The organism is Burkholderia sp. USMB20 (assembly GCF_000949135.2).
Taxonomy (GTDB): Bacteria; Pseudomonadota; Gammaproteobacteria; order Burkholderiales; family Burkholderiaceae; genus Burkholderia.
On the sequence record NZ_JTAN02000019.1, the window covers coordinates 400,697 to 457,716 of the forward strand.

General features: G+C 68.0%; 49 protein-coding genes and 1 pseudogene (2 of these 50 running past the window's edge). 20 read left to right on the plus strand and 30 right to left on the minus strand.

What is annotated here, in order from left to right:
* Positions 1–758 carry the 5' portion of an AraC family transcriptional regulator gene (locus PL79_RS26355; protein WP_044844292.1) on the minus strand. It extends 268 nt beyond the left edge of the window, so only the first 758 of its 1,026 coding nucleotides appear in the window; it begins with the start codon at positions 756–758; the stop codon falls past the left edge of the window.
* Between the two features lie 354 nt (positions 759–1,112).
* Between PL79_RS26355 and PL79_RS26360 the strand changes: the two genes are divergently transcribed.
* From PL79_RS26360 to PL79_RS26385, 6 genes are all read left to right on the plus strand, one after another.
* Entirely contained in the window at positions 1,113–2,342 is a 1,230-nt protein-coding gene (locus PL79_RS26360; RefSeq protein WP_044844293.1) for a dienelactone hydrolase family protein, read from the plus strand.
* Positions 2,343–2,409: 67 nt separating this feature from the next.
* On the plus strand, positions 2,410–3,198 hold the full coding sequence (locus PL79_RS26365) for an SDR family oxidoreductase (RefSeq protein WP_044844294.1): 789 nt from the start codon (positions 2,410–2,412) through the stop codon (positions 3,196–3,198).
* A 64-nt stretch (positions 3,199–3,262) separates the two neighbouring features.
* A complete protein-coding gene (locus PL79_RS26370) occupies positions 3,263–4,501 on the plus strand; it encodes a styrene monooxygenase/indole monooxygenase family protein (protein ID WP_044844295.1) in 1,239 nt (412 codons plus the stop codon).
* 5 nt (positions 4,502–4,506) lie between these two features.
* On the plus strand, positions 4,507–5,034 hold the full coding sequence (locus tag PL79_RS26375; protein WP_044844296.1) for a flavin reductase family protein: 528 nt from the start codon (positions 4,507–4,509) through the stop codon (positions 5,032–5,034).
* A 33-nt stretch (positions 5,035–5,067) separates the two neighbouring features.
* Positions 5,068–6,027: a SphA family protein gene (locus tag PL79_RS26380; protein ID WP_044844297.1), complete on the plus strand. Its 960-nt coding sequence runs from the start codon at positions 5,068–5,070 to the stop codon at positions 6,025–6,027.
* A gap of 136 nt (positions 6,028–6,163) precedes the next feature.
* On the plus strand, positions 6,164–7,426 hold the full coding sequence (locus PL79_RS26385) for a serine hydrolase domain-containing protein (protein WP_082088473.1): 1,263 nt from the start codon (positions 6,164–6,166) through the stop codon (positions 7,424–7,426).
* Between the two features lie 212 nt (positions 7,427–7,638).
* Here PL79_RS26385 and PL79_RS26390 read toward each other — a convergent pair whose 3' ends face one another.
* The 14 genes and pseudogenes from PL79_RS26390 to PL79_RS26455 form a co-directional block, all read right to left on the minus strand.
* Complete coding sequence (locus PL79_RS26390; protein ID WP_044844343.1) at positions 7,639–8,613, minus strand: type II secretion system F family protein; 975 nt, start codon at positions 8,611–8,613, stop codon at positions 7,639–7,641.
* A gap of 38 nt (positions 8,614–8,651) precedes the next feature.
* Positions 8,652–9,629: a type II secretion system F family protein gene (locus PL79_RS26395; protein ID WP_044844298.1), complete on the minus strand. Its 978-nt coding sequence runs from the start codon at positions 9,627–9,629 to the stop codon at positions 8,652–8,654.
* A 33-nt stretch (positions 9,630–9,662) separates the two neighbouring features.
* Positions 9,663–11,030, minus strand: coding sequence for a CpaF family protein (locus PL79_RS26400; protein ID WP_044844299.1), 1,368 nt, complete (start codon positions 11,028–11,030; stop codon positions 9,663–9,665).
* A 19-nt stretch (positions 11,031–11,049) separates the two neighbouring features.
* Entirely contained in the window at positions 11,050–12,258 is a 1,209-nt protein-coding gene (locus tag PL79_RS26405) for an AAA family ATPase (protein WP_044844300.1), read from the minus strand.
* 21 nt (positions 12,259–12,279) lie between these two features.
* On the minus strand, positions 12,280–12,723 hold the full coding sequence (locus PL79_RS26410; protein WP_044844301.1) for a TadE/TadG family type IV pilus assembly protein: 444 nt from the start codon (positions 12,721–12,723) through the stop codon (positions 12,280–12,282).
* Positions 12,720–13,253 (minus strand): TadE/TadG family type IV pilus assembly protein, encoded by a 534-nt coding sequence (locus tag PL79_RS26415; RefSeq protein ID WP_044844302.1) that lies wholly within the window; start codon positions 13,251–13,253, stop codon positions 12,720–12,722. The genes PL79_RS26410 and PL79_RS26415 overlap by 4 nt, the downstream gene beginning before the upstream one ends.
* Positions 13,254–13,266: 13 nt before the next feature.
* Positions 13,267–14,538, minus strand: coding sequence for a pilus assembly protein TadG-related protein (locus tag PL79_RS26420; protein WP_044844303.1), 1,272 nt, complete (start codon positions 14,536–14,538; stop codon positions 13,267–13,269).
* Positions 14,539–14,565: 27 nt separating this feature from the next.
* The gene (locus PL79_RS37070) at positions 14,566–14,862 is read right to left on the minus strand and encodes a hypothetical protein (RefSeq protein ID WP_044844304.1); all 297 of its coding nucleotides are present in this window, start codon (positions 14,860–14,862) and stop codon (positions 14,566–14,568) included.
* A gap of 20 nt (positions 14,863–14,882) precedes the next feature.
* Positions 14,883–16,866: pseudogene (locus tag PL79_RS26430) on the minus strand (type II and III secretion system protein family protein).
* A gap of 113 nt (positions 16,867–16,979) precedes the next feature.
* Positions 16,980–17,816 (minus strand): Flp pilus assembly protein CpaB, encoded by an 837-nt coding sequence (cpaB, locus tag PL79_RS26435; RefSeq protein WP_044844306.1) that lies wholly within the window; start codon positions 17,814–17,816, stop codon positions 16,980–16,982.
* Between the two features lie 35 nt (positions 17,817–17,851).
* Entirely contained in the window at positions 17,852–19,252 is a 1,401-nt protein-coding gene (locus PL79_RS26440; RefSeq protein ID WP_044844307.1) for an ATP-binding protein, read from the minus strand.
* Positions 19,253–19,284: 32 nt separating this feature from the next.
* Complete coding sequence (locus PL79_RS26445; protein ID WP_044844308.1) at positions 19,285–19,824, minus strand: A24 family peptidase; 540 nt, start codon at positions 19,822–19,824, stop codon at positions 19,285–19,287.
* A 31-nt stretch (positions 19,825–19,855) separates the two neighbouring features.
* Positions 19,856–20,062: a Flp family type IVb pilin gene (locus PL79_RS26450; RefSeq protein WP_044844309.1), complete on the minus strand. Its 207-nt coding sequence runs from the start codon at positions 20,060–20,062 to the stop codon at positions 19,856–19,858.
* A 168-nt stretch (positions 20,063–20,230) separates the two neighbouring features.
* Complete coding sequence (locus PL79_RS26455) at positions 20,231–20,413, minus strand: Flp family type IVb pilin (protein WP_011880534.1); 183 nt, start codon at positions 20,411–20,413, stop codon at positions 20,231–20,233.
* A gap of 1,050 nt (positions 20,414–21,463) precedes the next feature.
* Here PL79_RS26455 and PL79_RS26460 point away from each other — a divergent pair.
* From PL79_RS26460 to PL79_RS36260, 6 genes are all read left to right on the plus strand, one after another.
* On the plus strand, positions 21,464–22,699 hold the full coding sequence (locus tag PL79_RS26460) for a glycosyltransferase family 87 protein (protein ID WP_044844310.1): 1,236 nt from the start codon (positions 21,464–21,466) through the stop codon (positions 22,697–22,699).
* Entirely contained in the window at positions 22,699–24,078 is a 1,380-nt protein-coding gene (locus PL79_RS26465) for a glycosyltransferase family 87 protein (RefSeq protein ID WP_044844311.1), read from the plus strand. Before PL79_RS26460 ends, PL79_RS26465 begins: the two co-directional genes overlap by 1 nt.
* A gap of 23 nt (positions 24,079–24,101) precedes the next feature.
* Positions 24,102–25,145 carry a glycosyltransferase family 2 protein gene (locus PL79_RS26470; protein ID WP_044844312.1) on the plus strand — a complete coding sequence of 348 codons (1,044 nt, stop codon included), beginning with the start codon at positions 24,102–24,104 and terminating at the stop codon, positions 25,143–25,145.
* Between the two features lie 16 nt (positions 25,146–25,161).
* On the plus strand, positions 25,162–25,545 hold the full coding sequence (locus tag PL79_RS26475; RefSeq protein WP_044844313.1) for a GtrA family protein: 384 nt from the start codon (positions 25,162–25,164) through the stop codon (positions 25,543–25,545).
* A gap of 515 nt (positions 25,546–26,060) precedes the next feature.
* Positions 26,061–27,137, plus strand: coding sequence for an extracellular catalytic domain type 1 short-chain-length polyhydroxyalkanoate depolymerase (locus tag PL79_RS26480; RefSeq protein ID WP_044844344.1), 1,077 nt, complete (start codon positions 26,061–26,063; stop codon positions 27,135–27,137).
* A 51-nt stretch (positions 27,138–27,188) separates the two neighbouring features.
* Positions 27,189–27,383, plus strand: coding sequence for a hypothetical protein (locus tag PL79_RS36260; RefSeq protein WP_044844314.1), 195 nt, complete (start codon positions 27,189–27,191; stop codon positions 27,381–27,383).
* 7 nt (positions 27,384–27,390) lie between these two features.
* On the opposite strand, the gene PL79_RS26490 is transcribed toward PL79_RS36260, so the two are convergent.
* Both PL79_RS26490 and PL79_RS26495 read right to left on the minus strand, forming a co-directional pair.
* Entirely contained in the window at positions 27,391–28,293 is a 903-nt protein-coding gene (locus tag PL79_RS26490; RefSeq protein ID WP_044844315.1) for an NAD(P)-dependent oxidoreductase, read from the minus strand.
* A gap of 61 nt (positions 28,294–28,354) precedes the next feature.
* Positions 28,355–29,683 carry an MFS transporter gene (locus PL79_RS26495; protein WP_044844316.1) on the minus strand — a complete coding sequence of 443 codons (1,329 nt, stop codon included), beginning with the start codon at positions 29,681–29,683 and terminating at the stop codon, positions 28,355–28,357.
* A 394-nt stretch (positions 29,684–30,077) separates the two neighbouring features.
* On the opposite strand from PL79_RS26495, the gene PL79_RS26500 reads away from it, so the two are divergent.
* The 3 genes from PL79_RS26500 (at position 30,078) to PL79_RS26510 (ending at position 33,882) form a co-directional block, all read left to right on the plus strand.
* Entirely contained in the window at positions 30,078–30,998 is a 921-nt protein-coding gene (locus PL79_RS26500) for a LysR family transcriptional regulator (protein WP_044844317.1), read from the plus strand.
* 328 nt (positions 30,999–31,326) lie between these two features.
* Entirely contained in the window at positions 31,327–32,430 is a 1,104-nt protein-coding gene (locus PL79_RS26505; RefSeq protein WP_044844318.1) for a tartrate dehydrogenase, read from the plus strand.
* Between the two features lie 3 nt (positions 32,431–32,433).
* The gene (locus PL79_RS26510) at positions 32,434–33,882 is read left to right on the plus strand and encodes an aldehyde dehydrogenase family protein (RefSeq protein ID WP_044844319.1); all 1,449 of its coding nucleotides are present in this window, start codon (positions 32,434–32,436) and stop codon (positions 33,880–33,882) included.
* A 102-nt stretch (positions 33,883–33,984) separates the two neighbouring features.
* On the opposite strand, the gene PL79_RS26515 is transcribed toward PL79_RS26510, so the two are convergent.
* Positions 33,985–35,757 (minus strand): histidine kinase, encoded by a 1,773-nt coding sequence (locus tag PL79_RS26515; RefSeq protein ID WP_044844320.1) that lies wholly within the window; start codon positions 35,755–35,757, stop codon positions 33,985–33,987.
* An 81-nt stretch (positions 35,758–35,838) separates the two neighbouring features.
* Positions 35,839–37,245, minus strand: a complete 1,407-nt coding sequence (locus tag PL79_RS26520) for an HD domain-containing phosphohydrolase (protein ID WP_044844321.1) — start codon at positions 37,243–37,245, stop codon at positions 35,839–35,841.
* Here PL79_RS26520 and PL79_RS26525 point away from each other — a divergent pair.
* The gene (locus tag PL79_RS26525) at positions 37,244–37,489 is read left to right on the plus strand and encodes a hypothetical protein (protein ID WP_135801149.1); all 246 of its coding nucleotides are present in this window, start codon (positions 37,244–37,246) and stop codon (positions 37,487–37,489) included. The two genes, PL79_RS26520 and PL79_RS26525, sit on opposite strands and share 2 nt — an antisense overlap.
* Positions 37,486–37,779, plus strand: a complete 294-nt coding sequence (locus PL79_RS26530; protein ID WP_044844322.1) for an antibiotic biosynthesis monooxygenase family protein — start codon at positions 37,486–37,488, stop codon at positions 37,777–37,779. Before PL79_RS26525 ends, PL79_RS26530 begins: the two co-directional genes overlap by 4 nt.
* A 98-nt stretch (positions 37,780–37,877) precedes the next feature.
* Here the strand turns inward: PL79_RS26530 and PL79_RS26535 are convergent, their stop codons facing one another.
* From PL79_RS26535 to PL79_RS26545, 3 genes are read right to left on the minus strand one after another with little or no spacing between them, the layout of a single operon-like run.
* Entirely contained in the window at positions 37,878–39,104 is a 1,227-nt protein-coding gene (locus PL79_RS26535; RefSeq protein ID WP_044844323.1) for a porin, read from the minus strand.
* A 60-nt stretch (positions 39,105–39,164) separates the two neighbouring features.
* Positions 39,165–40,490 (minus strand): MFS transporter, encoded by a 1,326-nt coding sequence (locus PL79_RS26540; protein ID WP_044844324.1) that lies wholly within the window; start codon positions 40,488–40,490, stop codon positions 39,165–39,167.
* Between the two features lie 53 nt (positions 40,491–40,543).
* On the minus strand, positions 40,544–41,605 hold the full coding sequence (locus PL79_RS26545; protein ID WP_044844325.1) for a lactonase family protein: 1,062 nt from the start codon (positions 41,603–41,605) through the stop codon (positions 40,544–40,546).
* 239 nt (positions 41,606–41,844) lie between these two features.
* Between PL79_RS26545 and acnA the strand changes: the two genes are divergently transcribed.
* Genes acnA through PL79_RS26560 form a run of 3 tightly spaced genes read left to right on the plus strand, consistent with a single transcriptional unit; the run spans position 41,845 to position 46,178 of the window.
* The gene (gene acnA / locus PL79_RS26550; RefSeq protein ID WP_044844326.1) at positions 41,845–44,469 is read left to right on the plus strand and encodes an aconitate hydratase AcnA; all 2,625 of its coding nucleotides are present in this window, start codon (positions 41,845–41,847) and stop codon (positions 44,467–44,469) included.
* A 38-nt stretch (positions 44,470–44,507) separates the two neighbouring features.
* Positions 44,508–45,401, plus strand: a complete 894-nt coding sequence (locus PL79_RS26555) for a GntR family transcriptional regulator (RefSeq protein WP_044844327.1) — start codon at positions 44,508–44,510, stop codon at positions 45,399–45,401.
* A gap of 42 nt (positions 45,402–45,443) precedes the next feature.
* Positions 45,444–46,178 carry an ABC transporter substrate-binding protein gene (locus PL79_RS26560; protein ID WP_044844328.1) on the plus strand — a complete coding sequence of 245 codons (735 nt, stop codon included), beginning with the start codon at positions 45,444–45,446 and terminating at the stop codon, positions 46,176–46,178.
* 169 nt (positions 46,179–46,347) lie between these two features.
* On the opposite strand, the gene PL79_RS36265 is transcribed toward PL79_RS26560, so the two are convergent.
* The 8 genes from PL79_RS36265 to PL79_RS26600 all read right to left on the minus strand — a co-directional run.
* Positions 46,348–47,949, minus strand: coding sequence for a hypothetical protein (locus PL79_RS36265; RefSeq protein WP_193759883.1), 1,602 nt, complete (start codon positions 47,947–47,949; stop codon positions 46,348–46,350).
* A gap of 141 nt (positions 47,950–48,090) precedes the next feature.
* Positions 48,091–49,086: a hypothetical protein gene (locus tag PL79_RS26570; RefSeq protein ID WP_044844329.1), complete on the minus strand. Its 996-nt coding sequence runs from the start codon at positions 49,084–49,086 to the stop codon at positions 48,091–48,093.
* A 3-nt stretch (positions 49,087–49,089) separates the two neighbouring features.
* Positions 49,090–50,391, minus strand: a complete 1,302-nt coding sequence (locus PL79_RS26575; protein ID WP_063927825.1) for a hypothetical protein — start codon at positions 50,389–50,391, stop codon at positions 49,090–49,092.
* Positions 50,392–50,394: 3 nt separating this feature from the next.
* Entirely contained in the window at positions 50,395–51,666 is a 1,272-nt protein-coding gene (locus PL79_RS26580; RefSeq protein ID WP_235879337.1) for a hypothetical protein, read from the minus strand.
* 159 nt (positions 51,667–51,825) lie between these two features.
* Positions 51,826–52,878, minus strand: a complete 1,053-nt coding sequence (locus tag PL79_RS26585) for a hypothetical protein (RefSeq protein WP_044844331.1) — start codon at positions 52,876–52,878, stop codon at positions 51,826–51,828.
* A 50-nt stretch (positions 52,879–52,928) separates the two neighbouring features.
* Positions 52,929–54,749, minus strand: coding sequence for a hypothetical protein (locus tag PL79_RS26590; protein WP_044844332.1), 1,821 nt, complete (start codon positions 54,747–54,749; stop codon positions 52,929–52,931).
* Between the two features lie 58 nt (positions 54,750–54,807).
* Positions 54,808–56,280, minus strand: a complete 1,473-nt coding sequence (locus PL79_RS26595; RefSeq protein WP_044844333.1) for a S8 family peptidase — start codon at positions 56,278–56,280, stop codon at positions 54,808–54,810.
* Positions 56,277–57,020 carry the 3' portion of a hypothetical protein gene (locus PL79_RS26600; RefSeq protein WP_044844334.1) on the minus strand. The gene runs 78 nt beyond the window's last position, so 744 of the gene's 822 nt are visible here — the last part of the coding sequence; the start codon falls outside the window, past its right edge; its stop codon occupies positions 56,277–56,279. The genes PL79_RS26595 and PL79_RS26600 overlap by 4 nt, the downstream gene beginning before the upstream one ends.

The following is a 57,020-nucleotide window of genomic DNA, read 5'->3' on the forward strand; positions in this document are numbered from 1 at the left end:
AGCCGTTCGATCGTCAGCGGCTCGTCGAGATGCGCCCGGATGTATTCCTCGACGCGCCGCACGTAGAACGGCGCGAGCGGCGCCGGCGCGTGGCGCGTGCCGTTGCGCGCGGTGTTCGGGTGGCCGTACAGCAACAGGTTGAGCAGCGTCGATTCGAGTTGCTCGAACGCGAGCGGATGGCGCAGCGGATGCCCGTCCGTCGCGATCGCGTCGGCCAGCATCGGCAGCATCTGCGCGAGGCACGCGCCCTGCTGCGACGACAGGCTGAATTCCGGCGCGAACTCCACCGGCGCGCGCCGCTCGTCGCCGAAATGCCGCTGCGCATGCCGCTCCATCACCTCGCGCTCGATTCGCAGGATCACTTGCGGGCACGCCTCGCCCCACCGCATCCTGAGCGACAGCGTCGGCGACAGCAGCGACGCGGTGTCGGGCGACGACACGAAGCGCGTCGCGCCGCACTCGATCTCGGCGTCGCCGCGCAGCGGAATCTGCAACAGATAGAAGTGCTCGAGCGGCCCCGGTTCGATCGACACCTCGCCACCGTAGTCGAGCAGATTCAGCGACAGGTTGCCCCAGCGAGCATGGTGCATGCGGCTGTGCAGCGCGCGCGAATCGCCGGTCGGTGTGAGCCGGTGCGGCTTGAACACGTCCGCTACCCGCGCGCGCACCTCGTCGACGTCATCCGACTGCAGCAGCAGCGTGTCGTGATTGAAACAGGCGGCGTCACCCAGCCAGCCCGCTCCGGAAAATTGCCCCATCGAAGTTCTCCCGTCGTGCTCGATCGCACTTGCGCTGTGCACGCGTTCCCGATTCCGGGGAATCCCGTCGCACGATCCGGATAGCGGCCGGAGTATCCGGACAGTCCGCCTCGTTACACTACGCAAGCCCTGCGCACCCGATGCAAGAAGCGGACCGTTCGCGCATCGTAGAAAACTGTGCGTCGCTTCCGCATCCGCACAAACCCGCAGAGCGCCGTGTCCCGGCCCCGCTGCGGCGGGCCGGTCCGCAGGTTTCCGGAATTCGCGGATACCGGTCGAAGAAAGCGGATAGAAGCGCGCGTTTCGTCCGCCAATACTGCGCCCATGCCAGTCACGAACAGAATGGAGAGACACATGCAAGGACGACACATCGAAATCCCGTCGCCGGACGGCGGCGCGTTTCGCGCGTACCTGAGCACGCCGGCCGGCGGCACGGGGCCGGGCATCGTGCTGTGCCACGAGATCTTCGGCGCGAACGCGACGATGCGCGACGTGGCCGATTATTACGCCGAAGAAGGCTACACAGTGCTCGTGCCCGACCTGTTCTGGCGCCAGGCGCCCGGCATCGAACTCGGTTACACCGCCGCCGACTTCGAGCGTGCGATGGCGCTATACCGCGAATACGACGAAAACAAGGGCGTCGAGGACATCGCCGCCGCGCTGGCCGTGCTCACGCAACGGCCGGAATGCACGGGCCAGGCCGGCGTGCTCGGCTACTGCCTCGGCGGCAAGCTCGCGTATCTCGCCGCGTGCCGCCTGCCGGACGTGGCCGCCGCGGTCGGCTATTACGGCGTGGGCATCGAGCACGCGCTCGACGAGGCCGCTCATCTCCGCGGCCGGCTCGTGCTGCAGATCCCCGCGCAGGACCGCTTCTGTCCGCCCGACGCGCAGCAACGCATCGCCGCGGCGCTCGCGGGGCGCGACGGCGTGGAAGTGTATGTCTACCCGGGCGTCGATCATGCGTTCGCACGCGTCGGCGGCGATCATTTCGACAAGGCGGCCGCTGTGATGGCGCATCAGCGCGCGATCGCCGCGTTCCGCGCGGCGCTCGGCCCGCGCTACGACCTGTCCGCGCTGTGGGAAGAACATCTCCGGCACGAATTCGACACGCGCAACGTCGACGCGACGATGGACACGATGGTCGCGCAGCCCTACGTGAATCATATTCCGACACTGACGGGCGGCGTCGGCTACGACGAACTCAAGCGCTTCTACACGCATCACTTCGTGCATGCGAACCCGCCGGACACCACGATCACGCCGATCTCGCGCACGATCGGCGCGAGCCAGATCGTCGACGAACTGCTGTTCTGCTTCACACATACGACCGAGATCGACTGGATGCTGCCCGGCGTCGCGCCGACCGGCAAGCGCGTCGAGATCCCGCTCGTCGCGATCGTCAAGTTCCGCGGCGACAAGCTGTATCACGAGCACATCTATTGGGACCAGGCGAGCGTGCTCGTGCAGATCGGCCTGCTCGACGCGGCCGGGCTGCCCGTCGCCGGTGTCGAAACGGCGCGCAAGCTGCTCGACGAAACCGTGCCGTCCAACGGCCTGATGCAGCGCTGGCGCGACAGCGCGTAATCGACGGATACCCGGGCGGCACGTCGAACGCGCGCCGCCTGCGCTCAATCATTCCAGGAGACTCCCCATGACTGCCCTTGCTGGCAAAGTCGCGATCGTCACCGGCGGCGCCACGCTGATCGGCGCCGCCGTCGCACAGGACCTGAGCCGCGCCGGCGCGTGCGTCGCGATCCTCGATCTCGACGCGGAGAACGGCGCGCGCGTCGCCGCTACACTCGGCGAACGCGGCACGTTCATCGCGACCGACATCACCGACGACCGCGCGATCGAGCGCGCGGTATCGGCCGTCGCCGAACGCTTCGGCTCGATCGACCTGCTGATCAACCTCGCGTGCAGCTACGTCGACAACGGCATCCAGGCCACACGCAACGACTGGCTCGCGGCGATGGACGTCAACGTCGTCTCGGCCGCGATGCTCGTGAAGGCCGTTCATCCCTACCTGACCCGGCGCGGCGGCGGCGCGATCGTGAACTTCAGCTCGATCTCCGCGCAATGCGCGCAGACCGGCCGCTGGCTCTATCCCACATCCAAGGCGGCGATGCGCCAGCTCACGCGCAGCATGGCGATGGATCTCGCCGCCGACCGGATTCGCGTCAACTCGGTGTCGCCGGGCTGGACGTGGTCGCGCGTGATGGACGAGCTCACGCACGGCGACCGCGCGAAGACCGATCGCGTGGCCGCGCCATTTCATCTGCTCGGGCGCGTGGGCGATCCGTCGGAAGTCGCGCAGGTCGTCACGTTCCTGTGCAGCGATGCGGCAAGCTTCGTGACGGGCGCCGACTACGCGGTGGACGGCGGCTACTCCGCGATGGGCCCCGAGCAGGCGGTGCCGGCGATTCCGCGTCTGGCCGAATAACCGCCGGCCGTTCCTTCCCGCCCACATTTCATTCCATTTAATTCGTCATGCAAAGGATTGCATCATGAAACGCATCGCTATCGTCGGCGCCGGCCAGTCCGGCCTGCAACTCGCCTTCACGCTGCTCGACCAGGGTTATCACGTCACGCTCGCGACCAATCGCGACGCGCAACAGATTCGCGCCGGCAAGGTCATGTCGAGCCAGTGCATGTTCCATACCGCACTGCAGATCGAACGCGATCTCGGCCTGAACGCCTGGGAAGAAGCGTGCCCGTCCGTCGACGGCATCGGCATCGCGGTGCCGCATCCGCAAGGCAACGGTCGCAAGGCGATCGACTGGTCGTCGCGGTTGACCCGCTACGCGCAATCGGTCGACCAGCGCGTGAAGATGGCCGACTGGCTCGACGCGATCCGGCGCCGCGGTGCCGACGTGCGTATCTGCGACGTCGGCGTGCCGGAACTCGAGGCGCTCGCACGCAGCCACGATCTCGTGCTGCTCGCGGCCGGCAAGGGCGAAATCGTGAACCTGCTCGGCCGCGACGACGCACGCAGCGCATTCGAGCGCCCGCAACGTGCGCTGGCCCTTACCTACGTGACGGGCATGACGCCGAGCCAGCCGTATTCGCGCGTGCGCTTCAACCTGCTGCCCGGGATCGGCGAATACTTCGTGTTTCCGGCGCTGACCACGACGGGCCCGTGCGAAATCATGGTGTTCGAAGGGATCCCCGGCGGCCCGCTCGACTGCTGGGCCGACGTGAAGACGCCCGAGCAGCATCTCGACCGCAGCCTGTCGTTCCTGCAGCAGTACGTGCCGTGGGAATTCGAGCGCTGCCGCGACGTTGCGCTGACCGATCCGAACGGCACGCTGTCCGGGCGCTTCACGCCGACCGTGCGCAAGCCGTTCTTCCGCCTGCCGTCGGGCCGCACCGTGTTCGGCATGGCCGATGCGGTGGTCGTCAACGATCCGATCACCGGACAGGGTTCGAACAATGCGGCGAAATGCGCGAAGGTGTACGGCGACGCAATCCTCGCACGCGAAGCCGAGCCGTTCGACGAAGCCTGGATGCACGACACGTTCGAACGCTACTGGGCCTACGCGCAGCACGTCGTGCGCTGGACCAACTCGCTGCTCACGCCGCCGCCGCCGCACATCCTCGAGCTGCTCGGCGCCGCCGGCCAGCTGCCGTCACTCGCCGCGACGATCGTCGACGGCTTCGACGATCCGCGCCGGTTCGCGCCGTGGTGGTTCGAGCCGGCGGCCTGCGCCGCGCTGATCCGCGAACACGCCGGCCGTTCGGAGTAAGCGACATGAACGCCACCGCTTCCAGCAATCCGGGCCTCGACCCGCAGCAATTGCGCGCCGCATTCGGGCAGTTTCCGACCGGCGTCACCGTGATCACCACGCGCGCGCCGGACGGGCGCAAGGTCGGCCTCACCGCCAATTCGTTCTCGTCGCTGTCGCTCGACCCGCCGCTCGTGCTGTGGAGCCTGCGCAAGGTCGCGCCGAGCCGTCCGGATTTCGTCGCGGCCACGCACTTCGCGATCAATATCCTCGCGCACGACCAGATAGCGCTGTCGCGCCGTTTCGCGACGCCGAGCGCCGACAAATTCGACGGCGTGCCGCACGTGGATGCCGATGCGGGCGGCGTGCCCTGTCTCGACGGCGCAAGCGCGCGTTTCGTGTGCCGCCATGTCGGCCATTACGAAGGCGGCGACCACCTGCTGTTCATCGGCCAGATTGAGGCATTCGATGCGTCCGGCCATGCACCGCTCGTGTTCCATGCGGGCCAGTATCGCGCGATCTCGGCACACCCCGATCTTTCTCGTGCCGCTTGATTAGTTATACAAACAAATATTCAGGAGGTGGTGATGATGAAATGCGGCTCTCGCCTGCTTGCGATCGCAGGCCTCGTGTGCTTCGGCCTGACCGGGCACGTGCCGGCGCATGCGACCGACCTGCCATCGGTCAACCTGGGGATGACCAGCTTCCTCGACGGGATGCCGCCGGCCGGTGCCGGCTGGTACGGCACGCAGTATCTCGAGTACTACACGGCCGGACGCGTCAACGACAATGCCGGCAACAAGGTCGGGCTGCCGAAGCAGGACATCGACCTGTTCGCGGGGCTGAGCCAGCTCGTCTACCAGTCGCCGCTGGCGTTCGGCGGCATGCATCCGGGGCTCGACGTGATCCTGCCGTGGGTGGCGTCCGTGCACACGAACGACGGGATCGGCAACGTCGCGCTGAATTCGCGGGCCGGGTTCGGCGACCTGCTGATCGGCCCGTTCATCCAGTTCGATCCGGTGATGGGCCCGCAGGGGCCGCGCTTCGCGCAGCGGGTGGAATTCCAGTTCATCGCGCCGACCGGCGCATACGACCCGGCGCGGGCAATCAATCCGGGCAGCCATTTCTGGTCGTTCGATCCGTACTGGGCCGCGACGTTCTGGGTCACGCCGAAGTGGACCGTGTCGTGGCGCCTGCACTATTTGTGGAATGCGACCAATCACGAGCCGGCGACCGCGCTCGGGCCCGACGTGACGTCGACGCAGGCCGGCCAGGCCGTTCATGCGAACTTCGCGACCGAGTACGAAGTGCGGCCCGGGCTGCGGTTGGGGCTCAACGGCTACTGGCTGCGCCAGACCACCGACATGAAAGTGAACGGGCAGGACGTGTCCGGCACACGGGAATCCGTGCTCGCGATCGGGCCCGGTGCGATGGTCAGTTTCTCGCCGCAGGATCACCTGCTGTTCAACGCGTACTTCGAGGTCCTTGCGCGCAACCGGCCGCAGGGTTCGCGGATGGTGTTGCGGTACGTGCATCATTTTCAGTGACGCGCAATCCCGGCCGGCCTGGCCGGCCGATATCGTATGACGAATGCATCGCATACCTTCGGAGCCTGGATGCGTGTCCTATAGTTTCGGGGATGGCAAGGAGACCACTGAAACACAACAAGGAAGGGAACACGCGATGGCGACCTCTGCTCCTCCCCGGCTTTACCCGCGCGCCGCGCAGCGGCTGGTGCATCACCTGGCGACGGTTGCACCGGCGCTGGCCGTCGGCATCGCCGTTTCCGCCTGCGGCGGCGACAGCTCGCTGAACAGCGACGAGCCTGCCTACGCCACCCAGGCGCGCCCGCAGATCAATGCGCTGCTCGCGAACACGATGACGCCCGGCGCGGTCGTCTACGTGCAGTCGCCGCAAGGCAACTGGCTCGCGTCGTTCGGCACGGCCGTGCGCGGCACGAACTCGCCGATCCCGACGAATGCGCACTTTCGCATCGGCAGCGTGACGAAGACGTGGACGGGCACCGTGATCCTGCAACTCGTGCAGGAAGGCAGGCTGCGCCTGACCGATCATGTCAGCCAGTACGTCGCGAACGTGCCGAACGGCGACACGATCACGATCGAGCAGTTGCTGACGATGCGCAGCGGTCTCTACAACTACTCGACCAGCCTTGCGTTCAACCAGTCGCTCGACGCGCAGCCGGACAGGGTGTGGACCATCGACGAACTGCTGGGTATCGCGGAGAACCAGCCCGTCTATTTCGCGCCGGGCGCGGATTTTCGCTACTCGAACACGAATACGGTGCTGCTCGGCCTGATCATCGAGCAGCGCACCGGCATGAGCGCCGCCGATGCGATCCGGACGCGGCTGTTCGCGCCGCTCGGGCTGACCGAGACATCGCTGCCGCCGCAGGACAACACGGCGCTGCCCGCGCCGGCGCCGCGCGGTTATCAATGGGGCACCAACGTGGAGACGATCGACGGCGACGCGCTGTCTCCCGCGCGCCAGGCCGCCGCGAAGAACGGCACGCTGCAGCCGACCGACGTGACGACGGTCAATACGTCGTGGGCATGGACGGCCGGCTCCGGCATCTCGACCGCGGCCGAACTGGGTGCGTACGTGCAGCGGATGGTCGGCGGCGGCTACCTGAATGCGGACCTGCAGGCGCAACGCCTCGCGAGCTGCACGCCGATCGATCCGTCGAATCCGGCGTCGGCGAGCTACTGCATGGGGCTCGCGAAGTTCGGCACGTTCTACGGGCACACCGGGGAAATACCGGGTTTCAATACGTTCGCGGGCTACGATCCGGCAACGAAGACGACGATCGTCACGTGGGCGAACACGGCGTCCGGCCCGGACGGACGCGCACCGGCCAACGAGATCGCACGGATCATCATGGCCGAGCTCAGCAAGGCGGCGGATGTGCCGAGCGAGGGGCGGCCTTGAGGGGAAGCCGTAGGGGGCCACCCGCGCGGGCAGTGGACTACGGCTGCGTCCAGGGTCGACCATGGGTCCGGGTTGCGTTGACGCCGCTATGATCGACCTGTCTCGCGGCGCCGCCCGGGGGGGAGAAGGAGCCTCCCATGAAGACGGTGACCGTGCCGCCAGGCGACGCCGGGCCGGCACGCACATCCGGTTAGCGCGGCACCCCCGCCGCGCTACTGCCCGATGCTGGTGAAGGTCGGCAGCAGCACGCGATACACGTGAATCATCGCCGGCCCGAGCAACACGCACATCAGCGCCGGGAAGATGCAGAAGATCAGCGGGAACAGCAGCTTCAGCGCGATCTTCGCGGCACGCTCCTCCGCGCGCATCCGCCGCCGCGTGCGCAGCATGTCCGAGAGCACGCGCAGCGATTCCGCGATGCTCGTGCCGAAGCGATCGGCCTGGATCAGCATCGCGCAGAACGATTCGATATCCTCGACGCCGGTCCGCAGCGCCAGGTTGCGCAGCGCGGTATCCTTCGTGAACCCGGAACGCATCTCGAGCAGCAGCAAGTCGAGTTCGCCCGCGACCACTTCGCTGCGAAAGCGCAGCTCCTCGCTCACCCTCATCAGCGCCGCATCGAGCCCGAGCCCTGCTTCGACGCATACGGTCAGCAAGTCGAGCGCATCCGGGAAGTCCTCGAAGATCACCTGCTGACGCTTCGCGATCCGGCGCCGGAGGATCACGTTCGGCACGTAGTAGCCGATCCCGGCGAGCGCCACGAGGACGAACGACAGCAGCATGCGTTGACCCGCGAGGCGGGTCGTGGCGAGCGCCAGCAGCGCAGCGCCCGGCAGCGCCAGCGCGAGTACCGTCTTCGCCGCGAAGTAAAGCGCGCCCGCGTTCGCATCGCGCCAGCCGGCATTCATCAGCCGGATCCGCAGCGGCGAGTTCTCCCAGCCCTCCTGCGGCAGCGACAGCCGGGAAATCGGTTTCGACAGCTCGACGAGTTTCGCGACCCAGTGCGATGTTTGCCCGCCGCCGTCGTTCGCACCGGTGCCGATGCCCACGCTCGCTCCGCTCGCCTGCTGGATCCGGCGCTCCATGTTGCGCGGTGCAAACAGCAGCATCGCGACCAGCACGCCGCCGGCGACGAAAAGGAACAAGCCGGCCAGCATCACGGTATGTACTACGCTCAGGTTTTGCATGACAGCCTCGATTCGGTTCGTGAAGCCCGGGACACGCGTCAGACGCGAATGCGGATGATGCGGCGAATCCACAGCAGGCCGAATGCCATCGACCCCAGCATCACGCCAACCATCTTGATGCCGGCCGGATCCTCCCAGAGCACCGACAGGAACTCGCGGTTCAACACCGCCATCATGCCCGCGGTACCGAACGGCAGCAGGCCGAGGATCCAGGCCGACAACCGCCCTTCCGCGGACAGCACGCGGACCTTGTCGAACAGCTTGAAGCGTTCGCGCACCAGCGACGCGATGCTGTCGAGCAGTTCGGCCAGGTTGCCGCCGGTCTCGCGCTGGATCAGCACCGCGATCACGAAGTAGCGCAGGTCATGGGCCGGCACGCGCGTGGCGAGGTTCACCAGCGCATCGTGCAGCGATACGCCGTAATTGATCTCGTCGAACGTGATCCTGAATTCACTGCCCATCGGATCGGGAAACTCCTCGCCGACCATCCCGAGCGCGCTCGTAAACGAGTGGCCGGAGCGTAGCGCGCGCGCGATCATGTCGCAGACATCCGGCAGCTGGCGCTCGAGCTTGAGCATCCGCCGGTTGCGATGCCGCATCACGTACATTACCGGGATGCATGCGGTCAGCAGCGCAATCGGCACCACGATGATCAGCGGCAACACGGTCAGGGTCAGGGCCAGCATCGTCGCCACCGGGAATGCGGCGCAGAGCGTGACCAGTTTCGCGACCGTCCAGTCGAGCCCGGACTGCTGCAGCAGGAGGTCCAGCGACTGCACGCGCGGCATGCGCAACAACAGCCGGTCGAACGGCTTCGACTCGTCGAGCATCCGCTTCTTGAGAATCGACAGCCGCTCCTGCTGCACGCTGCCGCCGGCCGACATCGCGCGCAGGCGCGACTCGATCCGGCGCGCCGCGGCACCGTGGCGCGTGTTCCACCATTGATAGACGCCTTCGATCGCGAGCACGACCGCGACGAAGGTGAGAATCACAAAACCGTAAAAGATCGAGTCCATGAGGCCTCCCCGGAATCAGACGACCGCGCGTCGTCACTTCGTCTCGTAACGCTGCGCCGGGTCGTACAGCGAATCCGGCAGGTTGATGCCGAACGCCTGCAGCCGCTCGGCGAACTTCGGCCGCACGCCGGTCGCGCAGAAGTGTCCGCGCACCGTGCCGTCGCGATCCATGCCGGTGCGCTTGAACGTGAAGATCTCCTGCATGTTGATGATGTCGCCCTCCATCCCGGTCAGCTCCTGGATGCTGACGATCTTGCGCTTGCCGTCGGTGAGCCGGGTGGCCTGAACCACCACCGAGATCGCCGACGCGATCTGCTGGCGCATCGTCTTCGGCGGCAGCGTCAGGCCGCCGACGCTGATCATGTTCTCGAGCCGGGTGAGCGCATCGCGCGGCGTGTTGGCGTGGATCGTCGCGAGCGAGCCTTCGTGGCCGGTGTTCATCGCATTGAGCATGTCGAGCGCTTCCGCGCCGCGCACTTCGCCGAGGATGATCCGGTCCGGCCGCATCCGCAGCGCGTTGCGCACGAGCGTGCGTTGCGTGATCTCGCCCTTGCCCTCGATGTTCGGCGGCCGCGTTTCGAGCCGCAGCACGTGCGGCTGCTGCAGTTGCAGCTCGGCCGCGTCCTCGATCGTCACGATCCGTTCGGATCGCGGAATGAAGCCCGACAGGATATTGAGCAGCGTCGTCTTGCCGCTGCCGGTGCCGCCCGACACGAGCACGTTCACTTTCGCCTGGGCCAGCGCATCGAGCAGTTCCGCCATCGGCGGCGTGAGGCTCTGATAACTCACGAGGTCGTCCATCTTCAGCGGGTTGACCGCGAAGCGCCGGATCGACATCAGCGGCCCGTCGATCGCCGACGGCGGAATGATCGCGTTCACGCGCGAGCCGTCCGGCAGACGCGCATCGACCATCGGAGTCGATTCGTCGATGCGGCGCCCGACCCGCGACACGATCTTCTCGATCACCTTCATCAGGTGCGCGTCGTCGTAGAACGTCACGTCGGTCAGCTCGAGCTGGCCGGCGCGCTCGACGTAGACCTGTTTGTACGTATTCACGAGGATGTCGGAGATGCCGGGGTCGCGCAGCAGCGCCTCGAGCGGGCCGAAACCGAACATCTCGTCGTACACGTCGATCGCGAGCTGGCGCCGCTCGATGTCGTTCGCGAGCAGGCGCTCCTCGTCGAGGATGCGCGAGATCAGCGCCGAGATTTCCTGCCGGACCTGTTCCTGCGGCAGGCGCGACAGACGCTCCAGCTCGACGCGTTCGAGCACCGCCAGGTGAATTTCGCGGCGCAGCTTCTGGTAGGCGTTGCGTACCGACGAATGCATCGCACCTGCCGGTTCGGTGCCCGCAGCCTGCGGCTGCGTCCGGTACAAGGACATCTGTTCGCGCAATGACATGATGGTTTCCCCGCAAGATTCACATGGACTTGAGTTTCGGCGTGGCCTTGCGGCCGAACAGCCGGGACATCAACGGTTCGCTGCTGGACGTGCCGTGCCTGGTGCGCACGTCCCCTTCGACGATCTGCTTCGCACACGCCTGCAACGCACGCGTGACCGCCGCGCCGCGCGCGACGCGCGAGGCCGGATGCCCCTGGTCGAGCGCTTCGCGCACGGTGTCGGCGTCGTCGGGTATCGTGCTGCTGGCGTGCAGGCCGAGCACTTCCTCGAGCGCGGCGCGGGACCGCTCGCTCGCTCGCGTCATCCGGTTCACCACCAGCCGCAACTGGTCGGTCGGGTAGCCGAGCGACACGAGAATCTCCAGCAGCCGGCGGCCCGCGCGCACGTGCGGCATCGTGGGCTGCAGCACGAGCTGGATCTGGTCGCTTCGATCCAGCGCGATCATCGACAGCGGATTGATGCTGACGCCGATGTCGAAGATCACGAAGTCGTAACGCGGCGCCGCGACGCCGAGGATCCATTCGAGCGCGTCCTCGCGCATCTCCGCGGCCTTCACCGGGTCGCCCGCGCCGGCGAGCACGTGAAACGTCGACGTCACGTGCGCGACGCTCGCGTCGAGAAACGCGCCGTCGAGCCGTTCGATCTGCGCGCACAGCTGCGGCAGCGTCGACGGCGGCGTCTCGTCGCTGACGAGGAACGCGGCATCCGCGAACTGCTGGTTCAGATCGACCAGCAGCACGCGGCGCTTGTGGCCTTCGGCGATCTCGTACGCGACGTTGCTCGCGGCGAAGCTTGTACCCGCGCCGCCCTTGCACGACATGAACGACACGAAGCGCGTATCGTCGCTGTCGCGCCGCGTGCTTTGCGCGGCCGCGCGTTCGAGCGCGCGGGCGAGCGCCGCGGGGTCGATCGGCCACTGCAGCACGTCGCGCGCGCCGGCGCGCATCGCGTCCAGCAGCACGTGCGGAGCCGCATCCGCGGTCACCAGGATACCGGTCAGGCCCGGGTGCAGCCGGCAGATCCGCTCGAGCGCCGACAGCTCGGCCGCGTCGGTCGTCGCGCCGTCGATCAGCAGGATGTCGAACGAATCGAGCCCGTCGGTTCGATGCTCGATCTGGGACGGCCGTCCGTGCGCGCGCGTCACGCGATAGTGTCCGCTGTCGGTGACCAGGCGCGCGATCTGCGTGAGCCGGGCGGTATCGTCGGCAGCTACGAGGATATTGATCATGACTGTGCCTCGTCGGTTCGATTATTGACAGGCGCTTCCGCCCGTCGACGAATTCAGGCTTTCCCGCGACAGCGTGGTGGTGAACGACGGCATCGTGATCGCGACGTTCGCGATCGGAATCATCGTCCTGACCGTCACGTTGGTGATGCTGACCGTCACGAACGAACAGGAGCTCACGTCGCAGCCCGACGGCGTGTAGCTCACCGACACGTTCGCGTTCGACAGCATCGGCATCAGCGACTTCACGCGTTTCGCAACGCCGGCGGCGTTCACGTCGCAGACGATCGCCGTGCGTGCGCCGAGCCGGAGGGCCTCGGTCGCGGTGTTCCAGTAGAACAGCACGCGCCCGAATTCGAAGATGCCGATCAGCAGCATGATCAGGATCGATGCGATCAGCGCGAACTCGACGATCGTGGCGCCGCGTTGGGCGCCACGGCGCGACAGCGGAAAGGGGCGCGCGTTCATGACACTTGCCTCATCACGGTGACGATGTTGCCGAAGGTGATCGAGGACAGTCCCGGGTAGGCCGGAATCGGCTGGTACTGGTAACCCTTCACCTTCACCTCGACGATGTTGATGCTGCCGGTCGCCGTGCCGCTTGCCGCGTTGTTGGTCGAGTCGTACGTCGGCAGGTTCGCGAACTGCGACGGGTCGGACGCGTCGGCGCAATCGGGCGAATGCGCGGCGTCGCAGACGATCACCATCGACGTCGTGAGCCCCGGCACCAGCTCGGTGCCGGCGGAGCCGCAGGTGGTGCTGCCGTACACGACGAGGCACTGCGCCGCCGCGAGCGGATACGCACTGTCGGTCGGCAGATAGACCGACAGGTAGCGCGCCGCGTCGCGCGTCGCCTTGGTAATGGTTTCGTACTGGTAGATCGCGCGGCCGAACTCGGCCACGCCGGTCGCGAGCAGGATCATCGGCATCAGCACGAGCGCGAATTCGACCGCGGCGACACCGCGCATGCGTGACCGGCGAATCGGGAGCCTTTTCATGATCGCGTCTCCTCTATTGAACGAGCATCGGCACCTTGATGCCTGCCGGGCTGCCGCTGCCCGGCAGGCCGTGCGTCGCGCACGGCGTGGTGCCGGAGGCCGTCGAGCCGAGGTATTCGAGGTGTGCCACGATCCCGCCGGAGCCTGGGCTGAACGGCAGCGGATCGAGCATCAGCACACAGTCCCACTGCGTGACGTGCAGCTTTTTGCTTGCCCCGTTCAGCGTCGAGCAGTCGCCCTCGGGGGCAAGCGCGACCCGGCGGTCGCCGCCATACGTCTGGTAGTTGCCGGCCGTAGCGGTCCCGTTGGTCGCGATGCCGCTGCCGGCGGGCGGCGTGCCGTCGCCCTGGTACGACTTGAAGCTCGCGCGATCGAGCACGAACTGCGCGTAGGCGTCGCCGACGATGCCCGCGGTTCCCGGCGGCCCGTAGTTCGGGCCGACGTATGCATAGCCGGTGAAGTCCGGCTGTCCGCTCGAGCCGTTGGCGCCGTTCGTGTAGATGCCGAAGCGGGTATTCCAGGCGCGCAGCGACGCGGACTTCAGGCCAGTCGAACCAAGGTCGGGCGGCGACGTGATGCTGCAGGTATTGCCGGACAGTTCGCTGGCGATGGTCGGCTCGTTCGTCGAGCCGTCGAGCGCCGCCCAGCCGAAGTTGCCGGGCCCGTATGTCGTCGACGAACCGGACAGCGACGAGATCCAGTCGCCGACCTTGTACGGCGTGGCGGCCGCCGCGCGGCACACGAACACCGGAATCGCACAGGTCGTCTGCCCGGCGCCGACCGTCGCGATCGCGCTCGCCGCGACCTGGGCCGCGTTCGCGACCTGCACGCCGGGAATCGTGTTGAGCACCTCGATGAACCAGTGCGCGATGTTGCTCAACTGCGCGGTGCACTTCACGTACTTGATGTTCGCCGGCGTGGTGACCGCCGTCTTGGTCAGGAACGGATTGGTCAGCGAATCGCTGAACGTGACGTTCGAATCCGTCTGCATCTGTACCGCGTTCTGCTGAAAGAACGCGAAATTCGAGTGGCCGGCGGCGATGCCGTCCGCTTCCGAGACCTGCAGGCTGATGGCCGACGTAAGGTCGCGCGCAGCGGACAGCGCGCATGCGTCGGCGCTGTTCTGCAGTTCGCTGCGCGTGACGTACAACTTGCCGAGGTCCAGCGCGAGACCGACGAACCCGATCATCACCGCCAGTGCGAGACCGACGATGATCGCGACGGCGCCTCGCTGGTGATGCATACCGCGACGCGTGAGATTCGGATGACGAGCTGCGCTGGACATGGCGTTCTCCCTGAGCTTGCCTGCGTGTTACTGCGCCGACTTGCCGATCCCGATCACGAATGCATTGGCTTTCGGCTCGGGCTGCTTGAACGACTTTTCATAGTTGTCGAGTGCGGACGCGGCGGCGCTGCCGTTGACCCCCGGGTTCGATGCCGCGTGTTCGGCGGCATGCGGATCGATGATCTGGGCTTGCGTGACGGCGCGGACCGAATCGCCGAAGCGGGTGTCCCACACCGGCGTCGACGACATGCAGCCGGCGAGCGCGAACGCGAGCGGGACGGCGAGCGCCGCGCGGCGCACGAATACGAGGTAGGCGGATTTCATGAGCTTCCCCTTGAATGGCTTCAACGATCGGTGGACTGGCGTTCCGTGCCCGCCCGCGCGACCTGCGCGTGCGCGGCGGCCTGCAAGCTGTGCGTCGAACGCGGCGCAGGTATTGCCGGCGCGGCGGAACCGGCGGCCGCGAGACGCGCGGCAGCCGCTTCGATGCGCGCGATCCGCGCCGGTGGCCCGGGGCCGCATCGGCCTGCGGCTGCGACTGCTGTTGCGGCTGCGACTGCGGTTGCTCTTGCGGCTGCGCGGCCGGCGCCGGTTCGGCGTCACCGCTCCTGCCGCGTCGCCGCCGCGGCCTTCTCGGCTGCGCCGGCACCGGCGCCGGTGCATCGGCGGGCTGCGGCGCACGCGGGTGCGGCAGTGCGGCGGCCGGTGCGGCCGGCTCAGCCGATGCGGCCCGGAGCAGTGCGGGAGCCGGCGTCTGCGGTGCATCCATCGCGCCGCTCGCCGTTGTGCGCCCGCCCGGCGGACACCCTTGCGGCCTTCCATGTTGCCGGTCGCATACACGTCGGCTTCGTTCGGCTTCGAGAAGCTGTCGGTCGGCAGCGGCACGTCGGCGGTCTGCAGCGGCCTCACCAGGTGCGGCGTGATCACGAAGATCAGTTCGGTGCGATCCTGCTGGAACGACGTGCTGCGGAACAGCGCGCCGAGCACCGGTACTTCACCGACACCCGGGATCGCCTTCAGCGCACCGGTCCCGTTGTCCTTGATCAGCCCGCCGATCGCGAACGACTCTCCGTCGCCCATCTGGACCGTCGTCGACGCGCGCCGCGTCGTGATCAGCGGCAGGATCGACGTGCCGCCGATGTTGGACGCGCTCAGCGTCACGCCCGTCTGCGACAGTTCGGACACTTCCGGCGCGACCTTCAGGCTGATCCTGCCGTTCCCGAGCACCGTCGGCGTGAACTTCAGCGCGACGCCGAATTCCTCCTCCTGCAGCGTGATCGACGACGTGCCATTGCCGCTGCTTTGCGGCACCGGGATGAAGATCCTGCCGCCGGCGAGGAACGTCGCCTCCTGGCCGCTGATCGTCACGAGATTCGGTTCCGCGAGGATCTTGACGAGGTTGTCGGTGTTCTGCACATCGGCCGCGATGCTGAACGGCCTGTTGTTCGCCTTGTTGAACACCGCGCCGCTTGCGACGCCCGCGAGCAGGTTGCTGACGAGCGCGCCGCTCCACGAGCCGAAGCCGCCCTGGATGTTGAACGCGCTGCCCATCTGGTTGATCAGCGTCTTCGACACTTCGGCGACCTTCACCTCGAGCATCACCTGCTGCGGCGACGTGACGGCCAGCATGTTCAGCACGCCGGCGCCCTTGCCGCCGCCGTCGCCGGCGCTGTCGCTGTACGCACGGGCGATCTGCACCGCCTGCTGCGCGGCCTGCGAGTTCGATACGTTGCCCGCCAGCACGATCGTGCCGGCGGCGGTCGATACGTGAATGTCGTGTTCGTTCGGCATCAGCTGCATCAGCGACGCCTGCAGGCCGCCGGCGTCCGCGCCGACCGCCACGTCGATCACGCGGCACGCACCGCTGCGCCCCTGCACGATCATGTTGGTCGTGCCGACCGACAGCCCGAGGATGTACAGCGTCTGCGGCGACACCATCGTCGCCTGCGCGACGGCCGGGTTGCCGATGGTCCGGTTGCGGACCGGCTCCGGCATCGGCACCAGCAGCGACTTGCCGAGCGGCACGCTGACGCTGGTCGACTCGCGTACCGCGCCCACGCAGTTCGGCCCGCGCAGCGGCCCCGGCGCCGCGGCGGGCGCGGCGGCCGGAGTCGGCGTCATGCTGATCGTCATCTGCATCGGCCCCTTGGCGGCCGCCGCCGGCGCGGCGGCACCGCCCTTCATCAGCGCGGCCGATTCGGCGGCTTCCTGGGCCAGTGCGCTGTATACGGTCAGCGTTCCGGCACAGAGGATCGCGGCCATCATCGCGCCCCGTGCGATACGCGTGCGCACCGGGCCGGTACCTGAATGTTGCGGATTGATCTTCATTTCGTCTGATCCCCCGAGTGACCGGCGAGGCGCCGGTTGTCGACTTTCAAGGCCGCCGTGCCCTGACGGCGGCCGATCTGGTTAATGTGGTTATTTGCACGTGTTCTACGAATTCAGAAACATTCGACGCTGCCGTGTACCCCGGTCAGCACGCCGACGCAATCGCGGCGTGCTCCCGGTGCCGCATGGGATGCGACACGCACGCGCACGGTCTTCACCGGCGCGGGTGCGGGCGCTTCGGGTACCGGTGCCTTGCCGAGCAGCGTGAGCTTGGTCGCGCCGTCGGTGGTCAGCGTCTTCTGGTCGACCTGATTGCGCAGCACGAGCGACAGCGTGCCGACACTGCGCGCGAGGTCGAGGCGCTCGGCCTGGTCGGGCGTGACTTCGAGCGTCACCGCGTTGACGACCTTCGGTGCGGTGTCGTCGCGGCTGACCTGCTGCGCGACGGCCAGCACGAGGATGTGCTCGAGCACGATCTTGGAGATGCTCTGCCCGTCGGTCTTGCCTTGCTGTTCCTGCGTGTTGACGATCACGTCGACGTAGTTGCCCGGCAGCGCGAAGCCCGCGACGCCGACCACGTCGTTCACCCGCACGGTGATCGCGCGGCTGCCGTCGGCGATCACCGCGGACAGCCCGCCCTTCGTGCCGACCGGCGCGAGCTTCGACTCGATCACCGGCTCGCCGCGGGCGAGGCTCGTGCGCACGACGCGCCCTTCGAGTTCCTTCGTGTCGGTGAACGCGCCGGTCGGCACGCTGCCCGACGGCCAGCTCACCATATGGATCTGGTTCGGCCCGAGCGGCTCGCCCAGGTTCAGGTCGGTGGTCGCCACCGCGACCGACGTGATCGAGCTGCTGGAGGTATTCATCAACCAGCGGGACGCGAACACGACCGCGGCAAGCCCCGCGACCATCGCGACGATCAGCATCATGAGCGCTCGACTGTTTTTCATGGCAATGCTCCTCAACGAATCGTGAAAGAAACGGCTCAACCGGTTACGTGCGTGCGACCGCCGTGGTCGGCAGGCGGCAGATACACGCCGTCGCGCTCGGGCGCCGTGCCGAAATAGCTGGCCCATGCGTCGTGCAGCGCGTCGTGCGTCACTTCGAGCGGATCGCCGCGATACCGCGCGCCGGCGGCGACGAGGCGCAGCAGATCCATCGGGAAGCATGCGAGATAGGCCTTGCCGGTCGGCAGGTGCAGCCGGTGCAGCAGATAGTCGAATGCGTCCTGCGTCGATACCAGGCCGAGCGACGCACATGCGGCGTCGAACACCGCGCGGTAGTGGTCGATCGACAACGCGCCGACGTGAAGCTTGGAGCCGAGCCGGCGCAGGAACGCGTCGTCGGCGAACTGCTCCGGCGCCAGGTTGCTCGAGAACACCGGCCAGACGTCGAACGGCAGCACGAAGCGGTTGCCGGACTCGAGCGTCAGGAAATCGACGCCGCGATCGAGCGGGCGCAGCCAGCGGTTGAGCAGGTCGCGCGGCTCGACACGCTGGCGGCCGAGATCGTCGACGATGTACATGCCCATGTTCGCCTTCATGTGCGGCGGCGCCTGGTAGAAGCCCGCCGCGTCATCGCGGCGCAGGTCGAGCTCGTCGAGCGTCAGCTCGCCGCCGGACATCACGACCGGCCGCTCGCACAGGCGCCAGCGGCGATCGACCGATTGGCCGTCCGCTTGCGCTGCCGCATCGACATGCACGAGTGGGTCGTAGATCTGGATCACTTCGCCGGCGGCGCAAATGGCGTACGGCACCGGCACGTGGCCGCCCATCAGCGCGCCGAGCCGCTCCGCGAGGAACGTCTTGCCGCTGCCGGCCGGGCCGTAGATCAGAAGCGGACGGCCGGAGTTCAGCGCGGCGGCCGCCGAATCGAGGATCGCCGTATCCATGACGACGCCGTCGAAGATGGCCCACACGTCGTTCTGGGCCACGCGCAGCTTGCGCACCGAATGGGAGGACACGCAGTCGAGATACGCGTCGAGCGTCACCGGCGCAGGGCCGCTGTAGCTGCTGCGCGCGCGCTCTTCGAGCGCGGCCAGGCGGCCTGCCTCGGTCAGGCGGAACGTCACGTCGAGGTCCGTCTTGCCGCGATGGGTCAGTTCGACCAGATGCTCGCGCACCAGGAACGCGAAGATGTCGTCGAGCACGGCGAGCGGGAGACAGTGACGCTCGATCAGGTCGCCGTAGGACGGGCGGCCGAGCACCAGCGTCGACTTCAGCACGAGCCCTGCGATGAACGCCTGGCTCAGTCCGGTTTCCTCGAGCGAGCGCGGCGCCGCCGGCAGTTGCGCGCCCGGCTTCGCGTGCGCCTCCCGCATGGGCGACGGAAGCGGCAGGTGTGCAACCTGCGCGTCGCGTCTCGGTTCGGTGGGATTCGTGTTCATGTTCGGTCCATCCTCGTTGCAGGTTCGGCGCGCTACGCGCACGATACGAACAGCATGCCCAGCGTGCCGGCGGCAATCGCCACGCCATACGGCAACGCACCGACCGACGCGAACTCCACGGGGCCGTCGGTTGCCCCTGCACGCGCCCCGGACGCGCGACGCGCGATCAGCGCCACGACGTTCGCCCACATCTGGCGCACGCGTCCGCGCAGCAGCGCGAAACCGATCGCGCCGATCCCGCCGGCCAGAAAGGCGGCCAGCACGATGTAGAACGTCATCTGGGCGCCGACCCACGCGCCGATCGCGAGCATCAGCTTCACGTCGCCTGCGGCCATCCCGCGCAACAGATAGAACGGCAGCAGCAGGCCGAAGCCGGTCGCGGCGCCGGCAAGCCATGCGAGCGCACCCGCCTGGATGCCGTGCAGCGCGCACTGGGCAACCAGCGCACCGGCCAGCCCGAGCGCGACGAGCCGGTTCGGGATGCGTCGGCTCGTGATGTCCGTGCTGGCCGCGACGACGACGAGCAGCGTCACGCACAACGGGACCGGGTAAGGCAGCGCGGCAGGCAACATGGCGAACCTCGACGGGATGTAATGATCAGGATCACTGACCCAGTGCGGTATTGACCGCCGCGGTCACGATCGACGCGATCGCGTTGTACATGTCTTCAAGCGAACCCTTCAGTACGACCACGCTTCCCAGCACGATGGTGGCGAATACTGCCGCGATCAGCGCATATTCGATCGACGTCACCCCCTGCTCGTCGGCGATCCATCGCGATACCGCTACCGCACATCCCCTGGTCCGCATGACGACCTCCGATTCGGTTGATCAAGAGAGCGGGGGAGACTCGAGCAGTGCACCGGCCGAGTCATCCGCCGTTCGGTTCATTCGACATCCGTTGGTTGGGTGTCCGGCCCTGATCGAGCGACGGGATGACGACGAACGGGCCGGACTCACCGTTCGCCGCCCCGCCATTCAGATGGCCGCGTTGAGGTCGTCTGCGATCGTGTTGAACACGGTCTTGAGATCGTTTCCGACCAGCGTCAATGCTGCAACGAGGCCGACTGCGATCAGCGCGGCGATCAGGCCGTATTCGATGGCCGTCACACCTTGCTCGTCTTGGACGAAACCGCGGACTTTCTGGATGAACGTGGACATGGCTAATCTCCTTTCGCACTACTATTGAAATCCCGTTGTCGGGTATCGACGCGGGGAGCTGGCACTACCGGCACAACGGCACAACAAATGGATTCGGATGCGGCGCTCAGCGACGGACACGGCAGGGTACGAGCCTGGCCGGGCGAACGATTGTCGGTGGGCTGATGCGTGCGATATCCATGCGCGCTGCGATCTGGCGAATGGCGCGATCGAGCAGAGCGAGAACGGCGCAACGACCGCCCCGTGCATGGATACGGATTGAACGGATGACGCAAGCGCGTCGATGCTGCTGCGGATATGCTTCGCGGCATGCGAGCCGCGACGTGCTCTGGTCTTTCATTTTTATTCCCCAAATGCTGTCATGTGATTCTTGTTGCGCGGACGATGCCGTCGCCTATTCGCTCGGTCGACGTTTCCGGCGGTTTTCACGGCCTGGGCGGCGTATTCCCCGACGCGCCCTCGATCCGTTGCTTTCCGCAGGTGATTGAGTCCGGTCTTGTCAGCCTGTTGCTTCAACCGGTCGTTCATCACGTCGTCGACTTTCGTGCGGACCTTGACGCAAAGAGCAGGCCAGCCAGAAGGAAATCCAGACGCAGCAAGGGTTCCGGCGATCCCCCCGTCAGTCGTGTTTCGGCGCGCTGCACAAAATGTTTCAGATTTGATATACGCACGCAGGCCGGCCCGGGATGCCGGCGGGGCGCCGCCGTGCTGTGCAAGGGCACCCAAAAATTTTCTCGGGATTTTCCCGAATCCATGCAGCCCGTCGCCCGACACGAATTCCGCACACCGCCGGACCGGCGAAAAACCCGGAATGTTTCAAGCGAGAAACATCATTTGCGCCGCTACGGTTTTCTCAGACGTGAAAACCCCGTTTTCCGCGCTGTCGCTGCCGAATCGATATCTCACGATTCAGCCCGCGGTTTGCGTCACGCGATTTTTTCTCCAACAATGCATTCACCGGACAGCGCCATCGAACGCGATTCGATCCGGATACACAGCAACACAAAAAGGCTGCGGCAGAGAAGCAGCCTTCACCGCAAACGGGGCATCATGTACACAGCCAATCGTGGAGTGCGCTATCGCGCCAAACGCTGTGCTCAATGGCTGACAGCCGACCGGATCATTCCGTACAGCTGCATCATGCTGATGCTGTGTGTTGGATTCCTGATCACCTGGGGCTTCGTGACGGATGCCTTCACGTCACAGACCACCGCACGGCCGGGTGTCGACTTCTCCGTCTTCTGGACCGCGTCGCAGCTCGTGCTGCAAGGCAATGCCGCCGCGATCTACGATCCGGTCCTCTTCTCCCATGCCGAGGTAGCGCAATTCGGTGCCTACATAGGCCACCAGTCGCTGCCCTGGCTTTATCCGCCGACGATGCTGCTGTTCATCGCGCCGGTCGCCCTCGTGCCTTTCCTGCCCGCGTATTTCCTCTTTTTTGCGGGCAGTCTTTTATGCTATGCGTACGCAGTCCTGCGACTGTCGGGTCTGCGTGCGCACCTGCCCGCTCCGCGCGCCGCCGCGCTCGTCGTGCTCGCCTACTCCGGCGTGTTCGCGTCCGTCCTGTACGGGCAGAACAGCATCCTGACCGCCGGCATCGCCGCATTCGCGCTGCATTTCCTCGGCCGACGCCCGATCGTCGCCGGCGTGCTGATCGGGCTGCTCGCCATCAAGCCGCAACTGGCGGTGGTGTTTCCGTTCGTGCTGGTCGCGACCCGCTCGTGGCGCACATTCGCGTCGGCAGCGATCACCACGGTGCTGTTCACCGTGGCCGGCATTGCGCTGACCGGCACCAGCTCCCTGCACGGCCTGGCTCAGGCGATGTCGATCGTGCGCGGCATGCATTTCACCCTTCCTGCCTACTGGTTCGTTTCGCCCACGACGTTCGCGGCGCTGCGGCTTGCGGGCGCATCGATTCCGGTCTCGCTCGCCGCCCAGGCCGCCGTCGGGCTGCTCGCAATCGCCGCCGCCGTCCAGGTGTGGCGTCGCACGGCCGACATTCGGCTGCGCGGCGCGGCGCTGGTGATCGCCACGCTGTTGACGACCCCCTATCTGTGGCATTACGAACTCGCGTGGCTCGGCATCGCGTTCTTCTGCGTGATCGCCCACGGGCTCGACGAAGGCTGGCTGCCGGGCGACCAGATCGTGATCGTGCTCGCGTGGCTGCTGCCGATATTCGAAGTATTCAACCGGATCACGAAGCTGCCGCAGATCGGCCCGGTCGTGCTGCTCGCCGTCCTGTTCGTCGTCGTGCGTCGCTCGACCCTTGCGTCGGGGAATGCGTGATGAGATCGCCGCGCTCCCTTCTGCACGTCGATTCGGTGCTCGACGCACATCCGGAACTGCCGATCGCCGGCCCGCGCCGGTTCCCGCACTGGCTCAATCGTGATCGGGTCCGCCTCTATGCGGCAGCGGTACTGCTGACCGAGTTGCTGTTCCTCTGCGTCTACCTCGCACGCGTGCATTGGTCGCATACGGCCGCTCCCGATCCGCTGGCGATGGATTTCTCGCCGATCTGGAGCGCTGCACGGCTCGCCGCGCACGGCCACGCGATCGACGCGTGGCATTTCCCGTCGCTCTTCGCGATCGAGAAACTCGCGATTCCGACGATGAATGCCGCGGACGGTTCGCTGCCGTGGCTCTACCCGCCCACGATGCTGCTGTTCGTGCTGCCGCTCGGCTGGCTGCCGTACATGTTCGCGCTCGTCCTGTGGATCGGCGTCACCTACGCGCTGTTCGCGGTGACGATCCGCGCGACCGTGCAGCGCGACGCGGCGCTGCTCTGCGCGCTCGCGTTCCCCGGCGCGTTTCTCGCGGTGATCGTCGGACAGACGAGCCTCCTGACCGCGACGCTCGCCGGCTGCGGGCTGCTGATGCTGAATCGTCGTCCGGTCATCGCCGGCATCTGCTTCGGATTGCTGACGATGAAGCCGCAAATGGCGATCCTGTTCCCGCTCGCGCTACTGTGCGCCGCTCAATGGCGCGCGCTGGCCGCGTGGGCGGCAACGATCGCCGGCGGCTGCGCGCTGTCGACGCTCGCGTTCGGCCTCGGCGCGTGGTTCGCATTCGCACACGGAATTCACGACGCAGCGCAGCTCGTCGGCGCCGGCCACGCACGGCTCGCGCGCATGCCGACCGTCTTCGCGCTCGCCACCCTCGCCGGCTGGCCCGCCTACGTCGCGCGCGGCCTGCAGCTGCTGTCGGCCGCGACCGCCGCGATCGCCGTCGTGTACGCATGGCGCGGCGCGTGTTCGTACGCGCTGCGTGCCGCGACGCTCGCCTGCGCGTGCCTGATCGTCAGCCCCTATCTGTACGACTACGACCTGACCTGGTACGGGCTCGTGATCGCATGGTACGCACGCTATGCGTGGACGCACGGCTGGCGGCGCTTCGATCGCGAATGGCTGCTGCTGATGTGGGTGATGCCGCTCGCCGGCCTCGTGCTGGTGCCGCATCTGTCGTTCCAGTTCATGCCGCTGGTCACGCTGGCCTCGCTGGCACTGCTCGTCAGCCGGATTGCACAAGAAAGGCACGACGTGCCGTCGATGCCCGACGCACGCGACAACTCGACCGAGACCGGCTTCCCGCATCCGGTCCGCTCACACCACCGCCCGGCGCACGGACTGCGCCGCAGCGGCCGCCCGACCTTCGGCGTCGGCCGCTGACACGTCATCACAGGGGACCCATCATGCGCGAACCGCTCTACACACCGCTCGTCTCGCTGGTCGTACCGTTCTACAACGAAGGCGAAGCCGTCGAACGCTTCTTCGACGTCGTGATCCCGCTGATGGCCAGCCTCGACGCGATCCGCTTCGAGATCGTCTGCGTGAACGACGGCAGCCGCGACGACACGCTCGACCGCCTGATCCGCGCGAGCCTGAACGACCGCCGTGTGCGCGTGATCGATCTCACGCGCAACTTCGGCAAGGAAGCGGCGCTGACCGCCGGTCTCGACGAAGCGGCCGGCGACGCGGTGATCCCGCTCGACGCCGACCTGCAGGATCCGCCGAGCCTGATTCCGGTGATGCTCGAGCACTGGCGCGACGGCGCGGAAGTCGTCGCCGCGAAGCGCAGCAACCGCGCGTGCGATTCGTTCGCGAAGCGCACCGCCGCCGCGATCTACTACCGCGTGCACAACGTGCTGTCGGACGTGAAGCTGCCGGAGAACGTCGGCGACTTCCGGCTGATGGACCGCAAGGTCGTGAACGCGCTGCGCAGCCTGCCCGAGCGCCATCGCTTCATGAAGGGGCTGTTCGCATGGGTCGGCTACCGGACCGTGATCGTCGAGTACCAGCGCGACGCGCGCAGCGCCGGGCATTCGAAGTTCTCCGGATGGAAGCTGTGGAATTTCGCGATCGAAGGGATCACGAGCTTCAGCACCGTGCCGCTGCGCAGCTGGACCTACATCGGCCTCGGCATCGCCGCGCTCGCGTTCCTCTACGGCGCGTTCATCGTGGGACGCACGCTGCTGTTCGGCAATCCGGTGCACGGCTACGCGTCGCTGCTGTCGGTCGTGCTGTTCATCGGCGGCATCGAGCTCATCGGCATCGGCGTGGTCGGCGAATATATCGGACGCATCTACGACGAATCGAAGCAACGTCCCGTCTATCTGATCCGCCGCCGCTACCAGACGCAAGGCAAGGTGGTCGAGCTGCCGGTCGCGCGCGATACGCGCCGCGCGGCCGCACGCCGCCGCGTCCAGCCGGCCCGCATGCGGGTCGGCGCCCGCTGAATCGGTGCAGCCGGCGATGTTCGCACTGCTCTACGCCGAGCGCGTGCGGCTGGTGCGCTTCGGCCTGTCCGGGCTCTGCTCGACCGCGCTGCACGTGCTGATCGCGTCCGCACTGTACGCGCTGTTCGATGCGACGCAAGTGATCGCGAACGCCGTCGCGTTCGTCGGCGCGACGGCGTTCTCGTATCTCGCGAATACGCTGTGGAGCTTCTCGTCGACGGTGCACTCGCGCAACCTGGTGCGCTATCTGACCGTGGCGCTGGCCGGCTTCGCCGAAACGATGGCGCTCGCGCGCGCCGCCGAACTGCTCGACGTACCGCGCGGCTGGGCCATCGTCGCGATCGCGCTGCTGATCCCGCCGACGATGTTCGTACTGCACCGGGTGTGGACGTATCGGTGAATCCTTCACGCCGGCATCGCGACATGTGATTCCGGCGATCGCAAACGCGCAATCGATACAAGGTCCGCCGGCGCGGCCGGCTGCATGCCGTCGTGACATCGATCGCCGAGCCATTCCACGCATCGCGACGAACGCATCCGCATCGGATTGCGTCGTCGGGGAGCAGGCCCGGTTCATCGCGAAGCCGGTCGCCGAATGCACATGACGATGTCGAGCATCGCGTTCGGGACGGCCCGCGGTAGGGTCGAAGCATTCATCGATCCGTCACGGAACCATCGCACCCGAGACGAGCGATGCCTGCTAGCATGGCGCGTGGCCTGTCCGAATCGCGAGGCTGCCGGCAACATGTCGCGCGGCGGTGCGGGTCGCGCCGTCGCATCCGTGTCGGTCATGCCGCGGCACGTCGACGCGGACGCTTCCCGCGGCACGCATCGTGCGCCGCCATCATTCGCCTTCCACCCGACGGCCGGCTTCGCCGCATGCTGTCGCGCGCGCCGCCGGCACGAGATCCGTCCATGCCCAGGAAAAAATCCAGCCTCTGGCTACGGCCTTTCGACCTGTTGACCGCCGCGACGCGCGCGCGGCCCAAAAGGAAGACCGCCAATCCGGCGCCATCGGCGAAGCGCCCCGCCACCGCACGCACCACGCGTCAGGCCCGCGCACCGGCGCCCGCCGCCCGCACATCGCCGCGCCAGGCACCCGGCACGTGGCTGCGCTCGTTTCATTCCGCGCGCCCCGCCGCCGGCCAGCTCGTCAACCATCTTGCGTACGCGCTGTACCTGCCCGCCGTACCGGCGACGACCGACGGCCTGCCCGTCGTCGTCATGCTGCACGGCTGCAAGCAGACCGCCGAGTCGTTCGCCGCTGGCACCCGTATTTGCCACGTCGCGGAGCGCGCCGGATTTGCCGTGCTGTTTCCCGAACAGGCGAAGACCGCCCACGCCCATCGCTGCTGGAACTGGCATGGCGATGCGTCGCAGTCGGAGGCCCCGGCGATCGCATCGCTCGTCGACGCGATCGTGCGGGAGCGCGGGTTCGATCGCGACCGTGTCTATCTGGCCGGCATCTCGGCCGGCGCCGGGCTGGCCGCGCGTCTGGCGCTCGACTTTCCCGATCGCTTCGCGGCCGTCGGCCTGCACTCCGGGCCGGCCATCGCGCCGCCGTTGTCGACGATGGCCGCGATGAGCCTGATGCGCCGCGGTCTGCGCGACGATCCGATACGCGTCGTCGATGCCTGCGTCGACGGGCGCGCTTATCCGGGCATGCCGGCACTCGTCGTGCACGGCGGACTCGATACGGTCGTCGCCGAGCAGAATGCGCTGCAGCTGGGAGTCGCGTTCGCGCGGATCAATCGGCTCGTCGACGCACAGGGTGAGCTGCGCGTCGGCGAGCAACATACGTACGCGCACGACGATGCGGATTACACCGACTATCTGCGCGGCGGCACGCTGATCGTGCGGGTCTGCATCGTGCGCCGCCTGGCGCACGCGTGGAGCGGCGGCGATCCGCGCGAAGCATTCCACTCCGCGACCGGGCCGGACGCGACCGCGATGTTCTGGAATTTCTTTCGAAGGCGGCGGCGCAAGCGGTAGCGGAGATGCGCATTCGACGCGCCCCTCTGCGCGACACGCATCGGTGCATCGATGCCGATGCCGATGCCGATGCCGATGCCGATGCCGATGCCGATGCCGATGCCGATGCCGATGGGCATCATCGATGCGAACGAGAAGACAAATGCCCTCGCCGATGCCCAGCCAACGTGCGCCACATCACCTGGCCGAACCGCGACGACAGCCACGCTCGAGCGCACGCTCCAACCGTTGCATCAACCCGGCTGACGCCGCGCTACCGCGCGCCGCCCTCCTTGCGCGCGTCCGTCGCCGCGAGCACGTCGGACAATTTGAGAACCGGACAATGCGCACCGGCGCTGGCAACGGCGTCCCGGTAGGTGTCCGTGACCGCGCTCGCAATGGCATGTGCCGCGTCGACGCCCTCCGCCATCGCCGAGTAGTAGGACAGATCCTTGAACGCGTTCGCCATATGAAACGGCAGGCTCGACGTGTCGCCGGTCTGCAGGAACGGCAGCAGTCGGTTCAATGCCGCCCCGCCGCCACCGCCGTTTGCGAGCACGTCGGCGAGCACCGCCGTGTCCACGCCCGATCGCTTCGCACAGGCGACGGCTTCCGACAGCAATGCAATGGTCCCGAGCGACACATAGTTGTGCAGCAGCTTCATGCTGTGACCGGCACCGAGATCGCCGACGCGCGTGATGTTTTCCGCGAAACACGCGAGCACCGGACGCACCTCGGCGAACAACTCGGGCGTCGCGCCGACCAGCAGATTGAGCCGCCCCTCGTGCGCTTCCTTCGCGCCGCGCGTCATCGGCGCGTCGACGAGCCGGCCGCCGGCTGCTTCGACGAGCCGCGCCATCCTGACGGTCGAATCCGGCACGGCAGTCGAGCAATCGATGACGATCGCGTTGTCCTTCAACCCGGCCAACACGCCCTGCTCACCGGTGAGGACCGCCTCCACCTCCGGCGAACCCGTCACGCAGAGGATCACGATGTCCGCTTCCAGCGCCAGCTCGCGCGCCGTCCTCACGGTCCGTACGCCGCCGCGCAGCAGCTCGTCGAGCGGCTGGTTGCCGGGATGCTCGACGACCGTGAGCGGATAACCGTGTTTCAGCACGTTGCGCGCGATGCCGTGCCCCATCAAGCCGACGCCGATCAGGCCAATCTGCTGTTTCATGTAATTTCCGTCAAAAAGGAATGGCACCGCGGCGCAGCGGCCGCGGCAAAATGGACAGCCCTTATCGATCGACCAGGCGTGCCGGCAAGACCATCGTGAGCATCAGGCCGAGCAACAGGCAGCCGACCATCAGGAACAGCGGCGCGGCAAGACCGCCCGACACCTGCTTCAGATAGCCGACCGCATAGGGTCCGAAGAAGCCGCCGAGGTTGCCGAACGAACTGATCACGGCGATGCCCATCGACACCGATGCGGTACCGAGTGCGGTGGTGGGCATGCTCCAGAACAGCGGCGGAAACGAGATGAGTCCGGCGTTCGCGATGCAGAGCGCGAACATGCCGAGCCACAGGTGGTCGCGCCAGATGACCGACAGCGCGAGCCCGGTTGCGCCCATCAGGAGGAGCGCCGCAACGTGCAGGCGCCGGTGGCCGCGACGGTCCGCGCTGCGGCCGAACAGCACCATCACGAGCACGGCCACGGCATTGGGCAGCGCGGCCAGCAGGCCGATGACGAAGTCGCTTCCGATGCCCATCTGCTTGATCATCGTGGGCGCCCAGAACGTGTAACCGTAAATGGCGAAGACATCGAGAAAGTAGATCACGCAGAACGCCCAGACCAGCCAGTTCGAGAAGAGGCCCGTGTGACTCGCCGCCGCGGTCGCCGCACGGTCGTCCGACAGCACGCGTGCCAGGATCGCGCGGTCTGCCTGGGAATAGCGGTCGCTGAGCGTCACGTCGTCGTCGAGCCCGTTCCACACGTAAAGGGCGGCCACGAATGCCGGCAGCGACTCGAGAATGAAGATCCACTTCCAGCCCGGAATCTGCAACGCGCCGTCGAAATACTGAAGGATGAAACCGGTCAGCGGCGATCCGATCAATCCGGCCAGCGCAAGGGCGGCATAGAACAGCGACAGGATTCGCGCGCGGCGATGGCGCGGGAACGAGCGGGTCATGTAAAGGACGATGGCCGGGATGAAGCCGGCCTCGGCGACGCCGAGCAGGAAACGCATCACATAGAACTGCAGCGGCGTGGCGACGAAAGCGGTCAGCCCCGACACGATGCCCCAGGACACGACGATCCGCGTGATCCAGCGCCGCGGCCCGACCCGCACCAGCAGCATGTTGCCGGGCACCTCGAAGATCACGTAGCCGAGAAAGAAGATCCCGGCACCGAAGCCGAACACGGCGTCGGAGAAACCCAGATGCTGGCTCATCTGCAGTTTCGCGAAGCTCACGTTGACGCGGTCGATGTACGAAGTGACATAGGCGAACATCAGGATCGGCAGGATTTGCAGCGCCAGCCGACGAAACAGCCGGTCCTCGTGCGCCGGGCTGTGAACCGATGCCGGTGCAGCGATGCCGCCCGGATTGCAGGTCGCGTCGATTTCCACGTTTGTCTCCGAATGTTCATGGCTGGCCCCGCTCGCCGGCGCTGCATGCTCGCCTCGCGGCGCGTGCGCTGCTGTTGAAATGGATGGGTGCGAGTGGGGACCGTTCGAATCTACCGGCTGCCGGATTCGGCCGATATGCGAAATCCTTCAAGCGGCACTTCGAATATCTCGAATGCACGCGTCGCCCGGCCGCGGCACGGTGCGATGCACAAGCATCGAAACGCAGCATTCTAGCCGCCGCCGGCGCGCCCGACGTTTTCGTTCCGGCATGACACGCGCATCGCGGTGTGCGGCGCAGCATCGGCTGCCGGTCAGGGTTAGCCCCAAAGCGCCGGATGCCGTGGCGGGCCTGGAGGAGTGACATACTTCCCCCAGCTTCAATGGGAGTCCGCGCTTGTTCGATCTCACGTCACTCGCCCTGTTCGTCCGTGCATCCGAGCTGGGCAGCCTGTCCCGCGCCGCACAGCAGTCTCACATGTCACTGTCCACCGCCAGCCGCCGGATCGCGCTGCTCGAGCATCACTTTCGCGTGGTGCTCCTGAACCGCACGGTGGCCGGCGTGGAGCCCACCCCCGCCGGCGAGGCGCTGTTGCGTCATGCGACCGACCTGTTGCTGCGCACGGATGCGATCTACAGCGAGCTGTCCGACTACACGAAAGGCTCCATCGGCCGGGTCCGGGTCTTTGCGAACATCTCGGCGATCAGCCAGGACCTTCCCGATCAATTGCGCGAATTCTCGCAGCGCTACCGCGACATCAAGCTGCAGATCAGCGAGCTGAGAAGCGCCGACATCCTGCAGGCGCTGCGTGAAGGCCGGGCAGACGTCGGGATCGTCACGTCCCGGACCGCGACCGAAGGGATTCACCTCGCGCCCTACTGCATGGACCGGGCGAGCGTGGTCGTGCCCGAAGACTACAGCCTGACCGGCGACTCGATCGACTTCAGCGCGTTGCTCGAGCACGACCTGGTCGCGCTGGACGACCGCTCGGAGCTCACGCGTTCGCTCGTCAGGGAAGCCGCGCTGCTCGGGAAGGCGGTCCGCTTCCGCGTCCAGGTGCAGAGCTTCGAAGCCATGTGCCGGCTGATTGCCGCGGGACAGGGCATCGGCATCCTGCCGGAGCGCGCCGTCGCGCTCTTTCGCGAACCCATGCGCCTGCGCTTCATCCGCCTCAACGATCCGTGGGCGAACCGGGTCATGTCGGTCGGCATCCGCACGGGGGCCGTGCCGCAGCCGACGCGCAAGCTGTTCGAGTTCCTGGCGTCCTTCGCGCCGGCGTCGCTCGTCGCGGGTGGTGCCGAGCCGTCGAACGACTGACGCCGCCGCACGCACCGGGTGCGCCCGGTGCGCCGGCATCTTGCAGATTTTCGAAGGTCCCGTTCACGAATCCGCACTTCCTTCCTGCGTTTGCGACACGGTAGATTCAGCGGACAGATTCAACCGTCCGCCCGTTACCGCAACGGAAGAGACGCAGGAGACGCACCGGCGCCATTCGCTCCGATCGGGTGGCGCGTCGCGTACGACGCATCGCGCCACGCGTGCGGCCGGGTCGCCGTTCCGCGCGTGCTGCCGGGCTCGTGCCCGTCTGCCTCCTGCATGCCCCTTCCCTGCGGCGCGCCATCTTCGTCACGGAGGCTTCCCGCACATGAAGAACCCACATCGCATCGCCGTCATCGCCGGTGACGGCATCGGCAAGGAGGTGATGCCCGAAGGCATGCGCGTGCTGCGCGCGGCCGCGCATCGCTTCGACATTCCGTTGGCATTCGACGAGTTCGGCGACTGGTGCACCGATCACTACGTTCGCCACGGCACGATGATGCCGGCCGACTGGGCGCGGCAGATCGGCACGCACGACGCGATCTTCTTCGGTGCGGTCGGCGCGCCGGATATCGTGCAGGACCACGTCGCCGTGTGGGAATCGCTGATCAGGATCCGGCGCGAGTTCGACCAGTACGTCAACCTGCGCCCGGTCCGCCTGATGCCGGGCGTGCCCGCCCCGCTCGCCGGACGCCACCCCGGCGACATCGACTTCATCGTCGTCCGGGAGAACACCGAAGGCGAGTATTCGTCGGTGGGTGGCCGGATGTTCGCCGGCACCGAGCGCGAGATCGCCGTGCAGGAGTCGGTGTTCTCGCGCGTCGGCGTCGACCGGGTGCTGAAGTTCGCGTTCGAGCTCGCCCGCTCGCGCCCGCGCAAGCAGTTGACGGCCGCGACGAAATCCAACGGCATCTCGATCACCATGCCGTTCTGGGACGAGCGCCTCGCCGAAATGGCCGCGCACTTCCCGGACATCGAAACGCGCAAATATCACATCGACATTCTCTGCGCGCACTTCGTCCAGAACCCGGATCGCTTCGACGTCGTGGTCGCCTCGAACCTGTTCGGCGACATCCTCTCCGACCTGGGGCCCGCCTGCACCGGCACGATCGGCATCGCGCCGTCGGCCAACCTGAATCCGGAGCGCCGGTTTCCGTCGCTGTTCGAGCCGGTGCATGGCTCGGCGCCCGACATCGCCGGCCGCGGCATCGCCAATCCGATCGGGCAGATCTGGTCGGCCGCGCTGCTGCTCCAGCACCTCGGCCGCGGCGACGCGCGCTACGAGGCGGCGGCCGCCGAAATCGTCACCGCGATCGAAGCCGTTCTCGTTTCCGGCCCGCGTACCCCCGACATGGGCGGCACGGCGACCACCGTGGAACTGGGCGCCGCGATAGCCGAAACCATCGCCAATCCCGCATCGATCGAGGAATGAGACATGCAATCCGGACACTACATCGACAATACCCGTGTCGCGCCGAACAGCGGCGCATACCTCGACGTCATCGATCCGAGCACCGGCGAACCGTTCGCGACGATCGCGCGCGGCGACGCGACGGACGTGCAGCAGGCCGTTGCCGCTGCCCAACGGGCGATGGGCGAGACCCTCGACGGTCCGTGGGCCAGGCTGTCGCCGGTCGAGCGCAGCAACCTGCTGTTCGCGTACGCCGCGGCCGTCCTGAAGCACGGGGACGAACTCGCACAACTCGAGGCACGCGACACCGGCAAGGCGCTCAATACGGCCCGCACCGATGCCGCCGTGCTGGCCCGCTATCTGCAGTACTACGCCGGATGCGTGGACAAGCTGCATGGCGACACCCTGCCGTACACCGCGGGGTTCACGGTATTGACGGTGCGCGAGCCCATCGGCGTGACGGGGCACATCATTCCGTGGAACTACCCGATGCAGATCTACGGCCGCAGCGTCGGCGCGTCGCTCGCCGCCGGCAACGCGTGCGTGGTCAAGCCGGCGGAGGACGCGAGCCTGTCGATCCTCCGCCTGGCGGAGATCGCGGCCGAAGCCGGGCTGCCGGCCGGCACCGTCAACGTCGTCACGGGACTGGGCGCCGAAGCGGGCGCGGCCCTGTCGGCCCATGCCGGCATTCGCCACATCTCGTTTACCGGATCGAGCGGAACCGGCGCGCTGGTCGGCCGCGCCGCCGCCGAACGCCACTGCCCCGCGGTACTCGAGCTGGGCGGCAAGTCGCCTCAACTGCTGTTCGAGGATGCCGACCTCGAGCAGGCGCTGCCCGTGATCGTCAACGCGATCGTGCAGAATGCCGGCCAGACCTGCTCGGCCGGCAGCCGCCTGCTCGTCCAGCGCAGCATCTACGAACGTGTGCTGGATCGTCTCGGCGAGCAGTTTGCGTCGCTGCGTTCGGGGCCGCCGTCGATGAACCTCGAGATGGGGCCGCTCGTCAACGCGAAGCAGCATGCGCGGGTTCGGTCCATCGTCGCGCACGCGGAAGCCGACGGCATTCGCGTGGCGGCGCGCGGCACGATCGCGGCCGGCGCATCGCGTGCCGGCTACTACCAGGAAGCGGTCCTGTTCCGCGACGTCCCGCCCGACAGCCAACTCGCGCAGGAAGAGGTATTCGGCCCCGTGCTCGCGGCCATGCCGTTCGACGACGAAGCCGAGGCCGTCGCGCTCGCGAACGGCACGCAGTACGGGCTCGTCGCGGGCGTGTGGACCCGGGACGGCGCACGCGGGTTGCGGCTCGCGCGCAAGTTGCAGGCCGGCCAGGTGTTCATCAACAACTATGGCGCCGGCGGCGGGGTGGAACTGCCGTTCGGCGGCGTGAAGGCCAGCGGATACGGCCGCGAGAAGGGCTTTGAAGCATTGCTCGGCTTCACCGCCCTCAAGACCATCGCGATCAAGCACGATTGACCGCCGCAACGCGCGGCGCGGCGCGACGCGGCCGCGATGTTCCGCACCGGCCTGCAAAGGCGGCGGCGCACGCGGTCGCGACGACGCCCCCGCACGTCGTGCTCACACGCGTTGCCCGACTGCCGCCGCCGCGCCCGCGTGGCCCTGCGCGCGCCGGATCGGCAGTCGAACGCGGAACGTCGTGCCGCGCCCCGGCTCGCTCGTCACGTCGATTGTGCCGCGATGACGCTCGACGATCCCGTGCGACACCGACAACCCGAGCCCCGTTCCCTGCCCGACCGGCTTCGTCGTGAAGAACGGATCGAAGATCCGCCGGACGATATCGGGCGTCATGCCGGTTCCGGTATCGCTGATCGCGATCGACACCTGCTCGCCGTCGCTCGACGTGCGGATCGTGATCACGCCGCGCGTCGGCATCGCATGCGCCGCGTTGACGAGCAGGTTCATGAACACCTGGTTCAGCTGCGATGGAAGACATTCGACCAGCGGCAGGTCGCCGTACTCGCGCACGATGTCGGCCTTGTACTTGAGTTCGTTGTGGACGACGTTGAGCGTGCTTTCGAGGCCCGCATGGATATCGGCCACGCTCCACTCGCCGCTGCCCGGCCGCGAGAAATCGCGCAAGTCCTGCACGATGCGCCGCACCCGCACCGCGCCGTCGATCGATTCGTCGATCAGCGTCACGATCTCGTCGCGCACGTAGTCCAGGTCGGCCGCGCCGCGCAGCGCCGTCAGCGCGTCGCGCGCCGCGGGTTCCAGCTGCGGCAGCGCGGCTTCGTGCGCGGCGATCACGTCGAGCAGGCTGCGCACCCATGTCCTCAGCGTATTGAGGTTCGCGCTGATGAAGCCGATCGGATTGTTGATCTCGTGCGCGACGCCGGCCGCGAGCTGGCCGATCGATGCGAGTTTTTCCGATTGAAGCAACTGCACGTGGGTTTCCTCGAGCGCGCGCAGCAGGCGCCGCTGTTCGTCCTTCTCCTGTTCGAGCCGACTCTGCGCCGCGCGGCGCTCGTCGATCTCGCTCGCCATGTTCTCGCGCGTGCGTTGCAGCATCGCCGTCGTCTGCTCGTAGCGCCGCAACGCCGTTTCGAGTTCGGCGGTGCGCAATCGCACCAGCCGTTCGAGCGTGTCCGTCATGCCGCGCAGAAAGGTTGTTCGCGCATCGAAGCGGCAGACGAGCAGCGTGACGATCAGCGTCGCCGTCGTGAACAGTGCGATGGTCGTCGCGAGCCACGGCGCATCGATGCCGTTCGCGGCACCGCAGCGCGCATCCGGTGCGAAATGCGCGGCCGCCATCGCCGTGTAGTGCATGCCCGTGATCGCGATGCCCATGATCAGCGCGGCGCCGATGCGTTGCGCGGTCGCATGGCGCGCCTGTTGCGCGCGCAACGCCTGCGCCATCCAGAGCGCGGCGGTCGACGCGATCACGGCCACGCCGATCGATGCCGCGAACAGCGCGGGCTCGTAGCGGATGCCCGGCGCCATGCGCATCGCGGCCATGCCCGTGTAATGCATCCCGACGATCCCGGCGCCCATCAGCGCGCCGCCCGCGAGCAGGTGCCGGCGGCTCAGCCGCGCACGCGTGACGACGTTCAGCGCGAAATACGACACGAGCACCGCGATCGCGAGCGACGCGCCGGTATCCGGCAGCGCATAACCGAGCGGAATCGGCAGCGACAGCGCCAGCATCCCGACGAAATGCATCGACCAGATTCCGGTGCCCATCGCGGCCGCGCCGCCGGCCAGCCACGCGCGCTTGAGCCGCGGGTTGTCGAGCAGCGAAATGAACGCGGCCAGGTCGAGTGCCGTATAGGAGGCCAGCGTCGCGATGACGAGCGACAGCAGGACCAGCAGCAGGTTATAGGTGCCATGCATGATCGGCGTCCCGGTCGAAATGAACGCGGTGCCGCGGCGCGCGGTCGCGCGCCCGCCGCGGCGGAGCGGCTCCGTGCAGCGTCACGCGGGCGGCGCGGCGGCGCTCGCCTGCGTCGACGCGGCCGCGCCGGTCTGCACGAGAATGTCGAACGACGTTCCCTCGCGTGCTTCGAAGCGCCGCACGAGCTCGATCTGGTGCGCCGACATCACGCTGCCCTTCGTCATCAGCAGCACGCCGCGATGCGTGCGCAGATCGTCGGCGAGCTGCATCCCTTCGCGCAGTTGTTCGGACCGGATCTCCGCGACGGACGCCGCGATGCGCAGGCTCGCCGGATCCCGCACCAGCTCGATGAAGCGCGCGACGAGCAGCGGGTCGTAACGCACGCCGGCCTGCGAATGCAGCACGTCGATCGCCTGTTCGACCGAATGCGGCGAGCCGATCTCGCCGTTTCGCAACCCCTCGAAATCGCGCGCGATCGCGACGATCCGCGAGCCGAGCGGGATCGCGTCGCCCGCCAGGCCGTCGGGCGTGCCGCGGCCGTTGAAGCGCTCGTACTGGTGCAGCACGATCGACGCAACCTTGTGCAATTGCGCGACCGGCGTGAGCACCATCTGCGCGCGCAGCGGATGCTGCTGGAACAGGCTGTGCTCGTCCGTCGTCATCTTGACGAGCGGCTTGTGCAGCAGTTCGTCGGGCAGCGACAGCTTGCCGATGCCGTGCAGCAGTCCCGCGTAATACACGTCCTGCGCGTGCAGGCTGCTCATCCCGGCCGACAACGCGAGACGGCGCGCGATTTCGCCCACGCGCATCGCATGGCCGCTCGCCGATCCGCAGCGCATCTCGATCATGCTCGCGCACACCTGGACCATCGCGGTGAAACTGCTTTTCAGGTCGTGCTGTGCGGCTTCGAGAAACAGCACGGTTTGCCCGAGCTCCTCGGTGCGCGCGCGCACCTGCGTTTCGAGTTCCGTGTTGAAGCGGCGCAGCGCTTCGTTCTGCGCTTCGGTCAGCGCGGCCAGCCGCGCGGCTTCGCCGCGCAGGCGCCGCTGCTCGAGCGCCTGCTCGAGAGTCATCAGCAGGTCGTGATCGTCCCACGGCTTGTTCAGGTAGCGATACACGCCGCCTTCGTTGACGGCCGCCACGATCGATGCGATATCGGAGTAGCCGGTCAGCAGGATGCGCATCGTGTCCGGATACAGCGCGCGGGCGCGGGCGAGAAACGCCGCGCCGCTCATGGTCGGCATGCGCATGTCGGACACGATCAGGTCGACTTCGGTCGACGCGAGGATCTCGAGCGCGGCTTCGCCGCTTTCGGCGGTCAGGATCTGGTAGCGCGCAGGCCGCAGCACGCGCCGCAGCGCGGACAGCACGCTCGGCTCGTCGTCGACCAGCAGGATCGATGGGGCGGCGGCGGGGGTGTCGGATGCGGCGTCGGCGATCGATTCGGGTGGTGTAACGTTCGTTCCGTTTGTCGCGGATGTCGTCATGGCAGGCCTCGGATTGTTTATCTTCACTACCTCTGTGACATCGGCGCGTGCCGCGTATTCCGTATTGGGGAAAACGCTGATTCGTATCAACCGAAGCGGCACGCGACGCACGACCGGCAGCTCGCGAGCCGGTCATCCGGAACGCGTGATGCCGACTTCCGGTATCGTTGCGGGACGCGTCGATCGCAGCGCCCCGTCGCATCGCGATCCGTTCGCCTCGTTCACCCCACAGGAGCATTCATGATTCTGGAAATGGCATCGCTCGAAATCGATCCGTCGCAGGCCGAGCCATTCGAGGCGGCGGTTCGCCAGGCCCTCCCGCTGTTCGCCCGCGCGCGCGGCTGCGGCGGCGCCGAGCTGCATCGCGTGATCGAGCGCAGCGGCGGCTACCTGCTCGTCGTCAAGTGGGACAGCGTCGACGACCACATGGTGCATTTCCGGCAGTCGGACGACTTCCAGGCGTGGCGGCAGCTGGCGGGCCCGTTCTTCAAGAGCCCGCCGCAAGTCGTGCATACGGAAGTTGCGGTGAAGTAAGCGCCACCGTCAAAACGGGTCGGGCAAACGCCCGACCCGTGTCACCCGCGCGCTGCCGCAACCCGGGCCTGCACGCGCCGCTCCAGTCGCCGCTCCGTTCAGAACCGGTGACGCAACCCGATCCGCAATGAAACCTGCCTGTCGGTCGCGGACGGCGTCAACCCGGTGATCTGCGCAACCGCCGGCTGTCCGAGCGAATCCGTCCCGCTCGCCTTCTCGAACACGGCCACCGTATAAACGTCCGTGCGCTTCGACAGGAAATAATCGACACCCGCGCTGAACAGGTGGTAGTTCGCGCCGCCCTTGCCGCCGGCACCGCCGTTCCTCGTGTAGTCGTAGGCGACACCGGCCAGCAGCGACGGCGTGAACTGATATTTCGCGTTGATCTCGACGTTGTTGAACGCCGCGGTGCCCGCGTAGCGCAGCGCATTCGGCCCCGACGCAGAGCCCAGCCCCGCGAAGCGCGTATTCGAATACGCGAGATTGACGCTGAGTGCGGCCAGCGTCACACCGGCGCCCACGCCGGCGATTTGGAGCCGGTTCGCGGACGCATAGCCGGCGAACACGGGATTGCTCTCCGGCGCGGTCGCGCTGCCTGCGCTGCCGAGGTTGTTGCTCGTCGCCGGGCCGGCATTCGGATTCGCGCCGAAGAACGACGTGTTCGGGTTCCGGACGTTCAGGTAGCCCGCACCGATCGAAAACGGCCCCGCCGCATACGACGCGCCGGCGCCCCAGATCCAGTTGGTCGAGAACGATCCGGCCGTGCCGCCGAGATTCATCAACGCTTCGACCGTCAGCCCGCGATAGCTTGCGCTGCGAAACTTGATCGAATTGTTGATGCGCCGCGTGTTCAATGCATTGTCGAGGTCGCCCGGATGCGAGGTCATGTAGCCGCCCCACTGCGGCGCAGCGAGAAACGGCCCGTAAAAGTCGACGACGGGATCGTACTGGCGCCCGAGCGTGACCGTGCCGACCGGATGGCTCAAGCCGACATACGCCTGCCGGCCGAACATCGCGCCGCCCTGGTTCAGCACGCCGTTGTTGCTGTAGAAACCGCTCTCCAGCACGAACAGCGCCTTGAGACCGCCGCCGAGATCCTCGCTGCCCTTGAGCCCCCAGCGGCTCCCCTGCAGGCCGGCCGACCCGCCTTCGATCATCGCGATCTGACGGCTGCCGACCGGGCCAGCCGCCGTCCGCGCCGTCTGCACGTTGCTGGTGTAATTGATGCCGCTGTCGACGATCCCGTACAGCGTCACGCTGCTTTGCGCCAGTGCGATCGCCGGCACTGAATTCAGTATAACCAAGCAAACTGAAAGCTTCTTCATCAATCGATCTCCTTCATTTGTTATATGCCCTGGCTCGCCGCCGGAATGCGCGTCATCGTTTCAATGGGTCTGGTTCACCACATCCGACGGTGTGTCGGTGGCCGGTTCTTCGTGAACCCGAATGAAGAACGTCATCAGGAACGACACGACGAGCAGCGCCGCGAGAAACAGCAGCCCCGGCGTCGCGCTCTGCCCCGCGCCCTTGACGAAGCCGATCATGAACGGCCCGACGAAACCGCCGAGGTTGCCGATCGAGTTGATCACCGCGATCGACACGGCCGCCGTCGAGCGGCTGAGGAACAGCGTCGGCAGCGCCCAGAACGGCGACTTGAACGCATAGAGCCCGGCGAGGCTCACGCAGATCATCGCGATCGACACGTACGGGTTCGTCGACAGCCCCGCGCCGAGCAGCGCCGCGGCGGCCACCGCCAGCGGGATCGCCGAATGCAGGCGCCGCTCGCGGCGCCGGTCCGAGCGGCGCGACCACATCACCATCGCGATCGTCGCGACCACGTACGGCACCGTCGCGATGAGTCCGATCTCGGTATGCGTGAGCGTCGACGCGAAACCCTTGATGATCTGCGGCATCCAGTAGCCGACGCCGAGGCTGCCGCACTGGTACACGAAGTAGATGAACGACAGGTACAGCACCTTCGGGTTCGTCATCGTCTTCAGCGAGCTCAGGTGCTGCGCAAGCGGCCGCGCCTTGCGGTCGTTGTCGAGCTCGTTCAGCAGCCACGCGCGCTCGGCCGGCGTGAGCCACTTCGCGTCGCCGGGGCGGTCGGTCAGGTACAGGAAGCACAGGACGCCGCCGATCAGCGCGGGCGCGCCTTCGAGCACCAGCATCCAGCGCCAGCCGCTCCACTGGAACCAGTGGACGTGATCCATGATCCACGTCGACAGCGGCGCGCCGATGATGTACGACACCGGAATCGCGGCCGTGAACAGCGCGACGGTTGTCGCGAGCTCCTTCGCGCGGAACCAGTAGGTCAGGTACACGATGATGCCGGGGAAGAAGCCCGCTTCGGCCACGCCGAGCAGGAACCGCAGCACGTAGAGCTGCGTCGCGTCCTGCACGAACGCGGAGACCACCGACACGACGCCCCACGTCACGAGGATCCGCGCGATCCACACGCGGGCGCCGAACTTGTTGAGCATCACGTTGCTGGGCACTTCGAACAGGAAGTAGCCGATGAAGAAGATGCCCGACGCGAAGCCGAACGCCTCGCTCGACAGCGCGAGTTCCTTGTTCATCTGCAATGCCGCGTAGCCGATGTTCGCGCGGTCGAGATACGACACGATGTAGAGGACGAACACGAACGGGATGATGCGCCACGCGATCTTGCGCACCAGCGCGCGTTCGTCGATAGGGGTGTGTTGATTCATGAATGTGCGCCGGCGGACCTGCCGCCGGCTGTCTCCTGATGGGGCGGGAAGGATTACGCGCGATGTGCCGAGAACACCATGCAGACCGGGCTGCCCGACGCGACCGAAAAGCCGGTCGGCTTGAGGCGCCCCGTCGCGGCATCGATCGCGAACGCGACGATGCTGTCGCTGTCCTCGTTCAGCGCGTACATGAAGCGGCCGTCCGGCGTGCCCGTCATGAAGCGCGGCGTGCGGCCGCCAGCCGGCTCGGCCGCGACGAACGCGAGATGGCCGCTGGCCGGATCGATGCGGAACACGGCGATGCTGTCGTCGCCGCGATTCGACGCATAGACGAAACGCCCCGCCGGATCGACTTCGATTTCCGATGCGCGGCTGTTGCCGGTGTACGTATCGGGCAGCGACGACACGATCTGCACCGGCGTCAGCGCGCCGTTCGACGACGTGTATCGATAGGTCGTGACGGTCGAGTCGAGTTCGTTGACGACATATGCGAGCGCGCCGTTCGGATGAAACGCGACGTGCCGCGGGCCGGCCGTCTCACGCGTGACGACGAACGCCGGCTCGGCCGGCGCGAGCCGCCCGTCCCGGAAGCGGAAGGTGAACACGCGGTCGAGGCCCTTGTCCGGCACGATCACGAATTGCCCGCTCGGGTCGAACGGATTGAAGTGCGGCTTCGCCTGCTTCTGCTCGACGCGGTGCGGGCCGATCGGGCCGTCGAGCGCGACGAGTTGCGTGACTTCCTGCAGCGCGCCGTCCGCCGCAATCGGCAGCACCGCGACGCTCGCGCCGATGTGATTCGACACGACCACGTAGCGGCCGGTCGGGTCGATCGCGAGATGCACGGGGTTCTTGCCCTGCGTGCTCTGCCGGTTCAGGAACGTGAGCTTGCCGGTGGCCCGGTCGACCTTGAATGCGCTGATGTCGCTGAGGTCGCCGTGCACGGTGTACAGGTATTCGCCGTTCGCGCTGAGTGCGAGGAACGACGGATTCACCAGATCCTTCACGAGCTGCACGAACTCGAGCGCGCCCGTCCCGGTGTCGACGCGATAGACGCTGATCCCGTCGCCGCGGGCGTTTCGTTCGCGCGTGGTGCGCGATCCGACGTAAGCAAACATGGGTGTTCTTCCTTTCAAAGCCTGCGGTGATTCGTCTGCAAAAACCGGCCGGGTGGCCGCGCCGAGGATCGCGAGCGCGCCGAGTGCCGCCGTGTGCCCGATCACGCGGCGGCGCAGCGGATCCGGTCCTGTTCCATCCGGGTCGTGGCCTGTTTTCGTCACGGTCGTCTCCTTGGTTTTGGTATGTCGGGTTAGCACTAGGATTGCATTTTTACTTGTTAAAGTGCAAAAATACAGTCATGGAAAACACCAACTCCCCCTCGCAAGCCCGGTTGACGGTCGATGGCGCGACGTACCGCTTCGTCGATCTCCCCGGCCAGTTCGGCGCCACGCTGCGCGCGTTGCCCGTGGTGCTGCGCCTGCTGCTCGAAAACGTGATCCGCAACACCGACGGCGACGAGCGGCGGCAAGCGGTCGACGCGATCGTCGGCTGGACGCGCCGCGCGACGAGCGAAGCCGAAATCGCGTTCCAGCCGAACCGCGTGCTGATGCACGACACGACCAGCACGCCGGCGCTCGTCGATATCGCCGGCATGCGCGACGCACTGGCCGAAGCGGGCGCGGACCCGGCGTCGCTGAACCCGGTGCTGCCCGTCGATTCGTCGGTCGACCATTCGCTGGCCGTCGAATACTTCGCGCGGCCGGACGCGGCGCCCGAGAACCTGAAGCTCGAACTGCGCCGCAACGCCGAGCGCTACCGGTTCCTGCGCTGGGCGTCGAAGTCGCTGACGGGCGTGCGCATCCATCCGCCCGGCACGGGGATCATGCATACGATCAACCTCGAGCAGCTGGCGACGGTGGTCACGACGCTCGAGCGAGACGGCGAGCGCTGGGCCGTGCCCGACACGCTGATCGGCACCGACAGCCACACGCCGATGATCAACGGCATCGGCGTGCTCGGCTGGGGCGTCGGCGGCCTGGAGGCGCAGACGGTGATGTTCGGGATGCCGGTGATGCAGCGCATTCCCGACGTGATCGGCGTGCGGCTGACCGGCGCGTTGCGCGCGGGCGTGCTCGCGACCGATCTCGCGCTGACCGTCACGCAGCGGCTGCGCGCGATCGGCGTGTCGGGGGAGTTCGTCGAGTTCTTCGGGCCGGGCGTGGCGACGCTGCGCGCCGGCGAGCGCGCGGTCGTCGCCAACATGGCGCCCGAATACGGCGCGACGACCGGCTTCTTCCCGGTGGACGGCAACACGCTCGACTACCTGCGCGCGACCGGTCGCAGCGCAGCGGCGGTCCGGCTCGTCGAAGCGTTCACGCGGCAAGCGGGCCTGTGGTTCGACCCGGCGGCCGCTCCGCGCTATACGCGCACGATCGACATCGATCTCGCGACGATCGGCATGCACATCGCCGGGCCGCGCCGCCCGCAGGATTTGCTCGATCATGCGCAGACGGCCGCCGCGCTCGCGCCGTTCGGGTTCCATCCCGCGCATCCGCATCCGACGATGCCGAAGCATCCGGTCGCGATCGCCGCGATCACGAGCTGCACGAACACGTCCGATCCCGCGCTGCTGATCGCGGCCGGCCTTGTCGCGCGCAACGCGCGTGCGCTCGGGCTGAAGGTGCCCGCCTGGGTGAAGACGTCGCTCGGTCCCGGCTCGCCAGCGGCGGCCGCGTATCTCGAACGGGCCGGGCTGGTCGACGACCTGTCGGCGGTCGGCTTCGACATCGTCGGATACGGCTGCACGACCTGCATCGGCAACTCGGGGCCGCTGACCGCGCCGATCCGCGCGGCGCTCGCCGACGCGGCGATCCGGCCGGTCGCGATGCTGTCCGGGAACCGCAATTTCCCGGGGCGCATCCACCCGGATCTCGACCTCGGCTTCATCATGTCGCCGCCGCTCGTGATCGCGTTCGCACTGGCCGGCGATGCGGAGATCGACGTGAGCCGCGATCCGCTGCAGCACACGGCCGACGGCCGCCCCGTATATCTGCACGATCTGTGGCCCACGCGCGAAGCGGTCGACGAACTGACCGCCGCGGCCGCCGATCCGCACGACTATCCGCGCGCGTTCGCGCATGCGAGTGCAAATCCGGCCTGGCACGACCTCGACGCGCCCGACGGCGCGCGATTCCCGTGGGATCCGGCGTCGACCGCGCTGCGCCGGCCGCCGTTCGCGGCGGCGTCGCAGGGCAGCCAGCTCGGCACGTACCGCGCGTATCCGCTGCTCGTGCTCGGCGACGACGTGACGACCGATCACATCTCGCCCGCGAGCGCGATTCCGAAGGACAGCTTCGTCGCCGATTTCCTGGTCTCGCGCGGCGACGATCGCGACGACCTGAACGTGTTCGCGTCGCGCCGCGGCAACTGGGAAGTGATGGTGCGCGCCGCGTTCTACAACCGCACGCTCGTGAACCGGCTGCGCGACGGCATGCCGGTCGCGCATACGCTGCACGTGCCGAGCGGCGCCGTGCTGCCGATCTTCGAGGCGGCCGCGCGCTACGCACGGGACGGCGATCCGGTCGTGCTCGTCGCGGGCGAGCGCTACGGCACCGGTTCGTCGCGCGACTGGGCCGCGAAGGGCCAGCGGCTGCTCGGCATCCGCGCGGTGCTGGCGGCCAGCTTCGAGCGCATCCACCGTTCGAACCTGATCGGGATGGGCATCCTGCCGCTGCGCTTCGCCGCGGGCACGCATCCCGACACGCTCGCCCTCCGGCCAGGTGATAAGCTCGAGGTCGACGCGCCGGCCGATGCGCTGACGCCGCGCTGCGCGGTGCCCGTGCGGATCGTGCGTGCCGACGGGCGCGTCGAGCCCGTCGCCGCGACGGCCGCGGTCGAGACCCGTCTCGAATGCGAGCTGCTGCGCTCGGGCGGCGTGATCCCGCTGATATTGCAGAAGAACCTCGCGCCACCGGCGGCTTGACACCGAAGCCGCCGGCGGCGCCCCGAATGCTCAATCCCATGATCGACCGCTCCATTGCGACCCAGATTGTCGAACTGATCAAGACGGAAGGACTCGACGCAGGCACGCACCTGCCCGCGCAGATGCTCGCCGATCGCCTGCGCGTGTCCCGTTCGCCCGTCAACGAGGCGCTCGCGCTGCTGCACGAAAAAGGCATCCTGACGCGCGAGCGCAATCGCGGGTTCTTCGTCGCGAAGCCGGTGATCGAGCCGCTGTCAGACGTCGTCGACGAACTCGGGCTCGCCGAGGCGGACGTGGTGACGAGCGTGTATTTCCGGATCGCGGACGATCGCCTGAAGGGCGAACTGCCCGATGAATTTTCCGAGCAGCTGATCCGCACGCGCTACGGGCTGACGAATGCGCAGCTCACTGCCGTGCTCGGCCGCATCGCGCAGGAAGGCTGGGCCGAGCGCAAGCCGGGCTACGGCTGGCAGTTCTCGCCGATGCTGACGACGCCGGACAGCCTGCTGAAATCGTACCGGCTACGCCTCGCGCTCGAACCGGCCGCGCTGCTGGAGCCCGGCTACCGGCTCGAACCGAAGGTGCTGGAGCGGTGTCGCGACGTCGAAAAGCATCTGCTCGCCGGCGGCATCGAGACCGACACCGCCGATCAGTTGCACGAGCGCGGCGTGCGGTTCCACGAATCGCTCGTCGAAGCGTCGGGCAACAGCTTCTTCATCGACACGATCCGGCGCGTGAATCGCGTGCGCCGGCTGCTGTCGTATCGCTCGATGCAGGATCGCGAACGTTACGTCGAACATGCGAAGCAGCATCTGCACGTGCTCGAACTGCTCGAGCGCGAGCGCAACGAAGAAGCGTCGGAAGCATTGCGTCAACACCTGTTGCATACGCTCGATGCGCTGTCGCGCATCAGCGCCATTCTCAAACCCTGAGCGCCGGCGCAGCCGGCGCATCCGATTCCTCGCGAGCCTTTCATGACCGTCGACCCTTCCGTCCTCTCCGCGTTCACGCCGACCGGCAAGCTGCGCGCGTCGATCAATCTCGGCAACCCGATCCTCGCGAACCGCGACCCGGCGACGGGCGAGCCGTTCGGCGTGTCGATCGACCTCGCGCGCGCGTTCGCCGAGCGACTGTCGGCCGAGCTCGAGCTCGTCGTGTTCGATGCGGCCGGCAAGTCGGTGCAGGCGCTGACCGAGGAGCGCGCCGATTTCGGCTTCTTCGCGGTCGATCCGCTGCGCGGCGAAACGGTCGCGTTCACCGAGCCCTACGTGCTGATCGAAGGCTTCTATCTCGTGCGCGACGATTCGCCGATCCGCGGCAATGCGGACGTCGACCAGCCGCACAACCGCGTGGCGGTCGGCAAGGGCAGCGCGTACGACCTGTTCCTCACGCGTGAGCTGAAGGCCGCGCAGATCGTGCGTGCGCCGACGTCGCCGGCCGTCGTGCCGACCTTCGTCGAGCAGCAGCTCGAAGTCGCGGCCGGCGTGAAGCAGCAGCTTGAAGCCGATGCGGCGAAGACGCCGGGCCTGCGCCTGCTCGGCGAGCGCTTCATGGTGATCCGCCAGGCGATGGGCGTGCCGAAGAGCCGCGGCGAAGCGGCCGCGGCGGTGCTCGGCGAATTCGTCGAGGCAATGAAGGCGTCGGGCTTCGTCGCGGAGTCACTGCGGCGGCATGGCATCGTCGGGGCGTCGGTCGCACCGCTGGCCTGAGTCGTACACCCGTCAAGTGTCGACGACGACGCCGTCGTGCCAGGTTCGCGCGGCCTGTCGACCACCCGGCGCCACCTGGCACTCGACACTTCGCTCGCGCGGCTGAACGTCGTCATCGGCGGGATTCGGCGCGGCACGGCGTTTTGCGAACGGCTGCCCGTGCGCGCGTTCATGATGCGGCGCGATGTCCCGCTGCTGTTGCGCCGGCGGGCGATCGAGGTGCTGCCGTCGCGGGGTGCGCGGACGACGGGGACGCCGCGGCGCCCGGTCCGGCAGGCGGCTGCGGCGCGGAAGCGGAAGCAGGCGCCGGATTCGGCGGCGACGAGGCGGGTTGGCTCGTGCGGGCACTCCCTGCCGAGCCTGACGCCGCTGATCCAGAAGCTGCTGGTCCTGAGCCCGCTGATCCCGACGCCGCCGACCCCGAACCTGCTGACCCCGAACCCACTGCCCCTGAACCCGCCGCTCCCGATCCCGCCGCTCCCGAACCCACCGCCCCCGAACCCGCCGCTCCCGAACCCGCTGCCCCCGAACCCGCCGCCCCAACAGCCGGCGGCGCACGCAGCCCACCGTCCAGCGAGGTCCTACGAGCGGCCATGTCGGCCTGTTCGGCACTACGCTGGGCGGCGCGGTCGGCGGACAAGCGCGCCGCTTCGGCATCCGGATTGATCGTGTTGACGCGGATGCGTTCGACGTCGCCCACGCCCGCCAGCCGGTTCAACGGCACGTAATCCGTCCGAAACACCAGTTCGACGCCGCTGCTCAGGTTGAGGTCGGCGTGCGAACTCTCGGTCGTCTGGGTCCGGTCGGTCGACACGTAGCCGATCGTGCTCTGCACATTGGCCTCCGCGCCCCACGGCCCGAAGCGCGCGCCCCCGCTCACGCCCACCGTGTTGCGCGTGTCGAACTGCGAGCCGCGGTCGTTGGCGGCGACGCTGCTCGCGTCGATATGGAAATTCATCGCGGCGTTGAGCCGCCCGCTCTCGATGACGATGCGCTGCAAACCCATCTGCACCATCGTCGCGAGCAACTGCTGGCGGTTGCGGGCCAGCACCTGCTGGGCGAGCGGCACCAGGCGCTCGGGATCGGCGGCCGTCACCGCGTCGCCCGGCCCCAATCCCAGCGCGGTGCGCAGCGCCGCTTCCGCCGGCGGGGTCGCGCCCGCGCGCAACGCCAGCCGGGTCGACGCATCGCGCTCGGCCTGCAGTTCCTGCTGGCGCTGGCGGCGCTCGTCCGGCGGCAGGCCCGCCAGTTCGTCGGCGTCGTCGGCGGCCTCGTCGTCGCCGGTGACCTCGTAGGCGGTGGGGAAATGCTCGGCCAGCCACTGCCGCGCGCCGGCGATACCGACGTTGCTGTCCGCGAAGCCTTCGGTGGTCTGCGCGACATTGCGGATCAGGTCGACGAACGCGGTCAGCTGCTGCTGGTTCGAATCGTTCATCGCCTTGAAGACGCCCGTGATCAGCTCGGTCACGAAGCGCGGGAACGACACCGCGTTGAGCACGGCCCGGGTGGTGCCGGCCATCCGGTCGATGGCGGTGCCCGAATACGCCGAGCCCGCGTCCTGCGCGACGGCCAGCGCGGTGCCGGGACGCGCCGCGAGCTCGTCATGATCGACCGCGAGCGAGCCGATCCGTGCCAGTCCGGACGCGAGATCGCGGCGCATGGCCGGATCGAGTGCGCCGAAGCCCTGCTGCGCCGACAGCAGTTCACGGAGACGGTGGCGAACGTCGGGCCGCGGCACCGCCGAACGCGCAAGGTGGGCGGTTGCCGTCATCTCGGCGGCTCCGCCGCGCATCGCGCATTCCGCGTCCCGCAACACGTGAAGCACGGCCAGACGGGCGACGGCACGTCCGCCGCCGTCGGCACCCGGGTTCTGCCGCCCGTCTCGCGACGGCCTGAGCGACGCGGTTCCATGTCAGCTTCCGAGCGCCGCCCACGGGTTCGACGGCGCGGCCGGGCGCGCGGCCGGCGGCACGGCGCGGCCGTCGTCCGGGACGGAAGACACCTGGCCGTCGGGTTTCTCGCCGAGACTGAGCGTCGCCTCGATCCAGTCGGCGGCGGAGGCGATCACCGGATTGTCGGTGCGCAGCAGCGGCGATGCGCCGCCCAGCGCATCCGCGACGTCCGCGAGCCATGCGATCACGGTCATCCCGGCCTTGCCGCGCCGGACATAGGCGGCAGGCTGGCGCGGCGGCTGCCGCGAAAGCCGGCCGATGCCGGCGACCACGCCCCAGATGTCGCGCGCGGCGAAGCCGTGACGCAGGTCGGCATGGCCGAGGATCGCGAACGCGTCCCTGAGCATGCCGACGATCTCGCCGGCCATGAACGCGGTCACGCCGGTACAGGCGGCGCCGAGATTCTGCGCGAGCGCGCGCGCGGCGTTGCAGACTCGCGCCTGGCGCCCGGGATCCCCGCCCGGGTCGGCACCGGGCGTCTCGTCGAGCTTGTAGAGCGCCTCGCAAAGCACGAGCATGCATTCCTCGAACTGGACGTTGCGCTCGGCATCCGCGGCCGCCGGGCCGTACGCGGTGCCGAACAACCGTGCATAGAACGCCGCGCGCTCGCCGGCCGCGAGCTTCTCGGCGCGGTGACGCCACCAGTTGGCGACCAGCGGCTCCGCGCCGCCGAGATCGACGCCGACGGCGCCGCTCGCCGACAGTCCGGCGAGCGCCTCGACCGCAGGGATCACGCCCGCGGGCTCGAGGTCGGCCGCCAGATAGAGCGACGCGAGCGCCCGCAGCTGCGCCTTGTCGACGCGCGCGGCAACGGGATCGGGAATCGCGATGTCGCCGAGCTCGTCGAGCGCGAACGCGAGGCCGTGCGCGGTCGCGCGCTCGACGAGCCGCTCCCCCGACCGGATGGCCGCCGCGAGCCCGGCATCCGCCGGCGGGACGATGAGCATGCGCGCCATGATTCAGTGCTGCCCGGCCGGCACGCCGGCGGCGGGGGCCGGCTTGTTGGGGTTGTACGGCGTCGAGTTGCCCTGGATCACCGACATCATCTCGGGCGTCGCCATCTTGTCGAGCGGCAGGTAGTCGCTCTTGAAGTTGACGCGGACCTCGCCCGACAGTTTCGCCTTCACCTCGGCCTTCGATTCGCTCGTGTCGTCGAGCGCCGACCCGACGGTGGCCACGTGCTCCTGCTGCCCCTCGAACGCGGCGTCGGCCGAATACGGCGTGTACCAGCTGCCGTAATGGGCGTTGAGCGATTCCTTGTATTTCTGGCTCTCGCGGTCGTGCATCGACGCGGTGTAGGTGCGTTTCGCCGTGTCGCTGGCGCGCATGTCGAACACCACCTTGGCGTTGATCGACCCGTCGGTGACGACGATGCGGTTGATGCCGAGCATGACCATCGACGACAGCAGCTGCTGGCGCTGCTTCGCCATCTGCAGGCGCGCCGCGGTGACGAGGCGCAGTTCCGACTTGTCGTCGGACAGGTCGGTCACGGGCGGATCGAGGTTGTAGTTCCGGCTGATCTCGGCAAGCCGCTGCTGCGCGTTGTCGCCCTGCGCCACCAGCCGCGTCGGGGCCGCCGCCGCGGCCGCGCCGGCGCTGTCCGCGTCGAACGCGTCGGCGCCGTCCTGCGCCTGCACCGACAGCACGTCGGGGAACGAATCGGCGAGATAGTCGCGGCCGGCGCCCTCGCTGATGTTGTCGCTCATGAACTGGGCGGTGGTCTTGGCGACATTGGCGATCAGCTCGCCGTACGCGCGCATCTGTTCGATCGAGCTTTCGACGATCGCCTGGAACACGTTCTTGATCAGGCCTCCTACGAATTTCGGGAAATCGACCTTCTGCACCATCTGGCCGAACTGCTCGACGCCCTGCTTCACCGCGCCGGCCTGGAAGTCCTTGCCGGCGAAGCCGGGATCCTGCGCGAGCTGGCGCTTGGTCGCGGTGACGGGATCGTCGGCCAGCGCCGCGGCGGCCGGCGCCGGACCCGGCGGCACGAGCGGGTGCGCGAGGCCGGTGGGCGGCAGTTCGCCGTTCGCCTCGCGCTCGGCAATCTCGGCATGCACGCCGTTCGGGTCGGCCAGGTAGGCGAGCACCCGCACCGTATCGGCGGCGATGCGGCGGCGCTCGTCGTCGGGCAGGTCGAGGAACGACGGAATCGCGGTCAGCAGGCGGCGCACCTCGGGCCGCGTCGCGTCGAACGCGGCGGCGCTCGTGGGCGGCCGCACCGGGTGGAGCGCGTCGGGGGGAGCGGGCAGGCGCATGGCTCAGTTTCCCCTGGCCGCAGCCGGTGCCGGCGCGGCGGCCGGCGCCGCCGCCGGGGCTGAAGCCGCAGCGGGGGCGGACGCCGCCGGCGGCGTTTTCGGGCTGGGCAGCACGTTCGGATCGGCGGGCGTCGCGTTGCCGGTGATGGTGGCGATCATCTGCGGCGTCGCCATCTTGTCGAGCGGCAGGTAGTCGCTCTTGAAATTGACGTCGACCGCGCCGGACAGCTGGATCTTGGTCTGCATCGCCGCGTTGCTGGTTTCCGACGCGGCCGTCGACGCGGTGATGATCGGCTTGTTCTCGTATTCGTAGTCGCCCTTCGCGTAGTAGTCGGCGCTGTACTGGCGGCCGTTGTCCTTGTCGTTGCTGGAGTCGTACTTGCCGCCGCGATCGTAGGTGCCCTTGCCGGCGTAGGTCGACTGGACGTTGCCGTCCTTGTCGCGGGCGAGGTCGACCGCGGTGGCGCTGCGCTGCTTCGAAAGCGTGTCCTGCGCGCGCACGTCGTAGATGATCTTCGCGGAGATCTTGCCGTCGGTGACGACGATGCGGTTGATGCCCATCAGCACGATCGACGCCAGCATCTGCTGGCGCTGCTTGGCGAGCTGCATCTTGAAGCGATTGACGATCGCCAGCTCGGAGGCCTCGTCCGACAGGTCGAAGGTATCGCCGTCGCCCATCTGCAGGCGCGCGCGCACGGTCTTCGACGCTTCGTCCGGGTCGACCCCGTCGCGCACCTGCACGCGCGGGCTCGGCGTGTCGCCGCTGTCGTCCATGCCGATCTCGAACAGGTCGGGAAACTGGCCGACCATATGATCGCGCGCCTGGTTCTCCGTCACATGTTCGTCGGCGAACTGGCCGAGCGATTTCGCCACCTGCGCGATCATTTCCTGATACGCCTTCATCTGCTCGATCGAGCTGTGCGTGATCGACTGGAACACGCCGCTGATCAGGCTCGCGACGAAGGTCGGGAACTTGACCTGGTTCAGCAGCTCGCCCGCGACCGCCGCGCCCTCGTGCGCGGCCGCCGCGGTGAATTTGGACTTGCCGATGCTGTCGACGGCCTGGTTGTGCGTCGAGAAATCCGCCTCGTGCGCGGAATGATCCGTGTTGTCGTCGAGCGCGCGCGCCGGCGCGGTGCCCACCCCGCCCGGAATCTCGTGGCCGGCGAACCCTTCGGGCCGCGCGAGGTAATCGGCGATCAACGCGGTGTTGCGCGCGATGTCGCGGCGATCGGCGTCGGGCATCGCGTTGAACGCCTGCGACCGGGTCAACATCTGCGCGACGCCTTGGCGCACTTCGTCGGCGGGCACCGGCGGCGTGTGACGCGGAGCGGTCGCCGCGGCGCGTGGCGGCGGCGGCGCGATCGGCGTGGAACGGGCAGCTTGCGGGAACATGGCGACCTCGCGGGAAATGCGTGACGACGCGATTCGGATTCAGTTGGCCTGGGCGGGCGCGTCCGCCGGCAGTTCGAACTCGATGGGGCGCAGGTAGAGACTCACCCGTGCCGGGCAGGCCGCGTCCGTGCGCAGGCTGATGATCGAGAAGCGGCCCGGCCAGTGCGCGTCCTCCGGCGTGAACGCGCCCATCCAGCGCTCGAGCGCCTGCAATCCGCGCGGACGCTCGGCGAGCCCCATCGTCAGCAGGCTCAGGAACGCGGGCGGCACGTCGGGGATCGCCGACAGCAGCACGTAGAGTTCGAAATCCGGCCCGTCCGGGCCGAGCCCGAACGCGAGCAGCGCGCCGTGCGGCGGCAGGTCGAAGCGCCCGCCGAGCACCAGCCCCAGGAGCTGCATGATGCCGGGCAGCCGATGGCCGATGCCGAGCGCATCCATGACCGGCTGCAGATCGGCGAGCCGCAGCGCCCGGGTACACGCGAACGTGAGCCGCTGGCCGCCGAGATCGCGCTGGGCCGCCATCGTGGTGAAGAGCGGCTTGAGCCCCGGCACCATCTGCAGCGCGGCCTGGACGATGCCGGCCAGGTCGCGGGGCAGGTTCTCGATCGTGCCGGCATCGCCGGGCAGCTCGTAGTACACCTTGGACGCATAGAGCCCGTCGCGGTCATAGCTGGAGCCGAAGAACGCGCCGTAGTCGAGGTTGCCGCCGGGCCGCGCGAAGCCCCGGAACGGCTCGCTCGCCTGGTCGAACCAGTGCAGCGCCTCGCGGCCGATGAAGTCGCGGATCAGCTTGCGCATTTCGCGGGTCGACTCGTCGCGCCGGTCGATCGCCGACGCCTCCGGCGGCAACGGCTCGATCGTGAAGCGCAGCTTGCCCGGCTGGCTTTCCGAGAAGCTGGGCTCGAACGGCACCGCCATCGGCATCAGCGCGTTGTCGCGGAACCGCAGATCGTCGGCGCCGTCGCCGAAGGTGCGCAGGAACAGGTCGCGCGACGGCGCGAATGGATCGGCGGTGCCGAGGCTTCGCGCGGCGCTTTTCAGGCGGCGTTCGACCCGGGCGACGACCGGTTCGCGGATTGAGGTCAGGGGCATGGCTCGGCTCCGGCAGGGTTCGAAAATGGCGCGGCACACGCGACGCCGCTTCAGTGCGGACGGTTCGAGTAGTAGCTCGCGCCGTTGTGCGTGCCGACACCGTAGCCCGCCTTCACCGGCACGCCCGCGCCGAGGCCGATGCCGGCGCCGATGTCGCCGACGCCGTCCAGCATCTCGCGCGCCATCGCCGGGATCGGCACCGGCTTCGAGGTCATCTGCGGCGCCTCGCGCGGCTGCGAGAACTGCTCGATCTGCGTATCGGTGGTCGCGGTATCGGCCAGCCACAGCTCGCATGCGTTGACCAGGTCGTAATCGGTCGGGTCGACGGTCGACTTGTGGTTCGACGAGACGTCGGGATTGGCGATCTGGTCGATGCTGAGCAGCGGGCCGGTCGCCTTGTTGACGCGATCGACGTTGTTGGCCAGCCACGCGGTGATGATCGTGCCGCAGGTCGCGAGCGTGCGATAGCGCGAGCTGGTGCGCGCGCCGCCCAGGTCGTAGGTCGCGACCTGGTCGATCACCTGCCACATGTCCTTCGCGCCGTAGCAGCCGCGGATCTCGGGGTCCTGCAGCAGGTCGATCATGAACTTGACCTGCGACTGGATCTCGCGCGCCGCGTAATGCGCCATGCCGTAGCCGTGCAGCGACAGGTTGCCGGCGAGATCGCGGGCGGCCTTGCGCACCTGCTGGTGGTTGATCGGGTTCGGCACGCTCGCGCGCAGCAGCGAGTCGACCTCGGTCTGTCGCACGAACGACGACACCGACGACACGAAGCGGATCCACAGGTCGTTGAACTCGCGATTGCCGGCCGTGTTCGGATCGCCGCCCGGCACGCCGAGCGTGATGGCCGCGAAGTTCTTGCGCTCCTGCTCGGAGATGCGGTTCGGCGTTTCGCGCCAGTAGCGATAGAGCAGCTTGCCGGCATTGCCCGGGCCGATCGGCAGCGTGCCGTGCTGGAACTGCTCGACGATGCGGTCGACCACCTGGAACACCTTGAGTTCGTCGAACATCGCGGCGACGATCATCGGGCCCATCACGCGCACGTTGTCGGCGACGATGTTCGCGTCTTCCAGATCCTCGAGGTTCGGCAGGTCGATGCCGAGATCGGCGATCGCGTCCTCGCCGCCGATGTTCTGGACGGTGTTCAGCTCCTCGTTGATGCGGCGGCGCAGTTGCGGCTCGTCGGCCTGGATCTTGCGGGCCTGCAGGCCGCGCATCACGCGCGCGAATTCGGTGGTGACCACGCCCGGCTGCTCGCCGCCGCGGCCGTCGGGATCGCCCTCGATGCACAGCAGCGCCAGCACCCGCTGCGCGAGCCCACCGTACGAATTGGCCTCGCCCACCGCCGCGAAGAACTGGCGGGTAAAGGCGTTCATCAGCACGTTGTCGCCGTCCGGCACGGTCTTGTCGCCGTCGACCTTCACGGGCGGCGGCGTGGCCCCGTCCACCGCGAGGATGCCCAGCACCAGCGCGACGAGCGTGATCGACACGGCCTCCGGGTCCGAGCCGTTCGCGCCATTGGCGCCATTGGTGCCATTGGCACCGTTGGCGCCGCTCACGTCGCCCGCGTCGAACACCAGCTGGCCGTTGACCTCGGAGAGCAACGGCGGATTCACCAGTGACTTGCTGGCGAGCAGTTCGCGGGTGGCGACGAACAGCGGATCGCACACCTGCGGCACGCCGTCGGACGGCTTCGTGTCGTAGACGACCGCGAGGATGGCCTTGCACAGCGCGAGCTGCTCCCGCTCGGCGGCGACCGGCGGCCGCTTCAGCGACTCGAGCCGGTTGACGATATCGACCAGCCCGTCGCGTGCCCGGGTCTCGAGGTCGACGAGGTCGAGGAAGCGGACTTGATTGTTGACATGAAACATTTAACTTCTCCTTGAAATCCGGTCGGTTCGGGGGAGTGAGCGGAATCCCGTGCGCCAGTCAGCCGTCGTCGGCACGGCCGTCCTTGCCCGTGCAACCGTCGTCGCCCGCCGCTTCGTACGCGTCGATGCGGCCGGACAGCGCCTGCAGCGCCGCTGCCGCGTCGAGAATGCCGGCGCCGCAGCCGTCGGCCGCGCCGGGCGCGAACGGGCGCGCGGTGGCGACGACCAGCTCGCGTACCGTCGCGCCGTCGAGCGGATAGGCGCGGCGCTGCGCGTACGCGACGAGCAGCGCCGCGGCGCCCGCGACGAACGGCGCGGCGAAACTGGTGCCGGTCGCGAGCTGATAGGCCTCGATCGCGCTCGTCAGCACCCGTTCGCCCGGGGCGCACAGCGCGACGTGCGGGCCGCGCGTCGAGAACGGGGTCGGCCGGCCGTCGTCGCCGACGGCGCCGACCGCGATCACCTGCGGATAGGCGGCGGGCCAGTAGCGGGTCACGGCGCCGTTGTTGCCGCTCGCGGCCACGAGAATGCAGCCGCGCGCGGCGGCATACGCGACCGTGTCGGCGTGCGGTTTCGGGCGGTTGGCGGCGATCGTCGCGTCGTCGGTGCCGAAGCTCATGTTGATCACCTTCGCGCCGAGGTCGACCGCGAGCTTGAGCGCGCGATCGAGGTCGGCGATCGCGCCGAGCCCGATCGCATGCGCCTTGCCCGGCAGGCGGGCGGCCGCCAGCGCGCGCATCGGCAGGATGCGGCAATCGCCGCCGAGCCCGCGCGGCATCGCCACGCCTTCGGCGGCGATGATGCCCGCGCAGCCCATGCCGTGACCGACGAAGCGGTCCTCGGGAAAATCGCCGCGATGGCCGTGACCGCTCAGCAGCTGCACGCCGGGCGACAAGTCGCCGGGCTCGAGACGCACCGTATCGGCGCCCGCGCGGAAGGCATGCGCGAATTCGGGATGCTGGCGCGCGATGCCGCTGTCGATCAGACCGACCGTGACGCCGCTGTCGCCCGGCTCGATCGCGTGTGCGTCGGCCATGCGCACCAGCGCGCGCGCATCCTGCGCAACCCGCGCGGCCGGCGGCACGGGCGCCAAGCGGCCGGGCGCGTCCATCGGGACCGTCGCCACGTAGTTGGGCGTCACGCTTTCCACGGTCGCGAGCTGGGCGAGCGAGTCGCACAGCGCACCGATCGGCGTGCCCGCCGGCACGCGCAGCAGCAGCGTGCGGGCCATGCCGGTCGTCTGTTCGATCGCGTCGTAGCCGAGGTGCGCATGCCCGGGCACCCAGCGCCCGGCCGCCGCGCTGAACGGGCGCACCGCGAGAAAGCGGCCGGCGAACGCAACCACGATGCGGTCGACCGGGCCGCCGTCGATGCATTGCGCGGCGGCCAGCGCGCCGCGCGTCACGTCGCGGATCGACGGCACGTGCTCGGGCGCTTCGCCGAGCGCCAGCTTGACGAGCAGGCAGGTCGGCAGGCTGAACTGACGCTCGCCGGGCGATGCCCACGGCGTGCCGAGTGCATGGATCGTCATGGCCGCGCCTCCTCCTGGCCGGGCACGGCGGCCAGGGTCATGGGCCTGGCCGCGGGCGCCGGCGGCGGCGCGAATGCGCTCAGGTCGAACGCCAGCGCGGCGGCATGGCGGCTCGTCGGCGAGACGGCGAGTTCGCCGGCCCACTGGTCGCGGCCCGGTGCGAGCAGCAGCTCGTCGTCCGCCGATTGCAGCACCGCGACCGGGCGATTGCCGATCCGCACCAGCGGCGCGTGCGTGCCGTTGACGAGATTGCGCCCGATCACGCGCAGCAGCGGCGCCGCATCGGGCTGCGCGTCGGTGGCGGGCGCCACCGGTTCGATCCGCTCGACGCTCGGCGCAGACGCCCGGTCGAGCGCCCGGCGCAGCCGGTCCACGGACAGGTTGGTGACGCGGCCGATCGCATGCACCATGTCGCGCTGCTCGGCCTGCCGAAATTGCCGGACCGTGCGCACGCCGGCCCATTCCAGCCGCTTGCGGTCCTCGGCCGAGAGCTCGTCGCCCAGCGCGTCGAGCGGCTGGTCCTTGCTGTCCTCGGACAGCGCGATCGCGTTCTCCTCGATCGCCGGCCGCGTGATGGTCGTGAAGACGAGATGGAACGTGCTGCTGTCGGTGTCGCCCGGGCCGGCGGGACGAATCCACACCTCGCTTTCGACGAATTCGACATGGGCGCGCAGATCGAGGTTGACGTCCTTGATCGCGAAGGTCAGCGGCAGGTTGAGGTTGCGCGCCTTGATCGCCAT

What these genes read in the sequence shown, in the direction of transcription:
- PL79_RS26410 (WP_044844301.1), bottom strand. Translation starts at nt 12,723, where the DNA reads ATGAACGCGCGCCCCTTTCCGCTGTCGCGCCGTGGCGCCCAACGCGGC.
- PL79_RS26510 (WP_044844319.1), top strand. Translation starts at nt 32,434, where the DNA reads ATGCAATCCGGACACTACATCGACAATACCCGTGTCGCGCCGAACAGC.
- PL79_RS26365 (WP_044844294.1), top strand. Translation starts at nt 2,410, where the DNA reads ATGACTGCCCTTGCTGGCAAAGTCGCGATCGTCACCGGCGGCGCCACG.
- PL79_RS26545 (WP_044844325.1), bottom strand. Translation starts at nt 41,605, where the DNA reads ATGTTTGCTTACGTCGGATCGCGCACCACGCGCGAACGAAACGCCCGC.
- PL79_RS26525 (WP_135801149.1), top strand. Translation starts at nt 37,244, where the DNA reads ATGGCAGGCCTCGGATTGTTTATCTTCACTACCTCTGTGACATCGGCG.
- PL79_RS26530 (WP_044844322.1), top strand. Translation starts at nt 37,486, where the DNA reads ATGATTCTGGAAATGGCATCGCTCGAAATCGATCCGTCGCAGGCCGAG.
- PL79_RS26420 (WP_044844303.1), bottom strand. Translation starts at nt 14,538, where the DNA reads ATGTCCAGCGCAGCTCGTCATCCGAATCTCACGCGTCGCGGTATGCAT.
- PL79_RS26555 (WP_044844327.1), top strand. Translation starts at nt 44,508, where the DNA reads ATGATCGACCGCTCCATTGCGACCCAGATTGTCGAACTGATCAAGACG.
- PL79_RS26390 (WP_044844343.1), bottom strand. Translation starts at nt 8,613, where the DNA reads ATGCAAAACCTGAGCGTAGTACATACCGTGATGCTGGCCGGCTTGTTC.
- PL79_RS26440 (WP_044844307.1), bottom strand. Translation starts at nt 19,252, where the DNA reads ATGAACACGAATCCCACCGAACCGAGACGCGACGCGCAGGTTGCACAC.
- PL79_RS26480 (WP_044844344.1), top strand. Translation starts at nt 26,061, where the DNA reads ATGCCCAGGAAAAAATCCAGCCTCTGGCTACGGCCTTTCGACCTGTTG.
- PL79_RS26570 (WP_044844329.1), bottom strand. Translation starts at nt 49,086, where the DNA reads ATGGCGCGCATGCTCATCGTCCCGCCGGCGGATGCCGGGCTCGCGGCG.
- PL79_RS26585 (WP_044844331.1), bottom strand. Translation starts at nt 52,878, where the DNA reads ATGCCCCTGACCTCAATCCGCGAACCGGTCGTCGCCCGGGTCGAACGC.
- PL79_RS26590 (WP_044844332.1), bottom strand. Translation starts at nt 54,749, where the DNA reads ATGTTTCATGTCAACAATCAAGTCCGCTTCCTCGACCTCGTCGACCTC.
- PL79_RS37070 (WP_044844304.1), bottom strand. Translation starts at nt 14,862, where the DNA reads ATGAAATCCGCCTACCTCGTATTCGTGCGCCGCGCGGCGCTCGCCGTC.
- PL79_RS26575 (WP_063927825.1), bottom strand. Translation starts at nt 50,391, where the DNA reads ATGCGCCTGCCCGCTCCCCCCGACGCGCTCCACCCGGTGCGGCCGCCC.
- PL79_RS26515 (WP_044844320.1), bottom strand. Translation starts at nt 35,757, where the DNA reads ATGCATGGCACCTATAACCTGCTGCTGGTCCTGCTGTCGCTCGTCATC.
- PL79_RS26395 (WP_044844298.1), bottom strand. Translation starts at nt 9,629, where the DNA reads ATGGACTCGATCTTTTACGGTTTTGTGATTCTCACCTTCGTCGCGGTC.
- PL79_RS26520 (WP_044844321.1), bottom strand. Translation starts at nt 37,245, where the DNA reads ATGACGACATCCGCGACAAACGGAACGAACGTTACACCACCCGAATCG.
- PL79_RS26505 (WP_044844318.1), top strand. Translation starts at nt 31,327, where the DNA reads ATGAAGAACCCACATCGCATCGCCGTCATCGCCGGTGACGGCATCGGC.
- PL79_RS26560 (WP_044844328.1), top strand. Translation starts at nt 45,444, where the DNA reads ATGACCGTCGACCCTTCCGTCCTCTCCGCGTTCACGCCGACCGGCAAG.
- PL79_RS26375 (WP_044844296.1), top strand. Translation starts at nt 4,507, where the DNA reads ATGAACGCCACCGCTTCCAGCAATCCGGGCCTCGACCCGCAGCAATTG.
- PL79_RS26400 (WP_044844299.1), bottom strand. Translation starts at nt 11,030, where the DNA reads ATGTCATTGCGCGAACAGATGTCCTTGTACCGGACGCAGCCGCAGGCT.
- PL79_RS26460 (WP_044844310.1), top strand. Translation starts at nt 21,464, where the DNA reads ATGTACACAGCCAATCGTGGAGTGCGCTATCGCGCCAAACGCTGTGCT.
- PL79_RS26445 (WP_044844308.1), bottom strand. Translation starts at nt 19,824, where the DNA reads ATGTTGCCTGCCGCGCTGCCTTACCCGGTCCCGTTGTGCGTGACGCTG.
- PL79_RS26580 (WP_235879337.1), bottom strand. Translation starts at nt 51,666, where the DNA reads ATGTTGACCCGGTCGCAGGCGTTCAACGCGATGCCCGACGCCGATCGC.
- PL79_RS26415 (WP_044844302.1), bottom strand. Translation starts at nt 13,253, where the DNA reads ATGAAAAGGCTCCCGATTCGCCGGTCACGCATGCGCGGTGTCGCCGCG.
- PL79_RS26465 (WP_044844311.1), top strand. Translation starts at nt 22,699, where the DNA reads ATGAGATCGCCGCGCTCCCTTCTGCACGTCGATTCGGTGCTCGACGCA.
- PL79_RS26405 (WP_044844300.1), bottom strand. Translation starts at nt 12,258, where the DNA reads ATGATCAATATCCTCGTAGCTGCCGACGATACCGCCCGGCTCACGCAG.
- PL79_RS26540 (WP_044844324.1), bottom strand. Translation starts at nt 40,490, where the DNA reads ATGAATCAACACACCCCTATCGACGAACGCGCGCTGGTGCGCAAGATC.
- PL79_RS26450 (WP_044844309.1), bottom strand. Translation starts at nt 20,062, where the DNA reads ATGCGGACCAGGGGATGTGCGGTAGCGGTATCGCGATGGATCGCCGAC.
- PL79_RS26455 (WP_011880534.1), bottom strand. Translation starts at nt 20,413, where the DNA reads ATGTCCACGTTCATCCAGAAAGTCCGCGGTTTCGTCCAAGACGAGCAA.
- cpaB (WP_044844306.1), bottom strand. Translation starts at nt 17,816, where the DNA reads ATGAAAAACAGTCGAGCGCTCATGATGCTGATCGTCGCGATGGTCGCG.
- PL79_RS36260 (WP_044844314.1), top strand. Translation starts at nt 27,189, where the DNA reads ATGCCGATGCCGATGCCGATGCCGATGCCGATGCCGATGCCGATGCCG.
- acnA (WP_044844326.1), top strand. Translation starts at nt 41,845, where the DNA reads ATGGAAAACACCAACTCCCCCTCGCAAGCCCGGTTGACGGTCGATGGC.
- PL79_RS26475 (WP_044844313.1), top strand. Translation starts at nt 25,162, where the DNA reads ATGTTCGCACTGCTCTACGCCGAGCGCGTGCGGCTGGTGCGCTTCGGC.
- PL79_RS26535 (WP_044844323.1), bottom strand. Translation starts at nt 39,104, where the DNA reads ATGAAGAAGCTTTCAGTTTGCTTGGTTATACTGAATTCAGTGCCGGCG.
- PL79_RS26595 (WP_044844333.1), bottom strand. Translation starts at nt 56,280, where the DNA reads ATGACGATCCATGCACTCGGCACGCCGTGGGCATCGCCCGGCGAGCGT.
- PL79_RS26380 (WP_044844297.1), top strand. Translation starts at nt 5,068, where the DNA reads ATGATGAAATGCGGCTCTCGCCTGCTTGCGATCGCAGGCCTCGTGTGC.
- PL79_RS36265 (WP_193759883.1), bottom strand. Translation starts at nt 47,949, where the DNA reads ATGACGGCAACCGCCCACCTTGCGCGTTCGGCGGTGCCGCGGCCCGAC.
- PL79_RS26360 (WP_044844293.1), top strand. Translation starts at nt 1,113, where the DNA reads ATGCAAGGACGACACATCGAAATCCCGTCGCCGGACGGCGGCGCGTTT.
- PL79_RS26490 (WP_044844315.1), bottom strand. Translation starts at nt 28,293, where the DNA reads ATGAAACAGCAGATTGGCCTGATCGGCGTCGGCTTGATGGGGCACGGC.
- PL79_RS26470 (WP_044844312.1), top strand. Translation starts at nt 24,102, where the DNA reads ATGCGCGAACCGCTCTACACACCGCTCGTCTCGCTGGTCGTACCGTTC.
- PL79_RS26370 (WP_044844295.1), top strand. Translation starts at nt 3,263, where the DNA reads ATGAAACGCATCGCTATCGTCGGCGCCGGCCAGTCCGGCCTGCAACTC.
- PL79_RS26385 (WP_082088473.1), top strand. Translation starts at nt 6,164, where the DNA reads ATGGCGACCTCTGCTCCTCCCCGGCTTTACCCGCGCGCCGCGCAGCGG.